Here is a 57,671-nt window from a genome sequence, read left to right on the forward strand (position 1 = left end):
TAAAATTAACTCTTCAGCAAACTTGCTTTTCCCACTTTTCGCCCCGCCAGTAACAAAAATTATCGCCATTTCTTTCACTCCTTTTTCACAATTTTCTATAAACAAAAAAACAACCTCACATAAAAGTTGTTGCCTTTAATTTTTTATTCCAATCCTTGTTTTAATGGATTCACTATTCTTACTTCAGTTTATTTTCTCATAAAGACATAGACATATACGTTTCAATCCTTGTTTTAATGGATTCACTATTCTTACTGCCTCAGTTCGCAATGTTACATATCTACAATATAAGGTTTCAATCCTTGTTTTAATGGATTCACTATTCTTACATTCAATATACATATAGGAGAATTTCCTATATGTAAAGTTTCAATCCTTGTTTTAATGGATTCACTATTCTTACCTTTAATGACTATTTGAGTTATACTAACTACCCAGATAAAGTTTCAATCCTTGTTTTAATGGATTCACTATTCTTACTAGGAGGTAAATGTGGCTAACGTAAGTGAAGCATATGTTTCAATCCTTGTTTTAATGGATTCACTATTCTTACATGTAATACTTTACTGTCTGAATGGAATTATCTAATGTCTCAATCCTTGTTCTAATGGATTCACTATTCTTACAAATGGAAAGAAATGTAAAAAATGAAATTTTAAGAAGTCTCAATCCTTGTTCTAATGGATTCACTATTCTTACTAATGAAAGGATAAACAATGAGAAACATGTTGGAAAGGTCTCAATCCTTGTTCTAATGGATTCACTATTCTTACCCGTACTTTTGAGAAAACCCTTTATTTATCAATGTTACAAGAATTTTTTCAGACATTAAAATCATATTTTTTTGATTAATTTTTGTCATTTTTTGCTGTTTTTTTAGCATTTTCCGTAACTCCTAACTAGCATGTTTAGTGGCTTTAAGCGAATTTTTCTCTGCATTTTTAATTTTTAGTAGTGGCAGGAATTTTTTCTACAAACTTATTGTACCATATTTTTTTGATTTTTCAAAGTTTTTTAGAAAAATTTCCCCATTCAAATATTTTATACTAAACTCCATTTAAAAAATAGAAATAAAATTCTACAGCAATTAATTTGGTAGTCTTGTAAAAAAGACTTTAATTACATGAATTTTCTGATTTCTACTATTCAAATGAGGGCTTAGTATTACTTTATCAAAACAAAAAAAGAGAAAAATAATATTATTAAATTTCTCTCTTTTCTCAAACTATATAAAAAATATTTCTAGTTAAATTTTATTTTTTTCTGCTGTCAATTACTTTTTGTGCCAAGTCTCCCATTAATTCTTCATATCTTACAAGTTTCATTTCAAAATATCCACGTCCTTGCGTGATGGCTTTCAATTCGTTGGCATATTTGAATGTTTCTGACATTGGGGCTTCAGCTATTATTTTTTGTTTTGTATTTTTGTGGGCTTCCATTCCTATTACTCTACCACGTTTTTTGTTGATGTCGCCCATTACATCTCCGATATATTCTTCTGGAATGATAATTGTAAGTTCCATAATTGGTTCTAATAAAATTGGTTTTGCTTCCAGCATTCCCTTTTTGAAGGCCAAGTTTGCGGCAATTTTAAAGGCTAATTCTGAAGAATCTACATCGTGATATGAACCGTCGTATAAGACAGCTTTTATGTTAGTTACTGGATAACCAGCTAGAACTCCTTCTTTTAGCGATTCTCTTAATCCTTTTTCTACAGCTGGAATATATGATTTTGGAACGCTTCCACCTGTAATTGTTTCTTCAAAGACAAAGTCTTCATCTACATGAGAAAATTTAATTAATACATCTCCGTATTGTCCGTGCCCTCCTGATTGTTTCTTGTGTTTTCCTTGAACATCAGAAGTTCCTTTGATTGTTTCACGGTACGGCACTTTTAATTCGATAGTTTTTATTGATATTCCAAATTTAGCTTTTAATTTTTCGATAACTGTTGCAGAATGAAGTTCTCCTTGTACTCCTAGCACTGTCTGCCCTGTTTCAAGGTTTCTGTGCCAAGTGAAAGATGGGTCTTCTTCCATTAGGCGGTTAAGTCCAGAAGACATTTTTTCATCATCATTTTTGTTCAAAGGCTCTATTGCCACGAATAATTGTGGTTTTGGAAAAGTTATTTCCTTTATGGCAGCTTCTTTTTCATTAGTTGACAATGTATCAGAAGTTCTTGTACTGTTAAATTTTGAAAATACAACAATATCTCCAGCGATTCCCTTTTGAACTTCTTCCATTTTATTCATAACGAATGTGTAAATTTTTCCAATTCTTTCTTTTGATTTTCTATTTATATTAAAAACTTCGCTATCTTGCTTAACTTCACCAGAATAAACTTTTGCGTATGAAACTTTTCCTAAGAAAGAATCAATCGTAGTTTTGAAAATTTGGCATGTAAATGTATTTTTTTCAGGCTCAATTTTTTTATTGTCGTTAGGTGATGGCAAGAAATCCTTTACCATGTCAAAAGTTGTGTGAAGTCCGATATTTTTTAGAGTCGCACCACAAATAACAGGAATTACAGAACAGTCAAGCACTCCCTGTCTAAGTCCACGATGAATTTCAGCTGTTGTAAACTCAATCCCATTAAAATATTTATCCATTAATTCTTCATCTGTTTCAGCTACCGCTTCCAAAAGCATTTCACGAATTGAATTTATTTCATCATCCATATCAGCGGGCATTTCCACAGTTGCACATTCATTTTTGTTTTTATCAAATTCCCTTGCAAACATATCAATTACATTAATATGCCCACGAAATTCGTTTCCCCGTCCCCAAGGTACATGAAATGGAGCGATTCTTTTACCATATTTTTCTCTCAACTGTGAAAGAATCTTTTCATAATCAGCTTTTTCATTGTCAATTTTATTTACAAAAATAAATCGTGGAATATTTCTGCTGTCTGTCAGCTCAAGAGCCGTTTCTGTCCCAACTGTTAAATCAGTAGTTCCATCAACAATAATAATCGCTCCGTCAACTGCCGCAAGTCCCGATTCAACTTCACCAAAAAAATCTCCGTACCCTGGAATATCCACAAAATTAAATTTCGCAGCCTGATACTCAATGGCATGCAAACTCAAGGAATTAGTAATTTTTGTATCATTTTCATTGACCGCGATACGATTGGTAAGTCCAGCCGTAAATTCCAGCCCCTCCACCATATTACTCTTTCCTGAACCGCTATGTCCTAAAATTCCCACATTTCTAATGTTACTGCTGTCATATATTCTCATAACATTTCCTCCCTGTATCTGCTTTCCTTAATTAATAAAATTTACCTTATATTAAATTTTAACTTGAAATTGGAAAAAATCAAGTAATTTTATTATTTAATTGCTCAAAATTACAGTTTTCATAATTTTATAAAAAATTTTCCTTGTAATTAGAAAAAAAAAATGTTAATATATGTAGCAACATTCTTTAAATTTAAGAAATAAATTTCCCAAATTTCTATTGGTTACAAGGAGAATTCTATAACGAAAGGAGAAGATAATAAATGAAGGAAAATTTTGAGAATAATACCAATTCTCTTTGGGAAAATATAAATGGTATTGAATTTTCAAAAAATGAAGAAATTTATGATATTATAAAAAATAATTTAAAAAACGAAAATGAATTTAAAGTGGATTTTGGCTATGCAGATGGTTTCCATAAAAGCAAAGCTAATAATAAAAAAAACATCCCCATTTCAGATAATGATTTTTCAGAAAACGAAGCAACCATTCCTTATGTCATTATCAATCCTGAAAACGGTCCTTCTGACAAGGCTGATTATGACTATGTTGTTCAAATAAGAAGAAATAAGGAACTTGGAATAAAAAATCTTGGGTATGTCACTACAAATGAATATACAAAAAGTGTAAAAAAAGTATATTCTGAAATTGATAAATATATACAATTTTACGGTTCTGACAATATCTCGGGAATTTTCCTTGATGAAGTTTCATCAGGTACAAATCCTCTAGAAATCGAATACATGGCACAAATATATAATTATATAAAAAATAAGTATCCTGACTCAATCGTAGTTGCAAATCCCGGAGGAACAGTAACAGATGAAATGTCCAAATATTCTGATTTATGGCTAACAAGCGAACTGTCTGCCAATAACTACATCAATCATTGGGTTCCAAGAACCTACAACTTTGAAAATAATCCTGAAAACGCAAGCCGTATTGTGCATGTCATTCATTCTGCAACGCCCGATCAGTACGAAACGCTATTAAAATTGTCAAAAGAGCGAAATGCAGGATTTTTAATGATTACAACCGATGTTCCAAATATTCCCTATAAAGATTTGCCACAAAATTTTGAAAATTTAATATTATCAATAAATAACCCTGAATTTGAAAATTTTTCAAATACAAAAAATGATTTGGCCAGAACATCAATATTTGATAATTCAGATATAAAACCCAAATCTACTGATTCAAAAAATTCTGTATCCGAACAAATTGTGAAAAATATTCAAACAGAAAGCTGCAATCATAATTCAGACCAGTTTGTATCTTCTGGAAAATACAGTATCGCTGGAAATCTTGAAATCTCAAGTCTTGATTTTTGGAAACTTTTAGACTTTCATTATAAAAATAGTGTAAAAAGCTTCTCAAAAAAGATATTCAATCCCCATTTTGACTTTGGATACAGTATTTTAGAAGAATTCATCATAAATGCTTCAAATAAAATAAATGAATCTGGAGACTTTGAGATTGATTTTAACAAGGACTGGAATATTTAACAAAAAAATTAGCTGTTTCATAAGTATCATGATACAGCTTTTTTTATTATTTATTCTACTTTTCACTCTTATCCACAATTACTTTTAACGAATGCCAGCTAAGTGTCGCACATTTTACTCTTGCAGGCATTTGAGCCACATATTCCATAAGAACAGCATCTCCTAATTTTTTGCTTTCTTCACTTGTCAGTTTTTCTTCCTGCTTCATCATTTTGAAAAACAAATTTACTTTTTCCTTTGCTTCTTCCATTGTCTTCCCTTTTACCAAGTCAATCAGCATAGCCATAGAAGCCGTTGAAATGGCACATCCGCTTCCAATAAAAGCGGCATCTGTTATTACTCCATTTTCGTCAGTTTTTATTTCAAGTGTCAAGTCATCTCCACAGTTTGGATTATGCCCACGTTCTGCAAATGTCGGATTTTCGATTTCACGGTTTAGTTCCTTACGTCTGCTGTATTCCAGTATTGTCTGCTGGTATATTTTTTCTAAATTCATATTAAACCTCCTTTTCAAATTTTTTTCTTTTTATTTAGGGCGTGTCTGAAAACTATAAAAATGATAAATTTTTAGCAAATTTTTCAAAATTCAAAATAACAAACACTGATTTTATCGTAATTTATCTAATTTATAAAATTAAAAAATATTAAAACTAACATAGATTTTGAGTTTTAAGACACTGCCTATTTTTCCTATAATTCAAAAACTTCCTTCACTTTTAAAAGCCCTTCTATCAGTTTATCAATATCCTCTTCATTGTTGTAAATGCTAAAACTTGCACGGCAGCACGAAGGGACTCCTAAATACTTCATTAAAGGCTGAGCACAATGATGCCCCGAACGGACTGCTACATTATACGAGTCAAGTATAAATGCCACATCATGAGAATGCACATTTTTTACATTAAAGGCAATAATTCCAGCACGCTCAACATCTTTTGTAAAATATGTCTCTACAAAATCTAGCTTTTTCAATTTTTCTAAAGCAATTTCTGTAAGAGAATTTTCAATTTCATTAATTTTCTCATAACTTACTTCTTCAATAAAATTAATTGCCTCTTCCAGAGTTACTGCCCCTTCCACATTCTGAGTCCCTCCTTCAAATTTATTTGGAAGCGGTGCAAACGTTGATTCCTCCTCTGTTACAAATTCAATCATATCTCCACCGTATAAGAAAGGCGGCATTTTGTCAAGAATATCCTTTTTCCCATACATAACCCCAATTCCCATTGGTGTAAATAATTTATGTCCTGAAAATACAAGAAAATCTGCATCCAGTTCTTGAACATCATGTTTAAAATGCAGCATCGACTGTGCAGCATCCACAAGAATGCGTGTGTTTTTATTTTTGTTTCGTGCAATTTCAATAATTTCTTTTATTGGCTGAATAACTCCTGTAACATTTACCACAGCGGAAACAGCTACAAGTTTTGTTTTATCTGACAATTTATTTTTAAAATCTTCAATATCAAATTGTCCATTTTCAGTAAGATAAACAAATTTTATCTTGGCATTTTTCTTTTTAGCTACAAACTGCCAAGGGACAATGTTTGCGTGATGATTTGAAATTCCTAGAATTATCTCGTCATTTTCATTTATAAATTCCATTCCATAAGAATAGGCGATTAAATTGATTGATTCTGTAGTACTTTTGGTAAAGATTACTTCTTCCGAATATTCTGCATTAATAAATTTCTGTACAGTTTTACGTGCATTTGCCATCAAGTTTGAGGCTTCCATAGACAAGGTATGCGAACCACGTCCTGGATTGCCGTTATATTTTTCATAATATTCCATAATTTTATCCAGCACTCTTTTAGGCTTTTGTGAAGTTGCCGCTGTATCAAGATAGTGATTATTTCTATTCTTAAATATTGGAAATTCTTTTCTATAGTCCATTTTTCCCTCCCTATACAATTTTACCCACAAGCAATAAAAAATTATATCACTTTGTGGGTAATTTTTCAAATTCATATTTTTTATTTTAAATTCTTCTTTCCAGCTCTTCAAATAATTTTTCTCTTAATTTTTCATCATCGATGTTATCCATTATTGGACGGAATGAAGATTCAACTATCAATTTTTTTGCTCTTCCTTCAGAAAGTCCACGGCTCATTAAATAAAATAATTTTGATTCATCAACTTTTCCGACAGAAGCGGCATGTTCTCCGATAACATCATCTTCACTACAAAATAATGTCGGAATAGAGTCAGCTTTTATTTTATCATTTAACAAAATGGCAAATTCCCCTTCACGTCCTTCAGACTTGCTCGAACCTTGCTTAAAGTAAAGGTTTCCACGAAATACTTTTTTAGCTGTATCTTTTACAGCTCCTCTTCCTTGAAGCTCACCAACTGTTCTACGTCCACGGAATACTACTGAATACTCCAAGTCCAGCTTTCTGTCCTCATCAGCAAGGTATGCAGGCCACACATAAACTTCTGATGAATCTTCCTCAAGATAAGATTTATGACTTATTGCATTAATCTTTCCACCTAGTTCAACGCTGTAATATTGAGTTTTTCCTTGACCCAAAGTTTCAATTTTTGATGACTCAAAATTAGAACTTTTTGTATTTAAAGTTTGTATTTTTATAATTTTTACTTCTGCATTTCTCCCAGTGAACACTTTTATAATTCCATTGTGATAAACTGGTGTGTCGTCTTCTGAATCATAAGTAATAATTACCGTAACTTTTGCAAAATCTTCTACTTCAATAACATTGTAGTCAACTAAAAAATTATTTTCTTTATTTGCCCGATAATTTAAGTAAATTGGTTTTTCAACAATTTTTCTCTCTTTTATTTTCAAATATTTCCCTTCGTTATAAAAAGCAAAGTTCTGTTTCTTGAAAAAATCTCCCAATCCATAATCATTATCATTTTTTAAACTTTCAAGTTCTTGCAGGGAATCATTTATATTTTTTATAACAACTCCATCTTGATTTTCATTTTTAACTTCCAGATTATTAAATTCCTTAAAAGTTTCAGGCTCCTCATATTTATAGCCAACCCTTTTCCAATTAACTTTTTCAAGTGTTTTATATTCTTCAAAAATTTTTAATCTGTAATCACTGTTATCAAGATTTTGTATGCTTGATTTTTCTAACATTTTTACTCCTCTCGTTTTTTAAGCAATGTCTTTAAATTATCCAATAGTTCCTTCAAGTTCCAGCTCTATCAATTTATTAAGCTCTACAGCGTATTCAAGCGGAAGCTCCTTAGAAATTGGCTCAACAAATCCTCTTACAATCATCGCCTTTGCTTCATCTTCGCTTATACCTCTTGACATAAGATAAAATATTGCTTCGTCGCTTATTCTTCCGATTTTTGCTTCATGTCCAATATCAACGCTATCGTTATTTATATCAATTATTGGTATAGTGTCTGAAGTTGATTCATTATCCAGCATTAATGATTCACATTCTACAGTTGATCTTGCTCCAGTTGCTTCTGGCAATACTTTTAAAAGCCCTCTATAAAATGCTGTTCCTCCATTTTTGGAAATTGATTTTGAATGAACTGTCGAACTTGTCTGTTTTCCTTGATGAATAATTTTACATCCTGTATCCAAATATTGTCCAGCCGCTGCAAATGTAACTCCTGTAAATTCACATCTTGAACGATCACCTTTTAGAATACTCATTGGGTAAAGCATCGAAACTCTTGATCCAAATGATCCAGAAATCCACTCAACTACTCCATCATCTTCCACTATTGCTCTTTTTGTATTAAGATTGTACATATTTCTTGACCAGTTTTCAATTGTTGAATATCTTAATCTTGCCCCTTTTCTTACAAATAATTCAACCGCTCCTGCATGCAATGCATTTTTTTGATATTTTGGAGCAGAACATCCCTCGATATAATGCAAATCAGCTCCTTCGTCCACAATAATAAGCGTATGCTCAAATTGCCCTGCTTCAGGTGCATTCAATCTAAAGTATGATTGTAAAGGCATATTTACCTTTACTCCTTTTGGAACGTAGATAAATGATCCTCCAGACCATACTGCTCCATGTAATGCCGCAAATTTGTGATCATTAACTGTAATTAATGTCATAAAATATTCCTTTAGCATATCTTCATATTCCACCATTGCAGTTTCAATATCTGTATAAATTACACCTTGTTCTTTCAATTCTTTATGAATGCTGTGATAAACTACTTCCGAATCATATTGTGCTCCTACTCCTGCAAGTGACTGCTTTTCAGCCTCAGGAATTCCAAGTCTGTCAAATGTATCTCTTATATAGCTTGGTACATCATCCCAGTTTTCATTCATAGGTGCCGAATCAGGTTCTAAATAATGCACAATATCATTTACATCAAGATCTGATAAATCTGGACCCCAGTCAGTCATAGGTTTTGAATTGTAAACTTCTAATGCCTTTAATCTAAATTCTTTCATCCACTCAGGCTCATTTTTTCTTTCTGAAATTTTTTTGATAATTTCAGGAGTAAGTCCCTTTTCAGCCTTATATTTATAACGTCCTTCGTCTTTTATATCATAGACACCACGTTCAATGTCTGCAACATATGTTTTTTTTCTATTTTCCATTATTCCCACACTTTCTATTCTGTATTAATTATAATCCTAATTCTTCCTTCATTTTAGCATAGCCATCTTTTTCAATGCTTTCTACTAATTCCTGTCCACCTGTCTTAACAATTTTTCCATTCATCAAAATATGAACAAAATCAGGCTTTAAATAATCCAGCACTTTATCATAGTGTGTAATTATAAGCAAAGCTGTATCTTTAGTTTTTAACTTTTGAACACCTTCAAATACAACTTTTGTTGCATCGATATCAAGTCCAGAATCAGTTTCATCCAGAATAGCCAATTTTGGCTCTAAAACTGCCATCTGTAAAATTTCATTCTTTTTCTTTTCTCCACCAGAAAATCCAACATTCAAATGTCTATCTGCATATTCAGGATTAATGTGAAGCTTTTCCATTTTTTCCACTAATTCATTATGAAATTGCATTAAATACTGCTTTTCCCCAGTAACAGCCTCTTTTGCCGTTCTCAAAAAGTCCTCCACAGTAAGCCCTGGTATTTCTTCAGGATATTGAAATGATAGGAAAATTCCTTTTTTAGCTCTTTCATCAACAGCATCTTCATTAATATTCTCTCCATCCAAAATAATTTCTCCATCAACTAATTCGTGTTTTGGATGTCCCACAAGAATACTTGCAAGCGTAGATTTTCCTGCTCCGTTAGGTCCCATAATTACGTGAACTTCTCCTTTATTTATAGTCAAGTTCAGTCCTTTTAAGATTTCCTTCCCCTCTACTTCAGATTTTACGTTTTTCAATTCTAACAAACTCATGTTAATTTTACCTCCAAAATTTTTCTAAATATATCTAAATTTCACTAAACTTAATCAAAGCAAAAATTTGAGTGAAACATATCAATTTTTAATTATTTCATAAACTGATTTTATCATAAATTTATTTGTTTATCAAATCAAATTGTACTTATATATTTTATCAAAAAATTGTAATAAAATCAATTATGAAAATAATTTATTTATATTTTTCTATATGATAATTTGTATTTTAATATTTAAATTAAGTAATTGGTACAATTATTGAATAATCTTCTGTCCATTCTTTCCATTTTTCAGGTGTCAATGTTACCAAATCTATTTTTTTCATAAAATCGTATGGTTCTTCATAACTTTGTAGCGAGGTATTATCAATTAAATTTTTAGGAGCCATTTTATCATTAATTCCTAAGTCAAATCCATGTAATAATGCTATTTTAGAATACATTAATACATAAATATTCAAATAAAAACTATAATTAATATCTGTATCAAAAAGAATTTTCTTAGCTATTTTAGGTTCTAATAATTTATGTATTGCTCGTTTCATTTTTTCTGTATTTTTATTTACTAATGCTTCAAAAAACATAAAATCATATTTTGTATATGCATAATAACTTTTAGTTAATGGTTCTTCCAAATATTTTTTGCTTCTTTTTTCTACTTCTTCAAAATCTCCTAATAGTGCTAAAATAGTTGTTTTTGATAAAAAAGAATTTCGATGTAAATCTTTTGATTTTATATAGGTGTTCTCTTTTGAATTAAAATCATTTGAAGTTATATAGTTTAAATTATTTTTTAAAAAACTTATCCATTCTTTATTATTTGACATAATTAATCCAAATAAACTATAGCTAGCCTTATAAAGTTTTGATTCTTTAGAAGTTCCTAAAATTTTTAATTTTTCTGAAATATGACAGTTTAACCTAAAAGAATTTAAATTATTTTCTATCAATAAATTTTTTGAAGCAAGTACTTTATACCCTGATGATAATGTTCTCATACAGGATAACTGATTTCCCTTTTTATTTTTAATGTAATCTATACATCTTTTTTCCATTTCAAAATCAAATTTATAATCAGATAAAATTTCATAATTTTCTTTGAACTTTTGTTCATCAATTAAAATATTCACTTATATTCCTCATTTCCAATCTAATTTTTATTATTTTCTTAATCTGAAAAATCACATCGCTCCATTGTATGTTTCCTTATCATTTTTAAAAAACTTCTTTTGTAATCGCTGAACATTTATTTGTTTCTTTATACTAAACCCCATTTAAACAGCGAATTTATTAAAAACTTTTCTAAAAAAGGATAAAAAACTAATATTTTTAATTAAAATATAATTTTCATTTTTTAAACAGAGTCTACCATAAACTAATCCGTCGGAGCATTTTTCTGTGCTGGCAAAACTGTTTGAGCATAGCGAGTTTTTTGTCAGTGCAGAAAAATGTCGTAGACTAGCCATAGGTTGTAGGATTTGCGGCAATGAGCAATCCTACAAAAACATAGTAATTAGTTGAATGGCTATGAAATAGCTATTATAAAAATTTATTCCTATTTTCAAAAGAGTTTAGTATTAATAACAAATCCTTCAATTCTTCAAGACTAATTTTTTCCATTATTTATATTCTCCTGTTTGATTTTCAGATAAAAAAATGTTGCATTTAATATTGCAATTTATGATAAGTTAAAATTTTACAAAAAAAGTATCCTCTTAAACACCTACTCCAAAGAGAATACTTTTTAAAAAACATATTTTTATTACTTATTATTTCAAAGCAAATGCCTTGTGATTTAAAGGTCCAGTATAGTCGTTTAATTTAAAGGACTGTTTCAAGGCTTCTGTGATTAATTTTTTTGTAGTAGCAACTGCTTCGCTTACTGTGGAACCTTTTGCCAGTTCTGCTGTGATTGAGGCGGAGAAAGTACATCCTGCACCGTGATTCCATTCTGTATCAATTTTTTCAGATTCAAAAAATTCAAAATCTTTTCCATCGTATAAGAAATCAATTGATTTTTCTCCAGCGAAAAATTTTCTTCCTTTTATAACAACATTTTTTGCACCTAAGTCACATATTTTTTTAGCCGCTTCCTTCGCTTCCTCAAGCGTGTCAATTTTTTCCATTCCAGCTAACTGCGCGGCTTCAAATAAGTTTGGTGTAACGACAGTTGCGTAAGGCAATAAATGATTTTTCATGGCAATTACATTTTCTGGGAAAAGATTTTCAGTAGAACCGCTGCTCACTTTGCATACCATAACGGGATCTATAACAACTGGATTTTTACAATTTTTTAAAATAGAACCTACATATTCAATAATTTCAACTGTAGGAAGCATGCCAGTTTTTAATGCATCCACTCCAATTCCATTTACAACTGTATCAATTTGCTCTTTTATAACATTCAATTCAATTGGAAAAACTTTGTGAGCCCAGCTATTTCTAGGATCCATTGTAACAATAACTGTCAGGGCGTTCATTCCATAAACCCCTCTTTCCTGAAACGTTTTCAGATCTGCCTGTATGCCAGCTCCCCCGCTTGTATCAGATCCCGCAATTGTTAATACTTTTTTTATAGACATTTTAGTACCTCCTGTTTTGTATTTTAATTATTTCAGTTTCAAATTATCAATAACCCTTGTTTTTATAAAAAATAATATGATAAAAACATCTATACAATCAAAACATTTCAAAAATTAATTTGTTAAATAAATTTTAAATTTATCTTGCAAATTCAATATTTTTCATAATTTCCTTTGCTATTTCAGGTTTATTCATTGTATAAATATGAATTCCCTTGATTCCATAAGCTAATAATTCTATAATTTGTTCACTTGCGTACATTATTCCAGCCTTTTTCATAGATTCTGGATTATCTCCGTATTTTTCCAGTAATTTATCTAATTTGTGAGGTACAGAGCATTTTGACAGCTCTATAATTCTTTTTATCTGCTTTGCATTTGTAACTGGCATAATTCCTGCAACTAAAGGTACTTTTATATCTAGTTTTTCTGCCTGCTCCTTAAATTTTATAAAAATATCATTATCAAAGAACATTTGAGAAGTTAAAAAATCTGTTCCAGCCTCAACTTTATTCTTCAAATGAAAAAGATCAACCAAATCATTATTTTCATAGTGAGTTTCTGGATAAAACGCACCGCCAATTGAAAAATCATCAAATTCACTGTTTTTTCTCAAGTCGCTAATCAGTTCAGAAGCGTACTTATAATCTCCCTTGTTATAAATATCTTCTGTTTCTCCTTGCGGAATATCTCCACGAAGTGCCAAAATATTTTTTACATTTTTACTTTTTGCTTCCTGTAAATAATCGTGAATTTCGCTTTTCTTACTTCCAACACAAGTTAAATGAGCCAAAACTTCTGTTTTCAAATTATTTTTAATGTGAGAAGCCATTTCAATAGTCCCGCCTTTAGTCTGCCCGCCTGCACCGTATGTAACGCTAATAAAATCAGGCTTGCACTCCACTAGTTCAGCCGTCACCTCTTTTAATTTCTCTTGCGAAAAATTTTTGTTTGGTGGAAAAATCTCAAAGGAAATAAGATGCTCCTTCTGTTCAAACATATCTTTTATTTTCATTAAAACCTCCTAATTAATACTATTTCCCGTTTAAAGAGCAGAAATCAAAAATTGATGAAATTAAAGCCTTTTTACGCGGAAAAATCTTTAAGATGGATACTTAAAAATTAAATTTGATTTTTTTACAAAGATGTCAAATTAATTATTATAGAATTTTACTTCTATTTTTTAACTGGGATTTAGTATAAACATATAATAAAACATTCTTTAAATTAATTCAAACATTAAAAATAACTTTTATTCCTCAAAAAATTCGCCCATTTTTCTGTATTTATCGTATCTTCTTCTAAGCAGTTCCCTTAGAGAGAACTTGTCAATCCGTTTAAATTCCTTTACAACCATTTCCTTTAAATTTTGAGCTGTTTCCTCAAAGTTTCTATGAGCGCCGCCTAATGGCTCTTTTATTATTTCATCTATTATTCCGAGGCTCTTTAGACTGATGGCATCCATTTTTAGGCTTCTTGCGGCTTCCGCGGCTTTTGTTGAGTCGTTAAAAAGGATTGATGCGCAGCCTTCTGGAGAAATAACCGAATACACACTGTTTTCAAGCATTAAAATTGAGTCTGCCACACCAATTCCTAATGCTCCTCCACTTCCACCTTCTCCAATAACAACTGATACAATTGGCACACGAAATCCGAACATTTCTGCCAAGTTTTTAGCAATGGCTTCTCCTTGCCCCTTTTCTTCGGCTTCTATTCCAGGATATGCTCCAGCCGTGTCGATTAATGTTAAAATTGGCAATTTAAAACGTTCCGCCATTCTCATTAGCCTTAACGCCTTTCTATATCCTTCAGGACTTGCCATCCCAAAATTTCTGTAGATATTTGAATCAATATCCCTTCCTTTTTGCTGCCCTATTATCATTATCTTATATCCATCAATTGTCGCAAGCCCTCCTACAATGGCATTATCATCCTTTGAGAGCCTGTCACCATGAAGTTCTACAAAATCCTGAGTCAGCTCATTTATATAGTCTAAAGTGTAAGGTCTTTGAGGATTTCTTGAAATTTGAATTCTGTTCCATGCATCCATCTCGTTTTCCTCAAAATCCCTGTATTTGTCTTCCAGATTTTTTTCAAGTTCTGTTATCTGAGCAGAAAAATCAATGCTTCTTTCAGCTGAAAATCTTTTTAACTCGGCTATATTATCTTCCAATTCCTTAATTTCATCTTTTATACTCATAGTTCTATCCTTTCGTTTGAAAAATTTTAAAACTTACACTAATTTTTCCAATACTCTATAAATCGTTGTTTTTAAATCTTTTCTTTCTGAAATTATGTCAATCATTCCGTGTTCCAGCAAAAATTCTGCCCTTTGAAATCCTTTTGGCAATTTCTGATTTACAGTCTGCTCAATTACTCTAGGCCCTGCAAAGGCAATCAAAGTATTTGGCTCTGTTATAATAACATCTCCCAGCATTGCAAAAGAAGCTGTTACTCCACCTGTAGTCGGATCAACAGGCACAGAAATAAACGGAATGCCTGCTTCATTCAGTTTCTTTACTGCTCCTGAAGTTTTTGCCATTTGCATAAGCGACAAGATTCCTTCCTGCATTCTTGCACCGCCAGAGCTTGAAACTATCACAACTGGTATTTTCCGTTTAAGCCCTCGTTCCAACGCCCTTGTAATCTTCTCTCCAACAACCGAACCCATGCTTCCGCCCATAAAGCTGAATTCCATTGCGGCAATGCTGACTTCTATTCCGTTAATTTTCCCAATTCCACTAATGACACCATCTAACATACGGCTTTTCTCACGTGAAACTTCCAATTTTTCCTCGTATCCAGGAAAATTCAGCATATCTTTTGAATTAAGCGTCATATCTTCCTCAAGAAACGTTTCTTCATCAATTAGAAGCTCTATTCTTTCAAACGCTGTAAGCCTGAAATAATTTCCACATTTTGGACATACATTTAAGTTATTCTTCAAATCCTCATTATAAATGATCTCGTTGCATCGATTACATTTTTTCCACTTGTTATCATCCACAACATCAACTGTTAATTTTGATTTGGATGTAAGTGTTACATATTTATTTTTTGATTTTCTACTTGAAAATAAACCCATTTTCTTCACCTCTCAAGAATTTTATATTTTTTAATTGAAATAACAGGTGTTACAATACCATATATAATACTCCACTTATATTAGAAATTTCTTTGAGCGAAATATTTTTTTAAAAAAATGCCTTATCTGAAATTGAAAACTTATAGTTATCAAAAGAAATTGAATAGCAACAAAGAAAAAATCTGTCACTGCCATCCTTTATCCCATATTTCTTATCTCCCACTATAAAAAGGCTTTCGTGAGCAAGCTGAGCTCTTATCTGGTGTTTTCTGCCAGTAATCAGCTCAACATCTAAAAGTAAAATATTTTTATTATTTTTTTCAAATAATTTTAATATTTCTTTTGATTTTTTTAATTTGTTAAAATTTACATGCTTAAAATAAGTAATGCTTTTTTTAGATTCACGTGAAACAGGATTTTCTGAAACAATAACTTTATTTTCCAATGTTGTTAAATAATTTTCAATTTTAAAATCTTCCAAATTAAATTTTTCTCTCTCAAGTTTATTACGTCTAATAATATTTTTATTATGAACAACCGCAAAATATTTTTTGTGAACTTCATTATCCCTAATTTTTTGAGAAATATACCTAAGAAACTTCAAGGTTTTACAGCCAATGACAAGCCCTGATGTTTCAAAATCCAGCCTATTTGCAAAATTAATATTATCGCTTTTATAAATTTTCTTAAAGACTTCAGCAAGTCCGTACTTATGCCCAGTCCCTTTATGCATCGGAACTTTTTCCTTTTTATTCACAATAAAAAAATCATCATTTTCAAAGATAACCATCTTTTTATATTTTTCCAGATCTTTTTCTAAAATTTTCAGTTCCTTTATCTTATATGTATTTACAATTTCTCCTATTTTTTCAGTATTTCCTGTAGACAAATTTCTTATTGTAATTTTATCATTTAACAGAAGGCGATAGTTCTCCTTTGACTTTTTTCCGTTAATTTTAACATCTCCAGACCTTATCGCCCCAAAAATCCTGCTAAGCGGCTCATCCTTAAAATTTTTTCTTAAATATCTGTCCAGCCGCATTCCTTCCATCTCAGAATGTACAACAACTTCTTTTTTCCCCAAGATTTTCCTCATTTCTTAAGTATTATGAATTTTTATGCTTTCAATTATTCCTATCATTATAAATGAAGCTAGGAACGAACTTCCACCGTAGCTCATAAGCAATAATGGTTTCCCTGTAACTGGAACAAGTCCAATTGTCATTCCTACGTTTACGACTACGTGCATAAAGATTACTCCAGCCATGCCATATAATATGAGGCGGCCAAAATCATCCTGAATAATCCGGGATATCCGCATTATTTCAAGAATTAACGCAAAATACAAAAGTAAAACCAATGAAGAGCCTACAAATCCCATCTCTTCAGACAGTACTGAAAAAATAAAGTCTGTCTGTGCTTCAGGCAAAAATTCCAGCCTGCTCTGACTCCCCTGCAGCACTCCCTTCCCTAGAAATCCTCCAGCTCCAACTGATATTTTAGACTGTATAACGTGCCATCCGCTTCCCTTTCTGTCTGTTTCAGGATGTAAAAATGTCTCTACACGTGTCCTTTGATAATCGCTCAGTACAAACTTGTAAATCGGATAGACTGACAGCATAAGCACTATCCCTATTATCCAGATCGGCTTCATGTTTGCGCCATACAAAAAAATCATAAACACGAATGCTGAAATTGTTATCAAGGTTGTTCCCAGGTCAGGCTGAATAAGAATTAGAAAAATAAGCGGCGTTACTGGAAGAATAGCTCCAATAATGTCATTTAAGTTATTAATCCCGCTTTTGTACTTGTTTACTATCCAGTAGGCAATAATTATAATAATCGCTATTTTTACAAACTCTGACGGCTGCAGCTGAAACGGTCCCAATGCAATCCAACGCTGCGCTCCAAGAGTTTTTTTCCCAGCGAACCGAACGAGCAGAAGCAGAATGACACATATACCGTAAATATGCCGTATAAAGTATTTTACATTTCTATAGTCAACTGCGGCTATTAAAAATACCAGCACCGTCCCTATCCCGATCCACAGGATATTTTTTACAACCATTCCGCTCTGCCTTGTCGCGCTGTACACAAATACTGTACTTATCGTTACAAGAGCATACACAAGCAGCAATATCATCTTATCTATCCGAAGGATATTATTTCTCATATCATTCAATCTTTGGTTTTGAAACATTTTATACTCCTAAATCTTTATTTTTATTTTTCAAATTATAAAATTTTACATAAATATTTTACCCTATTTGTCAATATTCCCCAAAACTGTAATATTTTCCGTCAAATATTTAGTTTTTGCAAAATTATTTACATCCTCAAGTTTTACTGCATTGACTTCATTTTTCATCTTTTCAGAATCTAGAATTTCATTTTTTCTAATATAATAATTTCCCAAAATTCCCATTCTAGAACGTGGATTTTCCATTGCAAATGCAATCCTGCTCATATATTTATTTTTTGCCTTCTGAAGTTCATCCTCTGTTACTCCATTTTCACGTAACTTTTTAAATTCTGAAAGCGTTATTTCTATTGCCTTTTCATAATTTTCTAGATTCGTTCCAATGTACGTCGATGTCAGGCCTCCTGATAAATAATATTGATTATACGTATAAACAGAATAGGCAAGTCCATTTTTCTCACGGATTTCCTGAAAAAGTCTAGAACTCATTGAACCACCAATAATATTTGCTAAAATATCCGTATATATTTTATTTTTACTGTTATAATCTTCACTTTGATGAGAAATACAGATATTAACTTGATTTATATCTTTTGAAACAATTTTTTTTCCAGCATTAAATGAAAAATCTATTTTATCACGTCTATCAATCTTTTTATCACCTAATTTTGAAAAATATTGATCAATTTTCTGAATAATCTCGTTTTTATCAAAATTTCCAGAAACTACAACCAAAATATTGTCTTTTGTGTATCTTTCCTTATAATATTTTCTGATTTCATCTGCAGTAAAGCCTTTTACACTAGCTTCTGTTCCAATAATAGGCTTTCCATACTGCCCATTTATACTGTCTGCATAATTCATTTCAAATACTAAATCATCTGGCGAATCCTTATACATCTTAATTTCTTCCACAATTACATCTTTTTCTTTTTCCAGTTCCTTTTCATCAATCGTAGAATTTGTAACAATGTCAAACAAAATATCCACAGACTTTCCCAGAAACTGTGTTAAGGCATTTATATAAAAAACTGTTTCTTCTTTAGTCGTATGTGCATTCACATTTGCTCCAAGATAGTCAATTTCTTCAGAAATTTCAAAATAATTTCTAGTAGGAGTTCCTTTAAAAATCATATGCTCTAGTACATGAGAGATTCCTTCCTCCGTATCACTTTCATCTCGTGAACCAGTTTTTACAAATACTCCAACTGAGCAGGTAGAAATACTTTCAAGCCTATCAAAAATAACTTCTATTCCACTATTTGTCCTTATCTTCTCTATCATACCATTCCCTTCTTTTTCATTTTATAAAAATCAAAAATATTTATTAGTATTCAGAATCCCTAAATAATTTTATTCCAACTATTAAAAATATAATTAACGGAATAAAACAAGCTGCATAAATTGGAACTGCTCCAGATACTGCCATTGAACGTAAGATCGTGCTGACACCGTAATAGGCGTAACCAATTATTACAGATAATCCTATATTTAGAGCCGCTCCTCCTCTTACATACCTACTTCCTAGCGAAAGTCCAATTAGACACATAACGAATGAAGATAATGCAAAAGATATTCTATAATAAAATTCTATTCTTAAATTTAAGGAATCTGCTCCAACTCTTGTAAAATAAACTACCTTTTCACGTAATTCAGGCATTGTCAAATTTTTTGCCTTGACTGGACTTGCCAGTACATCCTCCATTTTTGCAATAAATTTGAATTTTTTTGTATCAGCAGGCTTCATTAAATTAGTTTTATCATCGTACTCCTTTAAGTCTTTAAAAGTCCATTCATTTGTTTTTGGGTTAATTTTTCCAAAAGGAGAAGTGTATATTTTGCTTATTTCCTTAAAGCCTTTTTCAAATTTCAGTATTTCAATATGCTCCATGGTCCCAGTATTTTTATTTACGTGTTCACTAAAAAGTACTGTTTTTTTGTCAATTTTTACAAAAATAAATTTTTTCTCCGCCTTGACAGGTTCCTTATTATCAATTTTTAAAGATTTTAAATTTTCCTTTTTAGTGTTTGATTTTCCTAAAGCGTCGTAATTTAACCAAAATACGCCCATACTTACAAGAAATGAAAAAATCATTGGAAATAAAGCTATTCTTGCGAAACTGATTCCACTTGTTTTCATTGCTGCGATTTCCAGCTGTTTTGCCATCTTGCTTATACACAGAAGGCTTCCAAGCAGAACTCCAAGAGGAGCTGTATTTGTTATTATTTCAGGTGTTCCGTATCTCAGATATCTTATGGCGTCATGTCCTTTAAGCTTTCCGTCCATAATCCATCCCGTAAGACTAATACTTTCAGCTAGTAAAAATATTAAGAAAAACATCATCATTCCTAAAATAAAACTTTTTACATAGTTTAGAATTATATATTTATCTAATTTATTCATACTCCTCCTTTCGCTAATTTCCTTTATATTTCTTTATTGAAAAATATATGCACATTATAAATAAAACAAAATTAGGAACCCACATTGCAATGTTTGCAGGTACATTATTTTTTAGCACCATGATCTTTGCATAACTTGCCATTCCTATATAACCAAATATAACAATCAAACTTATTCCAAAACTTATTCCTCTTCCACTTCGTCTATGCCCTACCGAAAGCAGTACTCCCAGCCAGCATAAAAACGTGCTTGCAAATGGTCCTATAAGCCTCTGGTAAATTTCCACCTGCGCCTTTAACGCAGTTTCTTTCTCTTCAGGATTTTTTATGTTCTGTTTATAAAATTCGTTTAGTTCCTTTATGTTCATTTCCTTACGGCTTTTTTTAACTTCCTTCTTATTTTCCCTGAAAAAAGTAGTGATTGGTATTTCCTGCTCCTGATATAAAGCGGAAACTTGACTATTACCGTCCTTATCAAAGGCATATCCTTTTACTTTCTTCAATCTTATAATTCCTGGATCAAATTTTGCATTTTCTGCAAGAAATACTATTGGATAAGGATTATTTCCACGTTTATTTATAATCAGGAAATTCTTAGCCGTAGCTTTTTCATTATTTACTTCATCAATGTAAAATCCGAAACCTTTTTCCTCATTTGTCAAAAAAACTTTTTCTTCTGACAATGAACTTGGTTTTGAAGCTAGAATTTGTTTTGTCTGTGCATTTATATTTTTTAAGGCACGGGGATTTACATATATTTCAAGTCCTAAACCAATCAACGTCAATATTATTCCAAAAATAAATGCTGGCCGGATTATTCTAAAAAGTCCTATTCCAGAACCTTCCATTGCAACAATTTCATTCGTTTCTGAAAGTCCTCCATAAACAAGCATAACCCCAAGAAATGCTCCCATAGGTATTGTCTGCACAAGAACTCCCGGTATAGCATAAAATAGATAGTCTATTATAGATATAAATGGCAAATCACTTGCAAACAGACGTTCCATAACTTCCATTATCACATTTAACATCATAATAAATGTAAATATGCTAATTCCAAATATTGACGGCAAAAGAAGTGAATTGTAAATATATCTGTCAATTATTTTCATTTTTATCAATTTTCCTTTTTTATTTTTCTTTTTATCTTATAATCATTTTTTATTTCTGTACCAAGGTGTTTATTCAATATCTTTTGTTTTTTCAAATTTATCTGGTTTTGGATTTTTATAATTATTTAAAACGTCATTTATTACTTCTTTCTCTCTCTGGCTAACAACATATCTTTCCACATCATCTTTTATGAATTTTGGAAAAGAATCTGCAAATTTTAATGCATGTTTTGTCATAAACTGAACAGAAAGGCTTTTGTCCCTTATTTCACGTATTCTTTTACTTCCTATAGATCCTGTAATTACTGTAATATAAACAATAACTGCAACAAAGAATAACTCCATTATTCCAAATATCATTCCAGAAAATTTATCAAATCTTTTTATTTTTATACTTTTTAAAAATTTTCTATTGGCTATAAGAACGACAGAATAGACAATACATTGGACTAAAACTATAATAACAAAAATTTTTAACTGATTTTGAGGTTTAATTTTCTCTGAATTAAAAAAAAGTTTACAAATATAATTTGTTATAAAAATAATAAAAATATATTTAAACATATTGAAAAATTCCAAAGAGAATCCTCTTCTATATCCAAGAAAAATAAATATTATCAGTAAAACTATAAAGCCAATATCCAGCATCATTTTCCCTACCTCTATTTTTCCACATAAATTCTAGGTACTCTCTGACTTATTCCACATAAAATCTCATACGAAATAGTATTACATAAATCAGCAACCTCTACAACACTTATATTTTCACCAAAAAATTCTACGACATCGCCTTTTTTAGCTTCATTTTTCAATTCTTCAGGAAGTAAAATTATAAGCTGGTCCATACAGACACGTCCTACAATTTCACATTTATATCCTTTATAAAAAACATAGCCTTTATTTGACAAGTCACGCCTTACTCCATCAGCATATCCAATAGAAACTGTAGCATAGGTCTTTCCAGCTTTTCCTTTATAAGTATTTCCATAACTTATAAAGCTATCTTCCTTTAATGTCTTTATATAGCTAATTTTTGCAAAAAGAGACATTACTGGCTTAAATTTATACGGAGCTGTTTCTTCTCCTGTAACCCCTCCATAAAGTATAATTCCCACTCTCACAAAATCTTCTATGCTATCTTGAAACTTCAAAGTTCCAAAACTGTTGTGCAGATGTCTGTATTTTATTGATGATATTCCACTTGATATTTTTTCACACATTGCTTTAAATTTACTTTCCTGCAATTTTGTATAGTCTTTGTCACTATCCGATGATGAAAAATGCGAGAAAATTCCTATTGGATTAATATGACTGGCATTTTTAAGAATTTCATTCAGTTTTTCAGTCTCACTTTCCTGAAAGCCTACACGTCCCATTCCAGTATCTATCTTTATAAACACATCTGTAGTTTTCCCTTTTTCTTTTCCAGTTTTTTCCAAATATTCTATTTCCTCAAAATCTGTTACCATAAAATAAATATTTTTATCAGCAATCAAATCCATGTACTCATTTTCCACAGGTCCTAATATCAGCACCATAATATCATCATGAAGTTCTTTTATTTTAAGCGCTTCGTCACTTGTTGCAACTGCAAAATTCTTAATCCCTTTTTTTATAAGAGCATTACAAATTTGAAGCATCCCATGTCCATAAGCATCTGCTTTTATAACTGCTATTATTTTGTCTTTTACCACAATTTTTTTTATCTCATCAATATTGCTATACAAATTATTTATATTTATTTCTGCCCAGCATCGCATTTTTCAATTCACCTTCTAAATTTATCATTTTATTTTTGATTATACTAGCACTTTATCTTTTTCATCATATCCATTTACTGTTTTACCAGAACTTTTTATAACATCTTTAACTTTAGGCTCATTTTTACCTTTTTTCATTATATAAACCAAAGGACTTGCTACAAATACTGATGAATAAGTTCCAACAAGCATTCCTACAAATAGAGTCATGCTAAATGTTTTTAATGTATCTCCACCTAAAATCAGAAGTACAATTACTGAAAATAGAGTTGTCAATGAAGTATAAATTGATCTTGTAAACACTTGGTTTATCGATTTTTCTATCACTTCTCCAAATGATAATGTAACTTTATTTCTACCTTCCCTATTTCTTTTAATATTTTCACGAATCCTGTCAAATACAACAATTGTATCGTTAATCGAATATCCTAAAATCGTAAGAATTGCCGCAATAAATGGTGTATCTATCTCATATTTAAGCATTGCAATAACTCCAAAAGCAATTATTACGTCATGAACTAACGCCACAATGCCTGCCACTGCATAAATAAATTCAAATCTTACTGTAATATAGATGATAATCAAAATACTTCCAATTAACAATGCCTGAATTGCATTAGATGTTAATTCCTTACCAATTACCGCACCTACAGTTTCATTTTTCACAACTTCATATTTCCCAGTTTTTTTGCTTAATTCTGACATTATTTTTGTTTTTTGCGTATTATCAAGCTGTTCCGTTCTTATAATAACAGTATTGTCCGTATCTGAAAACTGAACTCTTTTAGCTTTTAATTTAGGAATTTCCCCAACTAGGCTGTTTAATGTCCCATTTACTGCATTCTGGTCAATTTTTTTATCATATTTTAACTGAATTAGCTCTCCACCTTTAAAATCTACACCAAGATTTAACTTTATTGCAAATAATGAAACTAGCGAAACTATAACCATTACTGCCGAAATTCCCAAATAAAGTTTTCTACGCTCTATTACTTTTAAATTAATCTTCATTCAAAGCTCCTTTCCAGAACAACTGCTCTCTTTTTATATTAAATGTTTTTATAAATAACTTTAATATTACTTTTGAAACAAATACTCCTGTAATTACAGTAGCCACTACCCCAAGCGACAATGTTACAGCAAATCCTTTAATCGGACCAGTTCCAAGAAAGAACAATACCGCTGCCACAAGTAATGTTGTTATATTTCCATCAATTATCGCAGGAAAGGCATTTTCATAACCTCTTTCAACCGCATCGTAAAGCGATTCTCCAAGCCGCAATTCTTCCTTTATTCTCTCATAAGTAATTACATTTGAGTCAACTGCCATACCAAGTGTAAGGATGAATCCTGCAATCCCAGGAAGCGTCAAAGCTGCGCCAATACCGCTAAGAAGTCCTAAAACTAAAACTCCATTTATTAAAAGCGCAATATCAGCAACAATTCCCGGTATTTTATAAATAGCAATCATAAATACTGAAATTACACCTAAGGCAATTAGCCCAGCTATCCCAGTCTGTCTTATCGAATCTACTCCAAGTGTCGCTCCAACCGTTCTATTTTCAACAATTTTAATTTCCACAGGCAATGCCCCTGATTTTAACAAATTTGCAAGATTGTTTGCTTCTTCCATTGAAAATCTTCCAGTTATAATTCCGCTTCCACCGTTAATTTCACTGTTAATTGTAGGGGCTGACTGTTCTTTATTATCAAGCATTATTGCCAATTGCTTCCCAATATTTTCCCTTGTAATCTTAGCAAAAGTATTTGCTCCCTGTGAATTTAATTCAAAACTTACAGAAGGCATTCCAACCTGATCCCTAGACACTCCTGCTGATTTTAATGCAGAACCTTCCAATAAAACAGGCCCGTAAGAACCATCCTTATTTTTTATTCTAAACTCAAGTTTTGCTGTCGTACCAATCAATTCAATAGCCTTTTGAGGATCTTTTATCCCCGCAAGCTCCACTATCAATTTGTCATTTCCGCTAAGCTGAATAACAGGTTCAGCAACTCCAATGCTATTTACCCGTCTTTCAATAATATTTCTAACCTTGCTCATTGTATCAGCCTCTATTTTTCCCTGCGCCTGTAATACAACCGATGTTCCACCACGTAAATCAAGTCCCAGTTTTACTTTATTAAAGTACAAAATAAGAGCTGGAACAAAAATTACTAAAAGTAACCAAACATAATGTGATTTTTTATTCTGCATTTTTTTATCCTTTCTTTTTTTTCTATCTAAATATTTTTCATAAATTTATTCTTCAATTATTTAGATTACTGATTTTTATTTAGTCATTAAAATTTACTTTTATTAAAAATTTTGCGTCAAGTGGGGTAGTTCGTAGAACGTTTCGCCATTATCTCTAAGTAGCAGTCAGTTAAATATGTTAAAATAACTATGTTTTGCGAAAGAGAGCATGGCGTTTGATGCCCTTACGTTAAAAGAAATTATTATATAAAATAATTCTAAACTAACGTATCTAAATATTTTTGCAAAATTATTGACGCCGCAACCATATCTACAACTTTTCTACGTTCTTTTCCATTCTTTTTGGAATAGTTTTTTAAATAATGCTCAGCCTCTGTTGTTGTGTAACGCTCATCCACAAAGATAATCTGAATATTTGGAATGTCTTTCTTTAATTCTTCCACAAATTCCTCCACTTTTTCCACCTGACGTTTTTTCGTGCCGTCAAGACTTTTTGGCATTCCCACTACAATTTTTTTTGTGCCTTCATCATCTAGTATTTCCTTTATTCTTTCAACAGGATTTGTCTTTGTTCTGTCAATCACTTCGAGAGCAGTCGCAAGAATTCCCAAAGGGTCGCATTTGGCAACCCCAATTCTGACATCTCCCACATCTAATCCAATAAATTTTTTCATTTTTTATTTCTCATTTCTTAAACAATTTACCATTTTATAAATTTAATAAAATTATTTTTTTATAAAGTTAAGTTTTACTTAATCAAATATAATTTTTAGATTGGCTTGCAAGGGGGATTACCCCCTCACTAAATAATATCTTTTTTTGTACAAATCTATACCCGTATGGTTAGAAAGCAGGTCTATTATAATTTTTCAGTTATAAATTCAAACGCTTTTTCAACAGCTTCTTTTACAGCGCTTCCATCTTTTCCGCCAGCCTGTGCAAAGTCAGGACGTCCTCCACCGTTTCCGCCAGCAACTTGTGCTGCAACTTTTACTATTTCTCCAGCTTTCACTTTTGAAATCAGGTCTTTTGTAACTCCAACTACAAAAATTGCCTTTCCATTGTTATTTGTTCCCAAAATGATGATCCCAGACTGCATCTTTTCTTTTCCTCTGTCCACAATCTCTTTCAGCTCATCAACATTTTTATTTTCAAATGAAGATTTTAATACTTTCACGTCATTTACTGTTTCCAGATTTTCCAGCATTTCATTGATTTCATATTTTACAAGTTTTGTCTGCATTTCTTCATGCACTTTTACTGCCGCTCTCATATCTCCAATATATTTTTCGATAATATCAACAACATTTTTTTCATCTGTTCTAAAAATATCAGATATTTCCTTTATTTTTTCTTCAAGCCTGTTTACATAATTCAAGCTCTTATGTCCAGTTGTGGCTGTAATTCTACGTGTTCCTGAAGCAATTCCACTTTCAGACTCGATATTGAATAATCCTATTTCTCCAGTTGATTTGACGTGTGTTCCTCCACAAAGTTCAATTGAATATCCATCAATTTCCACAACACGGACTACATCTCCATATTTGTCTGAAAATAATGCCATCGCTCCTCTTGCTTTTGCATCTTCAATATTTTCATAATTTATTTTTACCTGTAAATTTGATAAAATAATGTCATTTACACCTTTTTCAATTTTTTCAATCATTTCTGGACTGACTGCTTCGTAATGTGAAAAGTCAAATCTTAATTTTTCATCATCCACAAGCGATCCGGACTGCTCTACATGTGTTCCTAGATTTTCTCTTAAAACTTTGTGTAAAATATGTGTAGCTGTATGATTTCTCTGAATATCTTTTCTACGGTTTACATCAATTTGCATTTTCACTTCTACGCCTACCGCTGGAGCAATTCCTCTTGTGATTTCAACCTGATGAATAAAGACATCGTGTTTTTTAACCACGTTTACAACTTTTCCTTCAAATTCTCCAGAAGTGATAATTCCTGTATCAGCAACTTGCCCTCCAGATTCAGCATAAAATGGAGTTTTATCAAAAATCATCTCGTATCCTGAAATTCCTTCACTTTTGGCAATATGTAAAAGCGTGCTTTTTTCTTCAAAATTTTGTGAATACCCAGTAAATTCAGTTTTTCCGTGCTTTTCAAAAAATTCATCTATAAATTCATCTTTTATCATATCAGAGATTGTTGTTCTGCTATCCTTTGAACGTTGCACCTGTTCTGCCAGTTTTTTCTCAAATTCTTCTTCTGATGCTTCAAATCCTTGATTTTCCAAGATTAATTTTGTAAGTTCAAACGGGAATCCAAAAGTATCATACAGTTTGAAAGTCAGTTCAGCCGGTAATTCTTTCTGATTTTCCGCTTTTAATTTCTGAATTTCTTCTTCAAGCATTTCAGTTCCATTTTTCAAAGTTGTTGCAAATCTTTCTTCTTCCAGTCTTATAACTTTTTCAATATATTCCTGCTTTTCAGCTAATTCGGGATATGCTTCATTCATTGTTTCAAGAACGTAAGGTACTAATTTATAAAGAAATATATCCTCTTTTTCAAAAACCTTCTGTTTTGCGGAACTTCCAGCTCCAAAAGCACGTCTTATAATTTTTCTTAAAATATATCCACGTCCTTCATTTGACGGCAATACCCCATCTCCAATCAAAAATACTGAGGCTCTAACGTGATCGGCAATAATTTTTATTGCTTCCTCATTTTCATTTCCTTGAATTTCAAGTACAGATTTTATACCTTTTATAATATTTGTAAACAAATCAGTATCAAAGTTGTTATCCTTGTTTTGTACAACTGAAGCAATTCTTTCAAGTCCTGCCCCTGTGTCAATATTTTTTTCTGGAAGTGGCACAAGCGAGCCGTCTTCAAGCCTGTTCCATTCAGTAAATACCAGATTCCAGATTTCTAAAAATCTATCTCCGTCATCTCCCGGCTTTCTGTCAGCTTCTTCGTTATTTTTTCCCATATTCTGAGTATCGTAATAAATCTCGCTGCAAGGCCCGCAAGAACCTACAGGTCCTGCCGCCCACCAGTTGTCCTCTTCTCCAAGCCTAACAATTCTTTCTGCTGGCACTCCGATTTCCTTGTTCCAGATTTCATAAGCCTCATCATCTGTTTTATACACAGACACCCAAAGTCTGTCCTCTTCCAGTTTCAATACTTTCGTTATATACTCCCAAGACCATTCAATAGCTTCCTTTTTAAAATAATCTCCAAACGAGAAATTTCCTAACATTTCAAAAAACGTATGATGTCTAGGCGTTCTTCCAACATTTTCCAAGTCATTAGTTCTAATACATTTCTGATAAGTCGTAATCCTTTTAAATGGTGCCTCCTTTTCTCCCAAGAAAAACGGTTTAAACGGTACCATTCCTGCTACAGTCAGCAATAAGCTCTTATCGTCTGGTATAAGCGATGCACTTTCAAAATGTTTATGCTCTTTTGATTTAAAAAAATCTACAAAACTTTTTCTTATTTCATTTCCTGTCATTATTTGTTTGAGATTGTCAAAACAATCCCGCTCCTTTCCTATTGTATCTTTATTTTATTATTGTAAAATTATTATTTTCAACCAATATTGCTTCCTTATTATTAATCAATTTCAAATCCAATTTATCTTTATATAATTCAACAGTTTTTCTCGAACCTTCCACAAAAGGCTCTTCCTCAAAATGAGGAACTATGTAAAAGTCTACTAAATTTAACCCTGTATAATCATTTAATTCTGTTGCCAAAGTCTTATCATCCACTATAGAGGCGTACTCTATGTCAGGAGCCGCTATTACTGAACCTGCCGATTCTCCAATATATAACAGTCCATTTTCTATTCTTTCCTTTAAATAAGGTATTAAATTTTTTCTTTTTAATTCTTGCAATAAATAAAATGTATTTCCACCAGAAATAAAAATTATTTTCGCTTCTGACAATTTTTCTTTTGCAATTTCTTCTGAAAAAATAGAAACATCAAAATTTTCCACTTCATAACCAAAATCTTCAAATACTTTTTGAGTAAGATGTATGTATTTTTTATATTCGTCTACATTAGTTGCTGTGGGAATAAATAGTATTTTTTTACTTTCAGTATTTTTATCTAAAAATTTTTTTACAAGTTCTATACTTTCGTATAAAGACGATGTTAAAATCATATTTTTCAAAAAAATCATCCTCTCTAATCAAGTTTGAAGTTATCCCCAAGATACACTCTTCTAGCTGTTTCATCATTTGCAATCTGCTGTCCTGTTCCTGCAATCAGAATTGTACCTTCTGCCATTATATAAGCTCTTTCTGTAATTCTCAATGTTTCACGCACGTTATGATCGGTAATCAGTATTCCAAGCCCACGTTCCTTTAACTGCATTATTATATTTTGAATATCCTCAACTGCAATCGGATCTACTCCTGCAAAAGGCTCATCCAGCAGTATAAAATCTGGATTTGTAGAAATAGTTCTAGCGATCTCCACACGTCTACGTTCCCCTCCGGAAAGTGCATATCCCAAACTTTTTGCTACATGAGATAACTTGAATTCCTCAATTAAATTCTGCATTGTAGCAATTCTTTCTTTCTTTTTGACTCCTCGCATCTCTAAAACTGACACAATATTTTCCTCCACAGTCAAGTTTCTAAAAACAGAGGCCTCCTGTGGCAAATATCCAAGTCCTAATCTAGCTCTCTTATACATAGGCAAAGTTGTAATTTCCTCTCCGTTGTACATTACTCTTCCATGATTTGGCCTTACAATGCCTGTAATCATGTAAAAGGTAGTTGTCTTTCCTGCTCCATTAGGCCCAAGAAGTCCTACAACTTCACCCTTTTCCATCGACAGGCTCACACTTTTTACAACTTCCCTGTTTTTATATATCTTTTTCAAGCTATCGGCTTCTATACTAATTTTTCTAGCCATATCTTCTCCTATTTTAAAATTATCATTCAAATAACTTTACTTATCACAAGTTACCACTTCGCTATATTATAAATCATTTTTGCTTTTTTTTCTACTTTTTTTTAAAATTTGCAATTTCCCCAAATTATTATTTTATCTTCCTATCCAAATATTCCACATTCAAATATATTATACTATGCAAAATTATAAAAAATATAATCATAAAAGTACTAATAAATTCCCTGGCAATTATACCGAACTTAGAAATTAAAAATAACAAGCCAATGCCTAACTCCTCAAAAATTGGAAACATTGGAAATAACAAAACAAATATTGCTGAAAAATAAAAAAGAAAGCACAGAATACCGGGAATTATCATTTTTAACTTATTTCCCTTAATTAAATGCAAATTATAATCCCAAGACTCTCTTAAATTAAATGGTCTTGCAGAAAATAACGGTATGAAGTAAAATAAATAAATCCAAAAAATTATCAGCACCACCAAAGCCCCTGCCCCAAAAACTAAATGAAATTCATCAAAAAATAAAGAAAAAGGTAAATATCGAGACATATAGCTAATTATATAATATATCAGATATAAAAGAAAACATTTCGAGGCTGATTGGTCCAATCTTGAATAATTTTTCTCCTCTATTTTAAAAATTATTTTTTGATAAAACAGAAAAAGCGCCAAATAATAACAAAATTTAAAAATCTGAAGTATGTTTGCAAACGATAAAATTCCAGTATTTTCAATAATAACTTCTATTGTAATTTTAACGCAGGATATAAAAAAGAAAAATAATATCCACCATACATCATTCCTGTCAAGCACAAGTTTTTTCAAAATAAAAAAAGCGTATCTTATTTGCTGAAAGATATTCAAATTCTTTTCAGTCAATTTCCCTTGCAATTCTTTCATATCCATAACAATTTATAATCCCTTTCTTTTCTAGTTCTGTCTCATATAATCTCAAACATATATTTATACTATTTCCCATTTAAAAGAAATCAGAAATTCATGTAATTAAATCCCTTTTTACAAGACTGTACTGTTTACAGCCTATGTAACTGCAAAACATCCTTTAATTAAATTTAGTCATTAAGTATTTATCTTAAAAATTAGATTTGATTTTTTTAATAAGGCTGTCAAATTAATTATTAGACGTGTTCGATAACTTAAGTTTTTTTATTTCCACAAGGGGTCAAGACCCCTTGCTTCAGAATATTTGTTTTATTAAACTATAAGCACATATAGTTAGTTGTCGAACAGGCCTATTATAGAATTTTATTGCTATTTTTCAAATGGGGGTTTAGTATTAAAGAAAAGTGAGTATTTTCTACCCACTTTCCCTATTTATCTAAAACTGTTTCTGGTAAGATGCACCGCCATATCTTAATGTTGCCACATATCTGTCTCCATTTTTGCTCCAAGAAATTGGCACATCTATTGTTCCCTTGTTCACATTTACTCTTACTGACGAAGGTAAATTGCCGCCATCTTCTGGAACATAAATATTTTTTGCGGCTCTAACAAGCATTTCGTGTGCTGATTCTGTCGGAACACTCACGTTAAAGGTTCTTTCAGCTGTATCTACACCAGCTTTAGCTATTGCAGTCAAAGTTACTCCTTTTGTTCCGCCACCATAAAACTGCTTGTTAATTCTTCCAGATACTGCAAACAGGCTTGAGTTTGAAGAACGCCATTTTATTGTAACTGGAACTCCATTTGAGGCTGTCATTGATTTTGGCAAGTTAATTCCTCCTCTTGTGCTGACCTCTCCTTCAGGAATTGACAATTTGCCTATTACTTCCTGAGTTGCCGCTGCATTTTTAGGATCTGACCGTCCTTGTTCCTCGTTATTCTGAATTTCATATTGCATCTGAATATTTCCTTCATTTTCAAGGATTCTCTTATCCATATCGTAAATTGCGCTTTTAGATGAAATTTGCGTTTTCCCTTGATAAGTCACTACATTTCCATTTAATTTTATTTTTTTATCTTTCAAATAAATTGTAGCCTTATCTGCACTTGTATTAATCGCTCTGAATTGTGGCAATGTACTTACGATTTTTACATTGTTTCTGGCATACCCTTCCTGCTTATTCATATCCATATAAAGATAATTCGCTGTCATCTTTGTATTATTCTTAAAGTCAACCATAACCTTGTCCCTTGCAAGAATAAGGTTTCTTCCAGAATCCATTTCATTATATTGTGAATCAAGCGTAATATCCTTATAAGTCATATGCACATTTTCCTTAATTTCACTACGCGTAATACTCATATTGCTTCCATTTTTATGTGAAACGAAATAAACTTTGGCAGTATTTCCTATGAAGTTTACTGCTTCTGATTCTACAAGCGGTCTTGGATCATTTACAAGATCTTTTACATTTCCACGGATTTTACCTTTAACATGCCCATCAAACCTAAATTCCTTTTTCTCAAAACTTCCGCGCCCTGTATCAGATGTAATTCTATCTCCTTGAACACTTGTCATTTCCATTTTATTAGCAAAAATATCTTTTGAAATTGTGTTCATTGTTCCATTTGCACCATGTACATTAAAGTTTTGCTTTTTAACATTAAACGGACCGTTCATTCTGGCATCTCCAGTTGGGAACACATATATAAGTCCTGTTCCATCCATTTTATAGTCATCATAATTTGCAGTATAGTAGTCATTTGTTGTAAGCGTTTCTGTTTTTAAGTCATAAACTCCACTTCTATATGTTCCAGTAGTTTTTCTTGGTAAATAGTTATAAGTCCCATTTCCATCACCATTTAATATTTTGGCAATTTCATCGTAGAATACGTGATCTCCTGTTACTATTAAAGTTGGGCTCGTATATTTTACATGTCCTCTTCCATCAACCTGCTTTTTCTTTATAAAGTATGAAGCTGTATCTGCTGAAATCACACTATTTTTACCAGTATAGACAATATTTCCCTGCCCATCTATACGTTCATCCTTCATATAATAGTCAACTTTGTATCCAGTCAGCTTATTTTCAGGATCCGTATAAATTACATTTCCTAAAGCAGTTCCAATTTTGTTTATATCGTCGTAACGCATTCTATCTGCACGTAATTCTCTTTTTGTCTGCTCTTCCTTGTAGACTACATGCCCTTCTGCATCAGATACTTTTATTGGATCGTGATACGTAATCTTGTCTGCTGTCAATGTCTTTTTATCTTTCTTATTATTATAGCTTGCATGCCCAATTGCTACAATTACTTCAAATTTTGTTGTCGTTTCAACCCTGTCTGCTTCAGAAACCGTGTCATCAACAGTATTTATTAGCTTTGTCCTCACTGGAGAAATTAACGTGTCTCCCTGTTTCTTATATTCCACACGTTCTGTATAAATTTCCCATTTCTTGTCCTTCGTTGTTCCAACAACTTTTTTCATTAATGTAACATCAGATGTCTTTGTATTGACTTCCCCTTCTTTTCCAGAAATTAACATCTTTTTCTTTATTAAATCTACAATTACATTTTTAAACCTAATAACTTCATCTCCTTCAGATCCAATCTGTTCATCCGCATAAATGATAGCATCATCTTTTAATCTGTACACAACTTTTTTGGCTTTCATATCCTTTTGCATCTGTTCAAGCGGTGTCGGAATTTTTTTAAAGAATACCGCATATATGAAATATATCAGTATTAATACAAGTCCTCCATAAGCTATTTTTTTCCACATTATTTTTCTCCTATTTTACCAATTTTAATTTCTTTTTGTAATATTTTCCTTTAATTCAAACAAAAATTTCATTGCATCCATTGGTGTGATATTATTTATGTCATAATTTTCTATTTTATTCATAATTTCTAACAAACTTTCCTTTTCTTCTTCAACCTGTGCTAATTTTTCCGTATAAAACTGATTATTTTCAGTATTTTCAAAATCATTTGCACTTTCATTTTCAAATTCTTGAAAATCATTCTCTAACTCTGAATTTTCTCCAAAAAGTGAAAGCTGGTGAACATCTACGGTTCTTTCAATCAATTCCTTTTTCTGCTCCAGCCGTTTCAATATTTTCCTGCTTTCAATCAATATTTCCTTTGGAAGACCAGCCAATTTCGCCACTTCAATACCATAGGACTTGTCTGCTCCGCCTTTTACAATATTTCGCAAAAACATTACTTTTCCCTGCTTTTCATCCACTTCTATCCGATAATTTACAATGTGTGCAAATTTATTTTCTAAATCAGTCAGTTCGTGATAATGTGTTGCAAAAACTGTCTTAGCACCAATTTTATCGTGAATATACATTGAAATGGCAGTCGCAATGGAAACTCCATCAGTTGTGGAAGTTCCACGTCCAACTTCATCCAGTATTATCAGACTTTTTTCAGTCGCATTGTTTAGAATGTTGGAGACTTCACTCATTTCCACCATAAATGTACTTTGCCCAGTCAAAATATCATCAGAAGCCCCAATCCGTGTCAAATATTTGTCTATAACTGATAAATTTGCTTTTTTAGCAGGGACAAAAGAGCCAATCTGAGCCATTATGGAAATTAATGCGATTTGCTTCATATACGTTGATTTTCCCGACATATTAGGCCCTGTTAGCACAACAAAACTTTCTTTTTCAGTAAAGACTGTATCATTTGAAACATAATCCGTCCTTCCAATCAGTTTTTCCACAACTGGATGCCTTCCGCCCTCAATTTCAAATGAATATTCCTCATTCATTTCAGGTTTTGCGTAATCATTTTCAATGGCACTTACAGCAAAAGATACCATTACATCAATGTATGCCAGCCTTTCTGCAAGTTCTGACAAAATTTTCCGATGTTCCTTGAGTTTTCCGCTAATTTCCTTGAACAAATGATATTCTAAATCTTCGATTTTTGCCTTGGAATTTATTATTGTGTCCTCATATTTTTTCAGTTCAGGCGTAATGTACCTCTCTGAGTTTGAAAGAGTCTGTTTTCTTATGTAATGTTCTGGCACCATATCCAGATTTGCTTTTGTAATTTCGATGAAGTAACCAAAAACCTTGTTAAACTTTATTTTCATATTTCTAATTCCAGTTGCTTCCCTTTCCCGCTGTTCAATATCCAGCAAAAAGTCCTTCCCAGAATTCATAATATTCCTTATTTCATCCAGTTCCTCATTGTATCCTGATTTTATAATACCTCCTTCACGTACTGAAAACGGCGCATCTTCATTTATACTGTCGTCAATTATTTTATAACACTCAAACAAAATATTTGCATCAATATTCCTAAAAAAATCAGTATTTCCCAAAATTCTCATTATTTCAACAGCAGATTTTATCGTTTTTTTCAATGCTGTCAAATCTTTTCCATTTTCACTTCCAAAGATTATTTTCCCCAAAAGCCGCTCCAAATCGTAAATATTCTCAAGTTTTTCCCTCAAGTCTTCACGAATTAGGATATTATCAATAAAATACTGTACATCTTCCTGTCTTTTCCGTATTTTTTCAATATTTAAAAGCGGATTATTTATAAATCTTTTTAAAAGCCGTGTTCCCATCGAAGTTTTACATTCGTCCAGCACCCACAGAAGCGAGCCATAAACAGTTTTTTCTCTCTGATTTTTTAAAAGCTCCAGATTTCTGCTTGTTATCGCATTTATTTCAGCATAATTGGAAATATTCACAAACTCAATTTTTTCCACAGTCAGCTCATGCTCAACCTGCATAGTAGCCGCATAATCAAGTGCCATGGCTGCAGCTCCAATTATCGCCTTTTTATCCTTAATTCCATAACTTTCCAGCGACACAATCTCAAAATAATCCATAAGATACTTCGCACTATCCCGAACCTTATTCACAAAAGTTACAACTGAATCATTCTTTTGTAAAAAATCATCTAACTTTTCCTTTATTTCTCCATAAAAATCCTCTGTAACAAGCACTTCCTTAGGCTCAATCTTATTAATCTCATTAAATAATTTTACAAAATCATCATCCTTTTCAACTTCCGTTACTTTAAACTCTCCAGTCGTTATATCAATATACGCAATTCCAAATTTATTCTCAATTTTCAAAATACTCATCAAGTAATTATTGCTCTTGGCATCAAGTGCCTCCACATCCACAACTGTCCCCGGCGTTATAATCTTCACAACTTCTCGTTTTACAATTCCCTTTGCCATCTTCGGATCTTCTGTCTGTTCACAAATCGCAACTTTATACCCTTTTGAAACAAGTTTTGTTATATATGAATCTGCCGAATGAAACGGAACCCCCGCAAGCGGTATATCCACATTCTTCTCCTTATTTCTCGAAGTAAGCGTAAGTCCAAGTTCACGTGACGCTTTCACCGCATCCTCAAAAAACATTTCATAAAAATCACCCAATCTAAAAAACAATATAGAGTCCTCAAAATTTGATTTTATCTCCTTATATTGCTTCATAAGCGGTGTATCTGCCATCGTTATTTTACCTCTGTTCTCTTTATTTTTTTATCTTTAAATTTTATCATAGTTTATTTTCTTTTTCAATTTTTTAAAAAATTAATAAAAATTATCCCCTGCTTATTTCTTATTAAATTATATAAAATAAATTTTTGTTAATAAACACTTTTTCTATATTTTATATTTTTTCTTTTTCTATACGTAAAGGGGATCAATCGCCATCCCCTTTACAATCCCCGCTCGTCTAAGCATTTTTTGAAAACAAAATCGAAACTCGCTACGTAAAAACTTCGCTCAAACAATCGATTTCATTTCCAAAAAATCACGACAATTTTAATTTAGTTATAACAACTATTCTAATTAAAAGATTTTCGAGCAAAATTTCGTTAGAAGAAAAATAGCTGTTTGAGCTTTTGAAATATTTTTTAATTATACATATTTATTTAGATATAAAATAATTTTTGTTCAAAAGCGAGTTCTATTTTTCTTTTATAAGAAAGTTTTGCGGTAAGCGGGGTTGTAAGGGCATGGCGTCTGATGCCCTTACGTTAGAAAAGATTAAAATTATAAAAGAAAAAGCTATTATTAATAAAAATAATCTAAAATAAATATCAAAAATATAATCAGTTTATTCTTTTTAAAATTTCATCGTAAACTCTCTCACAATTTCCCTTATCCACATACTTCAAAAATTTTTCTCTCAACTTATCAGACTTTTGCTTCATTTCCTTATCATAATGAAAATTATTTTCAGAGATTTCAATGATTTCTTCAACGCATTTTTCTACAGTTTTGGCTTGTTTTCCAAATAAGTCCTTGTCTAGGTCTACGTAAGAGCCAACTTTTTCTTCATATTCACGTTTATCGAACTGGAAGAAGATAATTGGCTTGTTCAGATAGTAAAAATCGTAGGCTACGCTTGAATAATCTGTTATTAATAATTTTGATTTTTGCAGTTCTTCAGTTATGTTTACTTCTTTTGGGAGTATTTTTATATTTTTTCCAAGCTTTATATTTCCAAAGTTCTTTAGATAATCTTGCATTAACTGATGAATGTAAATGTTTAATTTAATATCATTTTTTTCCAAATAGTTATTTAATTTCTTGTCTGTAATTAAATTTGCAATATTTTGGAAATATTTTGTTTCTTCAAATTTTTGATTTTCTGAGTTTTCTGACTTTAGCCAGTTTCGCCATGTCGGCATAAAGAATATTTGTTTTTCCGTAATTTTTAGATTGTATAATTTATCATATCTTGGGTAGCCTGTTATAACTGCTGTTTCCTTTGGAACTTCCCACCAAGTTTCTGTTTTTACTTTTTTTTCAAATTCTGAATCGCAGATATTTAAATCATAAGATTTTACAAGGGCTTCTGCTACTTTTGCTGTTTTTAGATTCATTGCCTGTCGGACTTTAAAACCTACTGTTCCATGATTTAGAAATACTTTGAATACTTTTTTATGAAATTTATTTATTAATGGTACTACAAACAGGTATGGGACAATGTCCGCAGAAATTGAGTGGGAAAATAATGCAACTTTTGCATTCATAAAATACAGATAGCTTTTTACACTTCCTTTTATCAATTTTTCTCCTGGAATTTTTTTTGCAATCTTTGCATTTCTGTTTATTACCCAGTACACTTCCTCCTGCTGTCTTGACCGTAAATACTCATACATCGCACGTCCATTATCCACAAAAAGTTCTCCTGCGTTTCCGCCCACAAGCCATATATTTCTATTTTTGAATTTTCCTTTGTTAAATGGATAAATGAGATAAGCTATTATCATATTTATCAAGCATTTTACCTTATCCATATTTTTCTCCTAATTTTTAAATTTTATATTTTGTATATCCAATTTTTCTACCCTTCATCACAACTCTATGATATGCCCTGTTTCTTGTAACAATCATTCCAGCAAAACTTCTAAATTGTCTCTTCCAGTATTTCAGAATATAAAATCTGTTTTTTCTGCCCTTTACTTCCTTTTTTACCAATGCTCCAAATCCCAATGCATATCTATAAGCACGTTCCAGATCGTTATAGTTTCCCTTTTTTGCTGGATGATAAATTATATCGTTTGCAAAGTATCTTCCCTTATAGCCTTTGTGAAGCAATGTCAGCACATAGTCTGTTTCCTCCCCACTTCCAAAAGTTGCACCAACGCCTAGATTTTCATCAAATAAGACAATATCATCCTTACCATAATTTACAAAAAAAGTTATAGACTTCACAGTCGTATCCACACTATCCTTCGTTATTTCGGTATCTTTTTTCTCCATAACACCTGTTCCATAGTCTTTCCCACGTTCAAGCGTACGGCACGAGTAAATTCGATAATTCTTTTTTCTTTCAAAAAATTCTACAACTTTTTCAAGTGTGTTGGGACTATATTCACAATCATCGTCAGGAAATCCCACAATTTCGCCTTTCATCAAGATAAGTCCTCTATTTCTATTTAGGCTTAACCCTTTTTCATCACTTTTTACATATTTTATTTTAAAGTCCTCTTCGTAGTCTTTCACAATTTCAAAAACTTCATTTCCTTCATTCTGATCCACCACAATTAACTCAAAATCCTTGTAAGTCTGTGCCTTCAGGCTTTTTAGAAACAAATCCAATTCTGTTGTAACATTTATCGTTGGCATTACAAGGGAAACCTTCATATTTTCACATCTCCTTCTTTTTTTATTTTATATCCAAAACCGTTATATATGGAAGATGATCCGACAGTTTTGTCCAGTCCTGCGTTGCATCATTAATAAAATAGCTTGATTTTACCTTCCATTTTTTCGACTGGCTACCAAAAATATAGTCAATACGTGGATCTGAAAGAGTTCTTACACCACTAGCATTGGATTCCATATAAGTATCTCTCCAGTCTTTCGTAATCTCTCCATAATATTTTGTTGTTGGTAAAAAATTAAAATCTCCACTCAAAAACTTTATATCATCTTTATCAAAAAATTTTGTAAGCAAGTCCAGTGACTCCATTTCTTCAGGCTTTATCTGTTGCTTAAAGTCCAAATGCGTATTCATTACCAGCACCTTTTTCCCAAAAGTCTTTTTAGAAAGTTCAGCAACTATAAGCTGTCTTTTTTCTACCCCTTCCGACGGCAATTCATAGGTATATATTTTCTCAAGCGGATATTTTGAAATAAATGAAATTCCATATTCCCCACCATCATAATCTCTTGATTTCTTAAAGAAATAATAATCATAACCAAGAACTTTCGCAATATCAGAAGTTATATCACGAAAATTACTTCTTTTCGTAAACTTGTCAACTTCCTGAAGCGATACAAAATCAGGGTTATACGGCTTAATGCTCTCTCCCAGTTTCTGCCCATCGGTAAGCCTTCCTCCATAAATATTATATGTCATTATCTTAAATTCCTTCGCCCAGCTAACAGTTGCCCCACAAATCATAAGCGACAACAATATTTTTTTTAAATTACTCATTTTTCCAATATTTCTCCTAATCCTTCTTTATTTTCTCAAAATAACAGTTTCTCTAATAAAAATTTATCTGTTATTCCAAATTTTTCATTCAATTATATCACTTTTTTTAGTATCTACCAACTTTATTTTTTCTTTATACTATTTACATATTTCAAACCCATTTTTTTCTCCAATTTTTTTTGCTATATATTCTGCCGACATTGGACTTCCATATACAACTGAAACTTTAGTTATCCATTTCCCATCTCTTTTATTTGCAACATGATGACAATCCATAACAGTAGGAGTATCATTGTACATAGTCATTAATCTAATTGGTAAACCATACCCTGTTTTTTCATCAATTAGATGATACCCTTTTATTTTTGTCCCAACAGGAATTAATACTTCTAAAGAATGTCCTGATTCTGGATACATTTCATTTTCAAATGAAATTTCTTTTTTTGTAATTTCTCGTTTTTTTACATCTTCTAACAATTCTTTTATATTTTTTGTATAATTAGGATTTATAATGGCAAATTCATTATCTTTATGTATTTTTTTTCTTTCTTCTCCTTCATGTGCCAAATCATACATTGCATCTGTAAACTGATTCCATATATATGAACAAGAATTTAATCCTAATACTGCTATTATCATAATTAATAAATATTTTAAATTTTTCATGTAATTTTTTCACTCTCCTATTGAATAATTTATTATTTTTTCAAATATTTAGTTCCTTATCTCTTTTCCTTCAAATAAAACCTCGCAATTATCCTCATCTTTTTAACCAGTTTTTTTATCCCGCTCAAATGCTTCGTTTCCAAAAACAATCTAGCCTTCAAACTGCTCCAGCTATCATTCCACCAATGAATTCCGTATGTTTCAGGTTTTATGCAATCATCAGAATAAACTTCCTTAAATCCGTAAGGATAAAAATATTCTTTCGGAAAAACAACTATTTCCCCATTTTTCAAAACATTTTCCCTTTTCTCACTCAAATTATATTTTTTCTCAAAAGTATACGTAAAAATCTTAGGAATTGTCCAAATAGGTTGTTTCCAAATGTCATTTTCGTAAAAATCTTTAATGTCCTTTAAGACTTCATTATGCTTCGTTGTCCCAAAAATCCCAACACTTATGTGTTTTTCATCCTCATAGCCAATAAAAAAATTCATCTTCCCATTTTTAGAAAATTCATCTTTTCCTTCCAAAATCGGTGTCAAATCCTTAATTATTTCCATATCCGTATCCACATAAATTCCAGAATTTTCATACATAAAATGCACTCTCATATAATCCGAAACATACGCCCAAAGCCTTCTTTCGTAACATTCACGAAAAAATCTATTTTTCGCAAGATGTTTTTCCATATCAAAATTTTTCTCATTTATCTCTATTATTTCAAAATCAGGCAGATTTTTCTTCCACGATTCCAGACATTTATAGAAAATATCTGGCTTTTTGGCATTCCCAATCCAGACATAATATATTTTTTTTTCTATCATTATTTTCTCCTATTTTTCATCTTTTTTCATAATCATCATATACTTTTTTATTGGCTTTTCAGTAACATCCACAACTTTAAATCCAACTTTCTCATACAATTTCTTTGCCCTCGCATTATAATCAAACACATTTAACGTAATCGAATTTACGTCCTCATCTTGAAAAATTAAATTTATAAACTCTATCAAAGCCTTTTTTCCAAGCCCTCTTCCAGTAAGTTCAGGATTAATCAGAAATCTTCCAATATGAACATTATCCATCTCTTTTCGTATTTTCTGAATAATCCCCACAAACTCATTCTCACAAAAAATCGAATAAATATCCTTCAAATCATCAATTTGACTTTCCGTAAGTGGAAAATCAAGACTTTTTCCAGCCCATTGCTCAAGAAAGTTCCTTCCCTTTTCATTAGTCCATTTGACTATATCATTTTTATTATTGTCATTTATTCCATCTATTATTTTTATATTTTCTATTTCCATCAATATTAAACTCCTATTTTTCTACACCAACTCATACTCAATTCCATTAACAATACAAAATTTCATTATTTCTTCATAAAAAGTTTCGTAATCCTCATCCTTTCCAGAATTTTTAAACTCTGAATTTTTAGAAGTAATTAGTGTATAAACCTTTTTTTCCTTATTTCCAAAAATTTTTAATATTCTGTATCCAAAATCTATCGTTCCACTTTTTGTATTCGGACTTGTAATCATTAACTTTTTTATATCATACTTACTGTATTTTTCATCATCAATACTTATAAAATTACTAAATATTTTTATAATTTTCGGTGTATAAATTTTCATCCTAATTAAAGAAATAATTTCTAAAATAATAGCTCCAAAAGTAATAATTATCAAAAAATATTTCAAAAAAATAGCATCAGAAGAGATTATTTTAACTATTATCAAAGTAAAAATTACTCCAATAACATTATTTTTAAAAATATCTTTAAATTTTTCTACAAGTAATTCCTTTTTTGGAATTTCAAATACTGTATTTTCAATTTCCTTTTTTTCAAGTTGAAATTCATAAATAATTTTTTCAAGTTCTGAACAATTCTTCTTCCCAAATAAAGAAATTGGAATATTACAATAATCTATCCATAAATATTTAATATTTTCATAAAACCAGCTACTGCCATTAAATACTCTAATCTTATCTTTTTCTATCTTTCTGCTCCAAACTTCCTTTCTTCTATAATATGTCAAAATACCATTAGATATTACAATTTTTTTATTAAAAATATAAATAGATAAAATTATAAATGCTATAATTGAAAGCAAAGTAATTAAAAAATATCCTAAAAATACTTCTTTTTTTGAAGTTAAAAACTGAGAAGATATTATTATTCCTTGATAAATAATTATCGCTGGAACACAAACTATTCTACACAATATTTTCAATTTTTCTACCCAATGCACTTTAAATACTAGTTCTTGCTCATTCAATCTCACTCAACTCCTAAAAAATTAAATCAATTCCTTCTTCTCCTCTATCTTCCTGTACATATAGTCAAAACTGAAAATCAGCACATAAACTGCAATTAGCATTGCCATATTTTTTACAAGCCCTTCCCCAAAGAATGAGCCTCTTGGGATATAAAATAAATTGGGTATAAAGTAATAGCTTGTTAATAATAAAAATCTATTTTTTACAACATATTTTTCGTATTTTATAATAAAAATTCCAAGCAGAATTGAAATTACAATTAACCAGAAGTAGCCTAAATCATACATTTCTGCAATATAATTCGAGCCAATTCCTTCTCCTTTTAAATAAGCACCTGAATTTAGGTAATATGTTAATTTATCCGCAATGGAATTGGTTGTGGCAAGTGTTTCGAGCGACTGTGGCTTAAAGCCAAATATTCCCTGCAAGATGTAGGGGTAGCTTCCGTTTCCTACAATGCTATGCTTGAAATTGATTGTGTAGCCAAGTACAAGATAACTTACTCCTTGAGAAAATAGAAAATTAAAAATTGTGTTTACCAAATCCAGACTGAATATTTTTTTACTTCGCACAGACACTAGAATTTGTGAAAAAATCACGGTAAATCCTACTAATTTTATCATTGTCTTAGCTTTTATCCTGATTCCATAGACTTTTGCGTAATACCACATTATAAAAAGAAGCTGTGTCAAAAATATTGCTCTTGCCCCCTTGAATGAATCCAGTAGTTTTACCATAAGATAGAGTGAAGAAATTGTCAAAAATTTTCTTTTGGATGGAATTGAAATTAAAAATATCAAAAATCCAATTGTCATTACTGTACCAGAGCCTTTTGTAAATGCAGGATAATCAACTCCCTTTAAAATTCCAGTATAATAAGCCTCGTATCCAGCCCGCAAAATAACCCTTAGCTGAATAAACATCTTGTAGGCTAAAGCAGGCAATGAAATTATAAACAGAGCCATTCCGACATTCGTAAACAGCCTTCTGCTTTCAAGCGTAACACTGCTTCTAATCTCATTAATCTTCTCATTTGAAATCGCAATGAAAAATCCTAGATGCGTAAATAGTAATACCAGCAGAAAAACATTTATTATCTCATTTCTCACATCATAAAAAAAATAAAAATTAGCAAACTTCGTAGCCCAGCCAAACTCCCTATAATTCACAATATCCAAAAATATCCTTGTAAAATTAAACAAAAACAGCGTATACAAAAAAATCATATACGAATTTAGCCATTCCAAATAAATTTTCGCCGTAAAAAACGTATAAATATAAACACCCATAAGCAGATATTCCAAAAATTTCATCTCCAATGCCTCATTCTGAAAAGAAGCTACATTTTTCAAAAACAGCACAAACGCAATAAAAAATATATGAAATATCAAAAATCCAATTTTATCTTTTTTCATTAATTTACCTCTATTTTTCAATTTTTTCTTATTATTTCATCTAAAATTTTATCACATCGGTATTAAAACTTCAATCAGAAATGTTGTATTTTAATATAAAATCTATCTTTTAGATTATTTAATTTTTTTTACTTTAAAATCGTTTTTATTTACTAAATAAAAATTTTAAATCTAACAACTTTCTAATGAAATCCAAAAAAAAAAAAAATGATATAATTCAATATAAACAAAATAATACAAAGGAGCTGATTTTTATATGAAAAGTCTATTTAAAATTTTGATTATCGCTATACTTGGCTTGAGTGTTATCGGATGTGAATTACTTGATCCAAAAGGATGGGAAAGAGCACATCAAAAGGCAGCTGAAAAAGGAAGAAAATGTTATGAAAAATATAACGGAAATGTATACTGTGAGGATACTAAATAAAATATTAATTTATGAATTAATATAATAAAAATACAAAGTTGAAATATTTGTTTTAGGAAAAATTGCTTTATATAAAATTTAAGTAATTTTCTTTTTTTATTTCAAAAAATTGATTTATCTTCTCTAAATAATCCAAACAAACAGAAAAACTTAAACAAATCCTATTTTACTGAAAACTTAAAATCTCAAAAATTCTATAGCAAATATCTTTCTAATTTACTAAATCAGCAGAACTTTTATTTGTTCGACTGCAATTTTCTGACAAGTAAAAAGAAAAGTCTTGAAATTGGAAATAAAAGTCGAAATCTGGAAACAGGCATTATGTAGATAATTTTAATTACTGGGATAAATATTTACTGTAAAATAAGGATTTAAAGTAATAAGTAAATCCGTGAAAAAAGAAAAAATGTAATAAAAATAGTAAAAACTGCTATTAAAAAAATCAAATCTTTCACAAATTACTTGAAAAACTTGACTTTTTTCTTACACTATTTTATTGGACTTCAAATATTTTTTTAAAGTTTTATAAAAATTTTCTCTTGTTCCTGCTAATAGTACAATAACTATTTTTTTATCTTCTATCTTAATTGTATACGCTAGTTCATAATTAATTTTATTGTAAAAAATGTCATAACCATATATGCCTGCTAAATCGGATTTTTTCATGTCTCCTATTTCAGGATTTTCCTTAATTTTTTTAATCGCTTCAGCAAATTTATCTTTTAATTTTTTATCTTTTAATTTCTTAAAATATTTTGCCGCACCAGTGGATATAATCACTTCTGTTTCTATTATTAATCCTCCCCAAATACATCCTCATAGCTTACTCCATTTTTTTCTGTGTCTGATATTAATTTCTGAATTGCAGGCTTGACATTATTTTTTCTAACTTTAAATTCCTTTAAAAGTTCTTCTCCTGAATATCCTTCCTTTATCAAGTCCTCCAAAATCAAATCTGAAAATTCCATATCTTCATTTTCTTTTACAGGCGTTACAATCAAAGAGCCTTTGCTAACCTTTATTTTTGCCTCTTTTGTAAAACCTAGATATTCCATAACTTTTTTAGGAATTGTAATCTGATTTTTAGAAGAAATCGAGATTGTCTTATTCATTTCCAAAATATTACTTTCCATAAAAAATCTCCTTTTTTGGTTTCTTTGTTTCTTGGTAAAATTATAAACCTAATTTCAGGTTTTGTCAATTACATTTTAGAGCAAAAAATGGAGTGCAACATCAAAGTTCTACTCCATTTTATTTTTTAAAAATTAATAAGATTTAGCTAATTCATAAAGTTTTTCATATTCTCTTGCTGATCTGTCCCAAGAAAAATCAAGCTCCATGTTTCTTTTTACCAATTTTTCCCAAATGTCAGGTCTGTCATAATAAATTCCTTCTGCCACTTTTATTGTAAAAAGCATATCATCTGCATTAAAGTTTGTAAATGAGAATCCATTCCCTTCATCTGTAAAAATGTTGTAAGGCTGTACAGTATCTTTTAGTCCTCCTGTTTCCCTTACAATTGGTATAGTTCCAAATCTCATTGCTATCATTTGGCTAAGTCCGCAAGGCTCATATCTTGATGGCATGAGGAACATGTCACTTCCAGCGTAGATTTCATTTGCAAGCTGTCCGTTGTACCCAAGATAAACTTTGAATTTATCTGGATATTTCCATGCCAAGTGGTTATAGTAGTCTTCGTAGAATTTATCTCCGCTTCCTAAAATCACTATTTGAACAGCGTCATACTGCAATAAGTTTTCAAGCGCGGCTGATACCAAGTCCAGCCCTTTTCCTTCCACAAGTCTTGAAACTATGGAAATTAAAGCAACATCTGATTTTGGCAATCCTAATTTTTCTTGCAGTAAATATTTATTTTCTTTCTTTTTATCTAAAGAATCCTTATTAAAAGGAATTATTCCCTTTGTTGTTTCAGGATTGAATTCTTCCACATCAATTCCGTTTAGAATACCGTGAATATATTTTCTGTTTGTAATCCATTCCAGCCCTTCACCAAAGTAAGCGTATTTTATTTCTTCGGCATAAGTTGGACTCACTGTATTTACAACATCTCCATATCCAATTCCTATTTCCATAAAGTTCAAGTCATGTCTGTCATCCATATAATACCCCATTCTTTCAAATGAGTATTTAGAAAATTGTCCTTGATACATTAAGTTGTGAATCGAGTAAACTGTTCTCATATCCCAGTAAAATGGATCATAGTTATATCTAACATTCAAAAAATACGGAACTGGACCAGTTTGCCAGTCGTTACAATGCAAGATATCCGCCTGCAAATTAATTTCCTTCAAAAATCTAAGTGCCAATTCTGAAAACATCGCATATTGAACATCCTGATCAAAGTCACCGTAAACATGTCCTCTTTCGTACAATGCTTTATTTTCAATAAAATAATAATTTATCTTATCATCTGGGTATCTTACTAAATTAAACACATCTCCGTGACTTTCAAGCCTTGCTACCCATTCCAGCTTTTCAAGATATTTTAACGGTATTATATCATATTTAGGCATTATTATAGAAACTTCATGTCCTAATTCCTGCATTTTTTTAGGCAATGCCCCCAAAACGTCAGCTAGTCCACCAGATTTATAAAACGGAGCCACTTCAGATGCCAAATATACTATTTTCAAATTAATCACTCCTATTCTTAAAAATATTTTTAGTACAATCATTTTAAAACCGAACTGCAAAATTATGATTATTCTATTATTCTATTATTTTGCTAAAACCTTTTTTATTCTATCAGTTTGGTTTTAGAAGGTTTTGAGCATATTCTAAAATATTCAAGCTACCAAGATCCACTATTTAAAATAGTTTAAAAATCTCAATAACTTGAATTTTTTTTAATTATTAATTTTAGACAGTGCAAACTACCATTTTACAGTTTCCCCTGTTTCAATTAATCTGTTATGCTCATCAATTTTTACTCCAGAAAAAATTCTTACATTTTTACCAATAATTGAACCATCAGGGATAACTACACCTTTACCAATAACCGTTATTCCTGAAGACAGCAAGTCTGGACGTTCTTTATTTGGAATATTTGCATTTCCATTCCCTATAAATGAATTTTTACCGATATATGTGTTTTTATCAGAAATAATTGTATCTAGGTGAGAATTTGCATCTACATAAGTTCCAGAGAAAATAATACAATTTCTCACAGTTGCACCTTTTCTAACTGTAACTCCAGGTCCTAATACTGAATTTTCCACACTTCCTTCGATTTTACATCCATTACAGATTAATGAATTTTGAACGCTTCCTGTAACTCCGATTCTTACAGGTGCCAAGTCTTCACTTCTTGTGTAAATTTTCCATCCTTGGTCATACAAGTTAATTCCAACTTCTTCGGATTTTTTGATTAAATCCAGATTTGCTTCCAAATATGAATCATAAGTTCCTACATCTTTCCAGTAGCTGTCATAAGTATGAACATAAACTTTTCTGTCTTCATTAATCATCGCAGGAATAACGTGATTTCCAAAGTCTAAATCGTGGTTTTCCAATTTTTCAAGGTATTCTAATAATGAATCTGTGTTAAAAATATAAATTCCCATTGAAGCTAAGTTACTTTTTGGTTCAGCTGGTTTTTCTTCAAAGTTTAAGATTTTTTTATTTTGATCAACTTCAAAAATACCAAATCTGCTTGCTTCTTCAATAGGTACAGGCTGTACAGCTATTGTCAGTTCAGCGTCGTTTTCTTCATGTTCTTTTAACATCCATCTGTAATCCATTTTGTAAATATGGTCTCCAGATAAAATTAATACATATTTAGGATTTCTACTTTTAATAAAGTCAATATTTTGTCTAATTGCGTCGGCAGTTCCTTGATACCAGGAATTTCCACCAAGTTTTTCATGTGGTTGCAACATTGTAATTGCAGTATCTCTTCTGTCAAAATCCCATGGTTTCCCAGATCCGATGTGTTCATTTAGTGATAATGGCAAATATTGAGTAAGTAATGCAACATCATAAATACCAGAATTTGAACAGTTACTTAGCGCAAAATCAATAATTCTGAATTTTCCAGCAAAAGGAACACTTGGTTTAACTCTTTTTTCTGATAGAATGTCAAGTCTTGACCCTCTTCCACCAGCTAAAATCATAGCTAAAACTTTCATATAAATACCTCCATTTTTGTTCTTTACATTAAAAGTATACCCCCATTTTTCAAAAAATCAAATTATTTTTATAAAAATTTTGCACACAATAAAATCAGGCTAATAAGTTCTTACTATTTTATCCAGCCTTCAGTATTATTTAATTTGTCAAATTTTGGTCAACTAAAAAAACCACCTTATATTATATTTAAGATGGCTTTTTTAGTAAAACAGTATTGATTTTATTCTTTTGTATGAGTAATAACTTTATAAATTGAGCTTTTTTTATTATTTTCTTTTTTCTTGAGGAACTGCACGATATCTGTTAGGCGATTTTACATTTCTGCTCTTTTTCTTGGCAGCTTTTTTATTTGGCTGAACAATTTCAGCTCCAGGCTTTCTTGGAGGCAATTTTTTAGGCGGTATTGCGAAAGACACAACTGACACTCCCGCTATTCCTAGAATTGCAGCCATTTTCTTAAAAGTATTTTTCATATTCATATTAATCATCTCCATTTTTATTTTTATGCTCCTATCTTTTGAACAAATACATAATACCATTTAATTTTGACAAAAATATGTAAATTTTATGTCTTTTTTGTGAAATTTAAAACCAAAAATATTAACTTTAAATTAAAAATATATTGACAAAAATATAATAATATAGTATTATTTAATTAAAATTAAAGAAAAATTAATAAAGAAGGAAGAGAAATGGATTATTACAAAATACTGGAAGTACCTGAAAATGCAGATATTTCTGAAATAAAAAAGAAATATAGAAAATTGGCAATGAAATATCATCCTGACAGAAACGCAGGAGATGAAAAAGCTGTAAAAAAATTTCGAGAAATAACAGAGGCTTATGAAGTACTTTCAAATGGGAAAAAACGGAAAGAGTACGATTATAAAAGGGAAAATGGGAATAATCATCCAAAAAATAAAAATAATAAGGAAAATTTTAAAAGTAAATCTTCTCAAAATAATTTTACTTTTGGAAAAGAATTTTTTAAGAGTGCAGCTGAAATGAAAGGAATGTTTGAAAACAGTTTTGGGCTAGATAAAATTGGGAAAAATAAAGCAAAAGCTGAGAAGGAAAGTGTGAAAAGCAGGTTTGAGAGTTTTTTTGATATGAAAGAGAAAAAGTAAGAAGGGGAAATTAGAAATGTTGTGGGGAATTAGAAGAAGTTTTACAAATTGGGGAAATATTTTTAAGAGTTCATTTGGGCGTGGGAGCATTTACAGGCTGGAAAGGCTTAGAAGCGTAGCACGGATTGGAAAAAATAGAGAAAATGGAAAAATTGTTGATGAAAGAAATAAAATTAGTGTGGATAAGGGAATTAAAAAATATGAAAAACGTAAATTGAATGCAAAAAATCAAAAAAGTTACAAATTTTTAAATATAAAAAATATTTTAATAATGACAGTTTTAATATTTACATTCATTTTTGTACACCTTTCAGGTTATTCTACAAAAAGCCTTTATTTTTCAATTTTTATTTATATTGGAGTTACACTTTATCTGCTTATTGTGGAAAGATTTTTTGAAAAGGTGAAAGTTGAGGAGGAAATCAAAAATATAAAGCATGAGAGAGAAAGAGAGCATAATGTATTTTTAGAAAGAGTGAAGGAAATAGAGGATTTGGAGAAAAAGCAGATTGAGCATATATTTTTGAAGGATTCAGAAGATTATGATATGAAAATTTGGAAAATTGGGAGGGCAACATCGCTTCTTATTGGTAAGCAATCGCCAAGAAACAGGGTGGATATAGATGTAAGTGAAGGGATTTATTCAAATTTAGTCAGCAGGGCTCATGGAATATTAAATCGTGTCAATGGAATCTGGTATTATGAGGATTTAGGCTCACAAAATGGAAGTGGAATAGAAAGAAGTTTAGATAAACGGAAAATAAAGCTGAAAAAAAATATACCAGTAAAAGTGGAATCAGGAGACATAATTTATTTAGCGACTACAAAAATATTATTAAAATAAATCTATAAATAAAAAAGAAAGGAAAATTTTGAAATGAAATTGGATAGATGTAAAAATGGTCATATATACGATGTTTCAAGATACAGCTTATGTCCTTACTGCAGATCAGAAGGGCTGGAAACAGAAAATCTGGATGACAAAATTAATCTGGTTGAAGAAATGAAGGATGAAGACAGAACAACAGCCTACTGGTCTAAAGACAGCACCGTAGATCCAGTCGTGGGTTGGCTTACGTGCATTGAGGGGCATGATAAGGGAAAAGACTACAGGATTGTGAGCGAACGTAACTTTGTTGGGCGTGGAGAAAATATGGATATACAAATTTTAGGAGATACTATGATTTCTAGAAAAAACCATTGTTCAATAAGCTATAATCCCAAACAGCGAAAATTTATGCTAACTCCCGGAGATTCCAATGGGCTTATTTATCTAAATGGAGAAGCAGTCTACAACACAGTAGAATTACGAGCTTATTCAGTAGTGGAAATGGGGGAAAGCAAGTTTGTATTTGTGAATTTGTGCGGAGATTATTTTGACTGGGAAAAGGAAAAGTCAAGAGAAGAAAGTGTGAAAAGAAAATACGAAAATTTAAATGATGAAAAAATTGTGAAAAATACGAATTTTCAGAATAAAAATAATGATTTAGAAGTAAAAATTGAAGATTATGAACAGATTTAATAAATTTATACTAAACTCAATTTAAATAAAAAATTTATTACAAACTTTTCTAATAAGAGATATAAACCTAGTATTTCAAAATAATTAAAATATTTTTTTTGTTTTAATAAATCGACGAAGCTTTTATTTGTTCAACTGCGATTGTTTGACGACTGAAAGGAGGAGTTTCGAAGTTGGGCAAATAAAAGTCGGAGTCTAGCCATAGGTTGTAGGATTTGCGGCAATGAGCAATCCTACGAAAATAAAAAAGAAAAAACATGGTAATATGAAAAAAAATTCATTAATCAAAATACCTAAAAAATAATAAAAAACAATTTAGTTAAATGATTATGAATTAACTATAAAACAACCTTATTATAAAAATTTATTCTTATTTTTTAACGGGATTTAGTATTAAAGTTTTATTTTAAATAATTTTCATATATATAAAATAAATATATTTTATAAAGTTGAATTAACCAAAAATAGAGGGAGAAATTGAGAAATGAGGAAAGATGAGGCAAAATTTATTACGGAATTTTTGAGTGAGGCTGGGACGAAGGCTGAAAATAACGATTATTTTGGGTATGTTTTGCTGGATAATTATGCGATTTGGGCTGTGGCGGATGGATTTGATGAGGAAGAAGGGGCAAAAGTTGCGGCAAGAATTGCTGTGGAATCTGCGATTGAATATTTTATGCTGCGTCCACGGTTTAATTATGACGTAATAAAAGAAATGATGGATTATGCCAATCTGAAAGTTAAGGAAAAACAGGAAGAAACTCAGAAATATTCTCTTATGCACACTTCCCTTTTAATCGTAATAAGCAATTATAATTCAATTTTATATGGAAATATCGGAAATACAAGGTTTTATCACATTAGAGGCGGATATATCGTTTCTCAAAGCAGAGATGACACGATAGCACAGCTTTTGGTGGACGAAGAGGCATTGAATATATCGGATATGAGATTTCACAGGCAAAGAAATGATTTGCTGCAGGCAATTGGGGATTTTGGGAAAATTAAGCCAAATATTATAAAAAAACCTGTAGAACTTATGGAAAAAGATGTTTTTTGCTTGACGACTGTAGGATTTTGGGAAAATATTGATGAGCATGATATGGAAAATGATTTATCCAGATTTGAGGATAAGAAGCAATGGTTAAATTCATTGGAAAAACGGATACTTGCTTCGCTTAGGGATAATATCGAAAATTATACGATTGCACAGGTAGAAGTAGGTGCTGTAGCAACTCCAGAGCCGATGGAAAAGGACAAAAGCAAACTTATTAAAAGAATAATACTTGTAATGCTCATTATTGCTGTAATTATTTTGTTTGTTGTTATTTGGAATGTAAAAAGGCGAAACGGTATTCTGCAGGCGGCAACGCAGTATGAAAAATTGGCGGATGAGGAGATCTTAAAGAAAAATTTTAATAATTCAATTGATAATTTGAAACTTGAAATCGGAGAGTATGTAAAATTAAAGCCAAAAAGCAAGGGTATAATAGGATTTCTTACGAATGCTGAGAAAAAGAGAGCTGATGCAAGTAAGAAAATTGATGAGATAAATAAGAAAATTAGAGAAACTGAGAAGATTAAAAAGGCATTTTCAGATATTAATGAGGGAAATGAGCTGTTTAACAGCGGAAATTATGACGAGGCGAACGTAAAATATCAGCAGGCTAAGTATAACCTGAATGACAACAGTTATAAACGTGACGAGCTGAACACGGAAGAGATTTTAACTACATTGGATTCACGGATAAATTCAACCGTGAAATTAAAGGAAGCCAAGGCTCTGGAGGTCGCTGGAGATACGGCAGTTAATGAAGGAAGCTACAATTTGGCAAAAGTTAGCTATAAAAATGCGGCTGATATGTATTTGGCAAATGGAAGGGCAGATTATGTTTCGCAAGTTGAGAAAAAGCTGGAGGAAATAACGGATAAGGAAAAAACAGCGTATAATGGGGCAATGCTTGCTGAAAATAAAGGGGATTCGCTGGCACAAAGCAATATTAATTCTTCAAAAGAAGCGTATTATCAGGCACGACAGATGTACCAGACGCTTGGAGATACTGTGAAAGTGGGAGAAATTGACAATAAGATACAGGAACTTAATTCCCAGCAAAATGCTAATTTACAGACTGCCAACAATCTCGTTCAGGAAGGGCTTTCGCAAATAACTGCCAATAATCCAGCACAAGCAATAAATATTCTAACGCAAGCTAAAAATATTTATCAGAAGATGAAAGATACAAATAATGCAAATGCCGTTGACAAATACATAAGCCAGGCACAGGAATTTATTAAATTTGAGAGCCAGAATGCTGAAAAATTGAAAACACAGGAAATGGAATATTCGGAAAGGTTAAGGCAGCAGGAAATCCAGATGGAGCAGCAACTGCAGATAAAAGAAGCTGAAATCAAGGCACAGCAGGAAGAAATGGAACGGGAACGGCAAAGACGTGAAGAAATAACAAGAAAAATGGAAAATGCGTCAAATCTGGAAATGCAGGCAGACCAGCTGGCTATAAATGAAAGATTTGAGGAGGGAATTTCAAAATATGAGGAAACGAAGAAACTTCTGGAAGAAGTGAATGCAGATGGAAATTTTGGAAATCAGATGTCGAAAATTGAGAATTTGAATAAAAAAATTGAAAAAAGTGAGGGGTATTTGCTAAAGAAAAAAGCAGAAGAGGATTTTAAGAATAAAAAATGGAAGGAAGCTGTGGAAAAATTTACGCAGGCAAAGGAAAAGCTGGAAAAAAGCAGTACCAAACAAAATGAAATAGCCGAAATTGAGAAAAAGCTTAAAAAGGCTGAGAAAAAGGCGAATAAAAAATGGTGGCAGTTTTGGAAAATTTTTTAAAAGAAAGGAGGAAAGATGGTAAAAAATATAAAATTAAATACTTTCTTTTTTAAGGAATATGCACAAATTACGGAAAAAAACTCTTATTCGGCATACATTCCGAATGGAAGCAAAGGAATATGGTGTATTGCTGACTTTAATGAAAAGATAAATGAAAAAATGCAGGAAAAGTCAGAAATATCTCAAAAATTTGAAAATAGTAATGTTGAAAACAAGAAAATTGATAAGATAAATTTAGCAAAAGTTGGAGTTCATAAAATTATTGAAAAATATTTGGAAAATAATGAATTTTCGCTAGAAAATGTAGAACAGATAATACAATCTTCCATTGATGAAGTGATTTTTGAGAAAACAAAATTATATAAATTTCATAAAGCTGAAAAAGATTTTGATTTAAAAAATTTTTATTCACAAATTGTTATTATTATTGAAAAAAATAATATGATTGTTGGAAATATGGGGAAAACTGAATTTGTTTTGTATAGGGAAAATAGAATTGTGGAAAAGATAAGTGGTGAGCAAGTCAAAAAAATAAGACTGAAAAAACATGATTATTTGCTGGCTGGGAGTCCTGGATTTTGGAAAGTTGTTAATGAGAGTGAAATTGAGGAGATTTATGTTGATAGGAAAAGTAAATTAAATGTCGAACAGAATTTAAGTGAACAGATAAAGGCTAGTGAGAAAAAATTGGGAAAGGTGATACCATTTTTGTCGATTTTTGTTGAAGATATTGAAATGGAAAAAAATTATGAATTGTTAGAAAAAGAAATTAATGAAAAAAATCAAAAACAGGAAAAAGTTGTAAAATATATGTTTTTAGCTGTAATATTTGTGTTTATGTTTGTTTCTGTGGGGAAAAATATTCAAAAGGGTAACTTTAAAGGTGAAAGAAAAGAAAAAGTAAAAAATATAATGGCTGAGAAAATTCTAGAAAAAGCGAATTTGATGAAAAATAATTTAAGTAAACGAGCAGAGATAGAAATGGATAAAGTTAAACAGAAAAATATTGAAAATGAAGAAATAGAAAAAAACTATGTAAAAAATTTGGAAATTACTCAAAATATTATAGAAACTAAAGAGAAAGGAGCTGAAAAATTAAATAATTCAAGAATAAAAAAGAAAGTTTCTAAAAATAAAAAATATAATAGAAAAAATCTAAATGCAGATAATAGAAATTTTAAGAAAAATTATAAGGTAAAAAGTAATAGAATCTTACAACTTGAAAAGGAAATTGAGAAAAACTGGGAAGTTCTTGGGCGTGATAGAAATGGGAATAATTTTGGATAGAATTAGACTTATAATTTAACAAATTTAAAATTCAAAAAAAATTGAACAAAATAAAACTTTTAGGTTTAGAATCAAAATTTTAATAAGTTTATGATTTGAATAAAATGTTATAACTTTTAAATTTTATTAGAAGAGTGAATAGATTTAATATTTTGGGAATAGTTTAAAATAATTTTGTGAAAAATAGAGAATTTAAAAGGGAAAATAAGAATGGATTTTTTATCAAAGGGAACAATATTGAATGGGAAGTATAAAATTTTAAATTATGTAGCTAAAAGTGATTTTTCCAATATTTATATGTGTGAAGATAGACAAGGGGAAAAAGTAATTATTAAAGAATGTTATCCTTCAGAAATTGTTATGAGAAATGGTAATGAGGTTTTCACTGAAAAGTACAAGAAGGATTTTGAAAATTTGAAAGGATGTTTTTGGAAAGAAAAATGTATTTTGGAGAAATTTTTGAAAAAATCTAAAAGGAGGAAACAGAGATTTGTGGATGATGTTGTTAAACTTGTGGATTTTTTTAGTGAAAATGGAACAAATTATATTGTTACTGAATATTTTCATGGAGTTACCTTGAAAAAATATATTTTGAAAAATAGGATAAAAAATGGAAAAATGAGGATAAATCATATTTTGGAAATATTTTTTAAAATTGCCGAAGTAGTTTGTAAAATTCATAAAAAGGGAATTATTCATTGTGATTTGAAGCCTTCTAATATTTTGATTGATATTAGGGGAAATATCAGGATTATTGATTTTGGAGCGAGCTTGAAAAAGAAAGAAAAAGTTGAGTTTGTTAAGGTTTCGGAAGGATATTCGCCGATTGAGATTTATTCAGAAAAAGTAGAGATTGATGAAAGAACAGATGTTTATTCACTTGCGGCACTTTTATATTTTATGCTTTGTGGAGTGAAAGTGGATGGGGCGATTAATAGGTTTTATAAGGCGGAACTCGAGTTTGGTAGAGAAGTTATTTTGGGATTTGAGAAGATTCAGAAATTTAAGGAAGTGGAAGAAGTTATAAAAAAGGGGCTGGAATTTGACAGACAGAAAAGATTTGGAAGTGTTAGGGAAATGATTGAAAAATTGAGAAAAATTTTTATGCAAAGCTAAATATTTTTAATATTTTTAGATTTTATAAATTATACTATTTGTCATTAAAATAATAGAATTATAGTAAAACTTCTTTGAAACCGAACTCAAAAGTCATGACTATTTTACTCAAACTCTAAATTCATATAATTTTTAGTAGTTTAATTTTAAACAGGTTAGAGTACAGTATAATTTTTTTATGCAACAAAATATAATTTCTGTTTTTTAAATTTGGGTTAGCATTAGATATGCTTGATAACCGTTTAAATTTAAAGTAAATATTGTTTAACAATGGTAAAGAACTCTTTGTTATTCAGGAAACTATTAGATAAATCACGATAAAATCAAAAACAAGTAAATCTTGAATTTTAATAAAGTCGTTATAATACTTGAAAATAGTAAAGGGGAAAAGGTAAAAATATGAGATTATTTTATGAAGAGGAATTGCGAAGAAAATCTTATTATGAGATGTATCAGATTGCAATTGAGGAACATTTGGTAAATGTACATGTGGAAACGCCCACGAGAGAGGAGCTTATATCACTTTTGATGAAATATAGGGGAGTCAAGGAAAACTACTGTATTGACAAGTTTAATAAAAATGGGCTTGTGAATGTTCAGGAACTTTTTGATAATAAACTTGGCGAGAGGCTTCATCATGAGAATAAGATACGGGTAC

Annotated in this window: 49 protein-coding genes and 1 CRISPR repeat array (2 of these 50 cut by a window edge); of the genes, 9 read left to right on the forward strand and 40 right to left on the reverse strand. The window is 30.8% G+C overall.

What is annotated here, in order from left to right:
• Nucleotides 1-69 carry the 5' portion of a bifunctional adenosylcobinamide kinase/adenosylcobinamide-phosphate guanylyltransferase gene (gene cobU, locus FVE77_RS10115; RefSeq protein ID WP_026746835.1) on the reverse strand. It extends 522 nt beyond the left edge of the window, so the window shows 69 of its 591 coding nt (coding positions 1-69); the start codon lies at nucleotides 67-69; its stop codon lies off the left edge, out of view.
• A gap of 76 nt (nucleotides 70-145) precedes the next feature.
• A CRISPR array of direct repeats spans nucleotides 146-773; the repeat unit is 37 nt; unit sequence GTTTCAATCCTTGTTTTAATGGATTCACTATTCTTAC.
• Between the two features lie 480 nt (nucleotides 774-1,253).
• Nucleotides 1,254-3,242 carry an elongation factor G gene (locus FVE77_RS10120; protein WP_026746834.1) on the reverse strand — a complete coding sequence of 663 codons (1,989 nt, stop codon included), beginning with the start codon at nucleotides 3,240-3,242 and terminating at the stop codon, nucleotides 1,254-1,256.
• Between the two features lie 263 nt (nucleotides 3,243-3,505).
• Between FVE77_RS10120 and FVE77_RS10125 the strand changes: the two genes are divergently transcribed.
• The gene (locus FVE77_RS10125) at nucleotides 3,506-4,747 is read left to right on the forward strand and encodes a spherulation-specific family 4 protein (RefSeq protein WP_051254522.1); all 1,242 of its coding nucleotides are present in this window, start codon (nucleotides 3,506-3,508) and stop codon (nucleotides 4,745-4,747) included.
• A gap of 55 nt (nucleotides 4,748-4,802) precedes the next feature.
• Here FVE77_RS10125 and sufU read toward each other — a convergent pair whose 3' ends face one another.
• The 33 genes from sufU to wzy all read right to left on the reverse strand — a co-directional run bounded on the left by sufU (nucleotide 4,803) and on the right by wzy (nucleotide 44,531).
• Entirely contained in the window at nucleotides 4,803-5,243 is a 441-nt protein-coding gene (sufU, locus tag FVE77_RS10130; protein ID WP_026746833.1) for a Fe-S cluster assembly sulfur transfer protein SufU, read from the reverse strand.
• Between the two features lie 194 nt (nucleotides 5,244-5,437).
• Nucleotides 5,438-6,643: a SufS family cysteine desulfurase gene (locus tag FVE77_RS10135; RefSeq protein WP_026746832.1), complete on the reverse strand. Its 1,206-nt coding sequence runs from the start codon at nucleotides 6,641-6,643 to the stop codon at nucleotides 5,438-5,440.
• 85 nt (nucleotides 6,644-6,728) lie between these two features.
• Nucleotides 6,729-7,856, reverse strand: coding sequence for a Fe-S cluster assembly protein SufD (sufD, locus tag FVE77_RS10140; RefSeq protein ID WP_026746831.1), 1,128 nt, complete (start codon nucleotides 7,854-7,856; stop codon nucleotides 6,729-6,731).
• A 36-nt stretch (nucleotides 7,857-7,892) separates the two neighbouring features.
• Nucleotides 7,893-9,305 (reverse strand): Fe-S cluster assembly protein SufB, encoded by a 1,413-nt coding sequence (gene sufB / locus FVE77_RS10145; protein WP_026746830.1) that lies wholly within the window; start codon nucleotides 9,303-9,305, stop codon nucleotides 7,893-7,895.
• Nucleotides 9,306-9,333: 28 nt separating this feature from the next.
• Nucleotides 9,334-10,080, reverse strand: coding sequence for a Fe-S cluster assembly ATPase SufC (gene sufC / locus FVE77_RS10150; RefSeq protein WP_021744694.1), 747 nt, complete (start codon nucleotides 10,078-10,080; stop codon nucleotides 9,334-9,336).
• Nucleotides 10,081-10,321: 241 nt separating this feature from the next.
• Entirely contained in the window at nucleotides 10,322-11,212 is an 891-nt protein-coding gene (locus FVE77_RS10155; protein WP_051254521.1) for an immunity 49 family protein, read from the reverse strand.
• A gap of 639 nt (nucleotides 11,213-11,851) precedes the next feature.
• Complete coding sequence (gene pdxK / locus FVE77_RS10160) at nucleotides 11,852-12,664, reverse strand: pyridoxine/pyridoxal/pyridoxamine kinase (RefSeq protein WP_026746828.1); 813 nt, start codon at nucleotides 12,662-12,664, stop codon at nucleotides 11,852-11,854.
• A gap of 139 nt (nucleotides 12,665-12,803) precedes the next feature.
• Nucleotides 12,804-13,679 carry a methylenetetrahydrofolate reductase [NAD(P)H] gene (metF, locus tag FVE77_RS10165; protein WP_026746827.1) on the reverse strand — a complete coding sequence of 292 codons (876 nt, stop codon included), beginning with the start codon at nucleotides 13,677-13,679 and terminating at the stop codon, nucleotides 12,804-12,806.
• A gap of 237 nt (nucleotides 13,680-13,916) precedes the next feature.
• Nucleotides 13,917-14,864: an acetyl-CoA carboxylase carboxyltransferase subunit alpha gene (locus FVE77_RS10170; protein ID WP_026746826.1), complete on the reverse strand. Its 948-nt coding sequence runs from the start codon at nucleotides 14,862-14,864 to the stop codon at nucleotides 13,917-13,919.
• A 33-nt stretch (nucleotides 14,865-14,897) separates the two neighbouring features.
• Entirely contained in the window at nucleotides 14,898-15,749 is an 852-nt protein-coding gene (gene accD, locus FVE77_RS10175; protein ID WP_026746825.1) for an acetyl-CoA carboxylase, carboxyltransferase subunit beta, read from the reverse strand.
• A 109-nt stretch (nucleotides 15,750-15,858) separates the two neighbouring features.
• Entirely contained in the window at nucleotides 15,859-16,845 is a 987-nt protein-coding gene (locus FVE77_RS10180; protein ID WP_006805944.1) for an RluA family pseudouridine synthase, read from the reverse strand.
• Between the two features lie 3 nt (nucleotides 16,846-16,848).
• Nucleotides 16,849-17,949, reverse strand: coding sequence for a rod shape-determining protein RodA (gene rodA, locus FVE77_RS10185; protein WP_006805945.1), 1,101 nt, complete (start codon nucleotides 17,947-17,949; stop codon nucleotides 16,849-16,851).
• Between the two features lie 63 nt (nucleotides 17,950-18,012).
• On the reverse strand, nucleotides 18,013-19,233 hold the full coding sequence (locus tag FVE77_RS10190) for a M16 family metallopeptidase (RefSeq protein ID WP_026746823.1): 1,221 nt from the start codon (nucleotides 19,231-19,233) through the stop codon (nucleotides 18,013-18,015).
• A 43-nt stretch (nucleotides 19,234-19,276) separates the two neighbouring features.
• Entirely contained in the window at nucleotides 19,277-20,353 is a 1,077-nt protein-coding gene (locus FVE77_RS10195; protein ID WP_026746822.1) for an LptF/LptG family permease, read from the reverse strand.
• Between the two features lie 13 nt (nucleotides 20,354-20,366).
• Complete coding sequence (locus FVE77_RS10200) at nucleotides 20,367-21,464, reverse strand: LptF/LptG family permease (RefSeq protein ID WP_026746821.1); 1,098 nt, start codon at nucleotides 21,462-21,464, stop codon at nucleotides 20,367-20,369.
• Nucleotides 21,465-21,533: 69 nt separating this feature from the next.
• Nucleotides 21,534-22,115: a CvpA family protein gene (locus tag FVE77_RS10205; protein ID WP_026746820.1), complete on the reverse strand. Its 582-nt coding sequence runs from the start codon at nucleotides 22,113-22,115 to the stop codon at nucleotides 21,534-21,536.
• A gap of 11 nt (nucleotides 22,116-22,126) precedes the next feature.
• Nucleotides 22,127-23,224 (reverse strand): alanine racemase, encoded by a 1,098-nt coding sequence (gene alr, locus FVE77_RS10210; protein ID WP_026746819.1) that lies wholly within the window; start codon nucleotides 23,222-23,224, stop codon nucleotides 22,127-22,129.
• Between the two features lie 39 nt (nucleotides 23,225-23,263).
• Nucleotides 23,264-24,235, reverse strand: coding sequence for a protein translocase subunit SecF (gene secF / locus FVE77_RS10215; RefSeq protein WP_026746818.1), 972 nt, complete (start codon nucleotides 24,233-24,235; stop codon nucleotides 23,264-23,266).
• A complete protein-coding gene (gene secD, locus FVE77_RS10220; protein WP_026746817.1) occupies nucleotides 24,225-25,439 on the reverse strand; it encodes a protein translocase subunit SecD in 1,215 nt (404 codons plus the stop codon). Before secD ends, secF begins: the two co-directional genes overlap by 11 nt.
• Before the next feature lie 257 nt (nucleotides 25,440-25,696).
• Complete coding sequence (ruvX, locus tag FVE77_RS10225) at nucleotides 25,697-26,113, reverse strand: Holliday junction resolvase RuvX (RefSeq protein WP_006805955.1); 417 nt, start codon at nucleotides 26,111-26,113, stop codon at nucleotides 25,697-25,699.
• Between the two features lie 185 nt (nucleotides 26,114-26,298).
• The gene (alaS, locus tag FVE77_RS10230) at nucleotides 26,299-28,914 is read right to left on the reverse strand and encodes an alanine--tRNA ligase (protein WP_026746816.1); all 2,616 of its coding nucleotides are present in this window, start codon (nucleotides 28,912-28,914) and stop codon (nucleotides 26,299-26,301) included.
• 49 nt (nucleotides 28,915-28,963) lie between these two features.
• A complete protein-coding gene (locus tag FVE77_RS10235) occupies nucleotides 28,964-29,578 on the reverse strand; it encodes a Type 1 glutamine amidotransferase-like domain-containing protein (RefSeq protein WP_026746815.1) in 615 nt (204 codons plus the stop codon).
• A 14-nt stretch (nucleotides 29,579-29,592) separates the two neighbouring features.
• Nucleotides 29,593-30,327, reverse strand: a complete 735-nt coding sequence (lptB, locus tag FVE77_RS10240) for an LPS export ABC transporter ATP-binding protein (protein ID WP_026746814.1) — start codon at nucleotides 30,325-30,327, stop codon at nucleotides 29,593-29,595.
• Between the two features lie 1,340 nt (nucleotides 30,328-31,667).
• Nucleotides 31,668-34,016: an immunoglobulin-like domain-containing protein gene (locus FVE77_RS10245; RefSeq protein ID WP_026746813.1), complete on the reverse strand. Its 2,349-nt coding sequence runs from the start codon at nucleotides 34,014-34,016 to the stop codon at nucleotides 31,668-31,670.
• A gap of 24 nt (nucleotides 34,017-34,040) precedes the next feature.
• Nucleotides 34,041-36,725 (reverse strand): DNA mismatch repair protein MutS, encoded by a 2,685-nt coding sequence (mutS, locus tag FVE77_RS10250; RefSeq protein WP_026746812.1) that lies wholly within the window; start codon nucleotides 36,723-36,725, stop codon nucleotides 34,041-34,043.
• A gap of 605 nt (nucleotides 36,726-37,330) precedes the next feature.
• Nucleotides 37,331-38,524 carry a CDP-glycerol--glycerophosphate glycerophosphotransferase gene (locus FVE77_RS10255; protein WP_026746811.1) on the reverse strand — a complete coding sequence of 398 codons (1,194 nt, stop codon included), beginning with the start codon at nucleotides 38,522-38,524 and terminating at the stop codon, nucleotides 37,331-37,333.
• Nucleotides 38,525-38,540: 16 nt separating this feature from the next.
• A complete protein-coding gene (locus FVE77_RS10260) occupies nucleotides 38,541-39,374 on the reverse strand; it encodes a glycosyltransferase family 2 protein (RefSeq protein ID WP_026746810.1) in 834 nt (277 codons plus the stop codon).
• A 22-nt stretch (nucleotides 39,375-39,396) separates the two neighbouring features.
• Nucleotides 39,397-40,170, reverse strand: a complete 774-nt coding sequence (locus FVE77_RS10265; RefSeq protein WP_026746809.1) for an endonuclease/exonuclease/phosphatase family protein — start codon at nucleotides 40,168-40,170, stop codon at nucleotides 39,397-39,399.
• A gap of 138 nt (nucleotides 40,171-40,308) precedes the next feature.
• Nucleotides 40,309-40,836: a hypothetical protein gene (locus FVE77_RS10270; RefSeq protein ID WP_026746808.1), complete on the reverse strand. Its 528-nt coding sequence runs from the start codon at nucleotides 40,834-40,836 to the stop codon at nucleotides 40,309-40,311.
• Between the two features lie 56 nt (nucleotides 40,837-40,892).
• A complete protein-coding gene (locus tag FVE77_RS10275; protein WP_026746807.1) occupies nucleotides 40,893-41,660 on the reverse strand; it encodes a glycosyltransferase in 768 nt (255 codons plus the stop codon).
• A 9-nt stretch (nucleotides 41,661-41,669) separates the two neighbouring features.
• Nucleotides 41,670-42,143 (reverse strand): GNAT family N-acetyltransferase, encoded by a 474-nt coding sequence (locus FVE77_RS10280; protein ID WP_026746806.1) that lies wholly within the window; start codon nucleotides 42,141-42,143, stop codon nucleotides 41,670-41,672.
• 21 nt (nucleotides 42,144-42,164) lie between these two features.
• Nucleotides 42,165-43,121, reverse strand: a complete 957-nt coding sequence (locus FVE77_RS10285) for a hypothetical protein (protein WP_006805970.1) — start codon at nucleotides 43,119-43,121, stop codon at nucleotides 42,165-42,167.
• Between the two features lie 15 nt (nucleotides 43,122-43,136).
• Complete coding sequence (wzy, locus tag FVE77_RS10290; protein ID WP_026746805.1) at nucleotides 43,137-44,531, reverse strand: O-antigen polysaccharide polymerase Wzy; 1,395 nt, start codon at nucleotides 44,529-44,531, stop codon at nucleotides 43,137-43,139.
• A 256-nt stretch (nucleotides 44,532-44,787) separates the two neighbouring features.
• Here wzy and FVE77_RS12700 point away from each other — a divergent pair, with 256 nt between their 5' ends.
• Nucleotides 44,788-44,958 (forward strand): hypothetical protein, encoded by a 171-nt coding sequence (locus FVE77_RS12700; RefSeq protein WP_026746804.1) that lies wholly within the window; start codon nucleotides 44,788-44,790, stop codon nucleotides 44,956-44,958.
• 483 nt (nucleotides 44,959-45,441) lie between these two features.
• Here FVE77_RS12700 and FVE77_RS10295 read toward each other — a convergent pair whose 3' ends face one another.
• The 5 genes from FVE77_RS10295 to FVE77_RS10315 all read right to left on the reverse strand — a co-directional run bounded on the left by FVE77_RS10295 (nucleotide 45,442) and on the right by FVE77_RS10315 (nucleotide 49,601).
• Nucleotides 45,442-45,738 (reverse strand): type II toxin-antitoxin system RelE/ParE family toxin, encoded by a 297-nt coding sequence (locus FVE77_RS10295; protein WP_026746803.1) that lies wholly within the window; start codon nucleotides 45,736-45,738, stop codon nucleotides 45,442-45,444.
• Between the two features lie 14 nt (nucleotides 45,739-45,752).
• Nucleotides 45,753-46,091, reverse strand: coding sequence for an AbrB family transcriptional regulator (locus FVE77_RS10300; RefSeq protein WP_026746802.1), 339 nt, complete (start codon nucleotides 46,089-46,091; stop codon nucleotides 45,753-45,755).
• A 132-nt stretch (nucleotides 46,092-46,223) separates the two neighbouring features.
• A complete protein-coding gene (locus FVE77_RS10305) occupies nucleotides 46,224-47,612 on the reverse strand; it encodes a glycogen synthase (protein ID WP_026746801.1) in 1,389 nt (462 codons plus the stop codon).
• Nucleotides 47,613-47,852: 240 nt separating this feature from the next.
• The gene (locus FVE77_RS10310; RefSeq protein ID WP_006805978.1) at nucleotides 47,853-49,106 is read right to left on the reverse strand and encodes a glucose-1-phosphate adenylyltransferase; all 1,254 of its coding nucleotides are present in this window, start codon (nucleotides 49,104-49,106) and stop codon (nucleotides 47,853-47,855) included.
• A gap of 267 nt (nucleotides 49,107-49,373) precedes the next feature.
• Complete coding sequence (locus FVE77_RS10315; RefSeq protein WP_155828136.1) at nucleotides 49,374-49,601, reverse strand: hypothetical protein; 228 nt, start codon at nucleotides 49,599-49,601, stop codon at nucleotides 49,374-49,376.
• Between the two features lie 198 nt (nucleotides 49,602-49,799).
• Here FVE77_RS10315 and FVE77_RS13020 point away from each other — a divergent pair, with 198 nt between their 5' ends.
• The 7 genes from FVE77_RS13020 to FVE77_RS10350 all read left to right on the forward strand — a co-directional run.
• Complete coding sequence (locus FVE77_RS13020; protein ID WP_026746799.1) at nucleotides 49,800-50,234, forward strand: DnaJ domain-containing protein; 435 nt, start codon at nucleotides 49,800-49,802, stop codon at nucleotides 50,232-50,234.
• 16 nt (nucleotides 50,235-50,250) lie between these two features.
• Entirely contained in the window at nucleotides 50,251-51,078 is an 828-nt protein-coding gene (locus FVE77_RS10325) for an FHA domain-containing protein (RefSeq protein ID WP_026746798.1), read from the forward strand.
• Between the two features lie 33 nt (nucleotides 51,079-51,111).
• Nucleotides 51,112-51,756 carry an FHA domain-containing protein gene (locus FVE77_RS10330; protein WP_026746797.1) on the forward strand — a complete coding sequence of 215 codons (645 nt, stop codon included), beginning with the start codon at nucleotides 51,112-51,114 and terminating at the stop codon, nucleotides 51,754-51,756.
• 484 nt (nucleotides 51,757-52,240) lie between these two features.
• Entirely contained in the window at nucleotides 52,241-54,610 is a 2,370-nt protein-coding gene (locus tag FVE77_RS10335) for a PP2C family protein-serine/threonine phosphatase (RefSeq protein WP_026746796.1), read from the forward strand.
• 15 nt (nucleotides 54,611-54,625) lie between these two features.
• Nucleotides 54,626-55,897: a hypothetical protein gene (locus FVE77_RS10340; RefSeq protein WP_026746795.1), complete on the forward strand. Its 1,272-nt coding sequence runs from the start codon at nucleotides 54,626-54,628 to the stop codon at nucleotides 55,895-55,897.
• 210 nt (nucleotides 55,898-56,107) lie between these two features.
• A complete protein-coding gene (locus FVE77_RS10345; protein WP_026746794.1) occupies nucleotides 56,108-57,013 on the forward strand; it encodes a serine/threonine-protein kinase in 906 nt (301 codons plus the stop codon).
• 399 nt (nucleotides 57,014-57,412) lie between these two features.
• Nucleotides 57,413-57,671, forward strand: the 5' end (the start) of a protein-coding gene (locus tag FVE77_RS10350; RefSeq protein ID WP_026746793.1) for an acetate and sugar kinases/Hsc70/actin family protein. The gene runs 2,405 nt beyond the window's last position; 259 of the gene's 2,664 nt are visible here — the first part of the coding sequence; the start codon lies at nucleotides 57,413-57,415; its stop codon lies off the right edge, out of view.

The organism is Leptotrichia hofstadii (genome assembly GCF_007990525.1).
Taxonomy (GTDB): domain Bacteria; phylum Fusobacteriota; class Fusobacteriia; order Fusobacteriales; family Leptotrichiaceae; genus Leptotrichia; species Leptotrichia hofstadii.

Excerpts from the sequence above, each read along its gene's own strand:
- FVE77_RS10120 (WP_026746834.1), bottom strand. The coding sequence starts at position 3,242 with ATGAGAATATATGACAGCAGTAACATTAGAAATGTGGGAATTTTAGGA.
- FVE77_RS10125 (WP_051254522.1), top strand. The coding sequence starts at position 3,506 with ATGAAGGAAAATTTTGAGAATAATACCAATTCTCTTTGGGAAAATATA.
- sufU (WP_026746833.1), bottom strand. The coding sequence starts at position 5,243 with ATGAATTTAGAAAAAATATACCAGCAGACAATACTGGAATACAGCAGA.
- FVE77_RS10135 (WP_026746832.1), bottom strand. The coding sequence starts at position 6,643 with ATGGACTATAGAAAAGAATTTCCAATATTTAAGAATAGAAATAATCAC.
- sufD (WP_026746831.1), bottom strand. The coding sequence starts at position 7,856 with ATGTTAGAAAAATCAAGCATACAAAATCTTGATAACAGTGATTACAGA.
- sufB (WP_026746830.1), bottom strand. The coding sequence starts at position 9,305 with ATGGAAAATAGAAAAAAAACATATGTTGCAGACATTGAACGTGGTGTC.
- sufC (WP_021744694.1), bottom strand. The coding sequence starts at position 10,080 with ATGAGTTTGTTAGAATTGAAAAACGTAAAATCTGAAGTAGAGGGGAAG.
- pdxK (WP_026746828.1), bottom strand. The coding sequence starts at position 12,664 with ATGTCTATAAAAAAAGTATTAACAATTGCGGGATCTGATACAAGCGGG.
- metF (WP_026746827.1), bottom strand. The coding sequence starts at position 13,679 with ATGAAAATAAAAGATATGTTTGAACAGAAGGAGCATCTTATTTCCTTT.
- FVE77_RS10170 (WP_026746826.1), bottom strand. The coding sequence starts at position 14,864 with ATGAGTATAAAAGATGAAATTAAGGAATTGGAAGATAATATAGCCGAG.
- accD (WP_026746825.1), bottom strand. The coding sequence starts at position 15,749 with ATGGGTTTATTTTCAAGTAGAAAATCAAAAAATAAATATGTAACACTT.
- FVE77_RS10180 (WP_006805944.1), bottom strand. The coding sequence starts at position 16,845 with ATGAGGAAAATCTTGGGGAAAAAAGAAGTTGTTGTACATTCTGAGATG.
- rodA (WP_006805945.1), bottom strand. The coding sequence starts at position 17,949 with ATGTTTCAAAACCAAAGATTGAATGATATGAGAAATAATATCCTTCGG.
- FVE77_RS10190 (WP_026746823.1), bottom strand. The coding sequence starts at position 19,233 with ATGATAGAGAAGATAAGGACAAATAGTGGAATAGAAGTTATTTTTGAT.
- FVE77_RS10195 (WP_026746822.1), bottom strand. The coding sequence starts at position 20,353 with ATGAATAAATTAGATAAATATATAATTCTAAACTATGTAAAAAGTTTT.
- FVE77_RS10200 (WP_026746821.1), bottom strand. The coding sequence starts at position 21,464 with ATGAAAATAATTGACAGATATATTTACAATTCACTTCTTTTGCCGTCA.
- FVE77_RS10205 (WP_026746820.1), bottom strand. The coding sequence starts at position 22,115 with ATGATGCTGGATATTGGCTTTATAGTTTTACTGATAATATTTATTTTT.
- alr (WP_026746819.1), bottom strand. The coding sequence starts at position 23,224 with ATGCGATGCTGGGCAGAAATAAATATAAATAATTTGTATAGCAATATT.
- secF (WP_026746818.1), bottom strand. The coding sequence starts at position 24,235 with ATGAAGATTAATTTAAAAGTAATAGAGCGTAGAAAACTTTATTTGGGA.
- secD (WP_026746817.1), bottom strand. The coding sequence starts at position 25,439 with ATGCAGAATAAAAAATCACATTATGTTTGGTTACTTTTAGTAATTTTT.
- ruvX (WP_006805955.1), bottom strand. The coding sequence starts at position 26,113 with ATGAAAAAATTTATTGGATTAGATGTGGGAGATGTCAGAATTGGGGTT.
- alaS (WP_026746816.1), bottom strand. The coding sequence starts at position 28,914 with ATGACAGGAAATGAAATAAGAAAAAGTTTTGTAGATTTTTTTAAATCA.
- lptB (WP_026746814.1), bottom strand. The coding sequence starts at position 30,327 with ATGGCTAGAAAAATTAGTATAGAAGCCGATAGCTTGAAAAAGATATAT.
- FVE77_RS10245 (WP_026746813.1), bottom strand. The coding sequence starts at position 34,016 with ATGTGGAAAAAAATAGCTTATGGAGGACTTGTATTAATACTGATATAT.
- mutS (WP_026746812.1), bottom strand. The coding sequence starts at position 36,725 with ATGGCAGATACACCGCTTATGAAGCAATATAAGGAGATAAAATCAAAT.
- FVE77_RS10255 (WP_026746811.1), bottom strand. The coding sequence starts at position 38,524 with ATGGATAAGGTAAAATGCTTGATAAATATGATAATAGCTTATCTCATT.
- FVE77_RS10260 (WP_026746810.1), bottom strand. The coding sequence starts at position 39,374 with ATGAAGGTTTCCCTTGTAATGCCAACGATAAATGTTACAACAGAATTG.
- FVE77_RS10265 (WP_026746809.1), bottom strand. The coding sequence starts at position 40,170 with ATGAGTAATTTAAAAAAAATATTGTTGTCGCTTATGATTTGTGGGGCA.
- FVE77_RS10270 (WP_026746808.1), bottom strand. The coding sequence starts at position 40,836 with ATGAAAAATTTAAAATATTTATTAATTATGATAATAGCAGTATTAGGA.
- FVE77_RS10275 (WP_026746807.1), bottom strand. The coding sequence starts at position 41,660 with ATGATAGAAAAAAAAATATATTATGTCTGGATTGGGAATGCCAAAAAG.
- FVE77_RS10280 (WP_026746806.1), bottom strand. The coding sequence starts at position 42,143 with ATGGAAATAGAAAATATAAAAATAATAGATGGAATAAATGACAATAAT.
- wzy (WP_026746805.1), bottom strand. The coding sequence starts at position 44,531 with ATGAAAAAAGATAAAATTGGATTTTTGATATTTCATATATTTTTTATT.
- FVE77_RS12700 (WP_026746804.1), top strand. The coding sequence starts at position 44,788 with ATGAAAAGTCTATTTAAAATTTTGATTATCGCTATACTTGGCTTGAGT.
- FVE77_RS10300 (WP_026746802.1), bottom strand. The coding sequence starts at position 46,091 with ATGGAAAGTAATATTTTGGAAATGAATAAGACAATCTCGATTTCTTCT.
- FVE77_RS10310 (WP_006805978.1), bottom strand. The coding sequence starts at position 49,106 with ATGAAAGTTTTAGCTATGATTTTAGCTGGTGGAAGAGGGTCAAGACTT.
- FVE77_RS10315 (WP_155828136.1), bottom strand. The coding sequence starts at position 49,601 with ATGGAGATGATTAATATGAATATGAAAAATACTTTTAAGAAAATGGCT.
- FVE77_RS13020 (WP_026746799.1), top strand. The coding sequence starts at position 49,800 with ATGGATTATTACAAAATACTGGAAGTACCTGAAAATGCAGATATTTCT.
- FVE77_RS10325 (WP_026746798.1), top strand. The coding sequence starts at position 50,251 with ATGTTGTGGGGAATTAGAAGAAGTTTTACAAATTGGGGAAATATTTTT.
- FVE77_RS10330 (WP_026746797.1), top strand. The coding sequence starts at position 51,112 with ATGAAATTGGATAGATGTAAAAATGGTCATATATACGATGTTTCAAGA.
- FVE77_RS10335 (WP_026746796.1), top strand. The coding sequence starts at position 52,241 with ATGAGGAAAGATGAGGCAAAATTTATTACGGAATTTTTGAGTGAGGCT.
- FVE77_RS10340 (WP_026746795.1), top strand. The coding sequence starts at position 54,626 with ATGGTAAAAAATATAAAATTAAATACTTTCTTTTTTAAGGAATATGCA.
- FVE77_RS10345 (WP_026746794.1), top strand. The coding sequence starts at position 56,108 with ATGGATTTTTTATCAAAGGGAACAATATTGAATGGGAAGTATAAAATT.